The 41,473-nt window shown below is 26.8% G+C and carries 36 protein-coding genes; 21 read left to right on the forward strand and 15 right to left on the reverse strand.

The genetic code is table 11. The features are described from left to right. The 7 genes from BUE91_RS02500 to rpsR form a co-directional block, all read left to right on the forward strand. Positions 1–1,284, forward strand: a 1,284-nt coding sequence (locus BUE91_RS02500; RefSeq protein ID WP_180370675.1) for a YadA C-terminal domain-containing protein, incomplete at its 5' end; no start/stop codon positions are given. A 295-nt stretch (positions 1,285–1,579) separates the two neighbouring features. Beyond that, complete coding sequence (locus BUE91_RS02505; RefSeq protein WP_073507846.1) at positions 1,580–4,612, forward strand: YadA-like family protein; 3,033 nt, start codon at positions 1,580–1,582, stop codon at positions 4,610–4,612. Positions 4,613–4,792: 180 nt separating this feature from the next. Beyond that, positions 4,793–8,791, forward strand: a complete 3,999-nt coding sequence (locus BUE91_RS02510) for a YadA-like family protein (protein ID WP_073507847.1) — start codon at positions 4,793–4,795, stop codon at positions 8,789–8,791. A 286-nt stretch (positions 8,792–9,077) separates the two neighbouring features. Then, positions 9,078–10,865: a YadA-like family protein gene (locus BUE91_RS02515; protein ID WP_073507848.1), complete on the forward strand. Its 1,788-nt coding sequence runs from the start codon at positions 9,078–9,080 to the stop codon at positions 10,863–10,865. An 81-nt stretch (positions 10,866–10,946) separates the two neighbouring features. Beyond that, the gene (gene rpsF, locus BUE91_RS02520; RefSeq protein WP_073507849.1) at positions 10,947–11,228 is read left to right on the forward strand and encodes a 30S ribosomal protein S6; all 282 of its coding nucleotides are present in this window, start codon (positions 10,947–10,949) and stop codon (positions 11,226–11,228) included. Positions 11,229–11,257: 29 nt separating this feature from the next. Continuing rightward, a complete protein-coding gene (locus tag BUE91_RS02525; RefSeq protein ID WP_073507850.1) occupies positions 11,258–11,662 on the forward strand; it encodes a single-stranded DNA-binding protein in 405 nt (134 codons plus the stop codon). A 15-nt stretch (positions 11,663–11,677) separates the two neighbouring features. After that, positions 11,678–11,911, forward strand: a complete 234-nt coding sequence (rpsR, locus tag BUE91_RS02530; RefSeq protein ID WP_066901470.1) for a 30S ribosomal protein S18 — start codon at positions 11,678–11,680, stop codon at positions 11,909–11,911. A gap of 37 nt (positions 11,912–11,948) precedes the next feature. On the opposite strand, the gene BUE91_RS02535 is transcribed toward rpsR, so the two are convergent. Further along, positions 11,949–12,197 carry a DUF1294 domain-containing protein gene (locus tag BUE91_RS02535; protein WP_066901468.1) on the reverse strand — a complete coding sequence of 83 codons (249 nt, stop codon included), beginning with the start codon at positions 12,195–12,197 and terminating at the stop codon, positions 11,949–11,951. Between the two features lie 133 nt (positions 12,198–12,330). Here BUE91_RS02535 and BUE91_RS02540 point away from each other — a divergent pair, with 133 nt between their 5' ends. The 6 genes from BUE91_RS02540 (at position 12,331) to BUE91_RS02565 (ending at position 18,791) form a co-directional block, all read left to right on the forward strand. Then, entirely contained in the window at positions 12,331–13,446 is a 1,116-nt protein-coding gene (locus tag BUE91_RS02540; protein ID WP_073507851.1) for a cysteine desulfurase family protein, read from the forward strand. 12 nt (positions 13,447–13,458) lie between these two features. Next, positions 13,459–16,644 (forward strand): DNA polymerase III subunit alpha, encoded by a 3,186-nt coding sequence (locus BUE91_RS02545; protein WP_073507852.1) that lies wholly within the window; start codon positions 13,459–13,461, stop codon positions 16,642–16,644. 54 nt (positions 16,645–16,698) lie between these two features. Continuing rightward, complete coding sequence (locus BUE91_RS02550; RefSeq protein WP_066901462.1) at positions 16,699–17,067, forward strand: Asp23/Gls24 family envelope stress response protein; 369 nt, start codon at positions 16,699–16,701, stop codon at positions 17,065–17,067. Next, a complete protein-coding gene (locus BUE91_RS02555; RefSeq protein WP_073507853.1) occupies positions 17,060–17,650 on the forward strand; it encodes an Asp23/Gls24 family envelope stress response protein in 591 nt (196 codons plus the stop codon). The genes BUE91_RS02550 and BUE91_RS02555 overlap by 8 nt, the downstream gene beginning before the upstream one ends. A gap of 14 nt (positions 17,651–17,664) precedes the next feature. After that, the gene (gene nusB, locus BUE91_RS02560; protein ID WP_066901459.1) at positions 17,665–18,066 is read left to right on the forward strand and encodes a transcription antitermination factor NusB; all 402 of its coding nucleotides are present in this window, start codon (positions 17,665–17,667) and stop codon (positions 18,064–18,066) included. Between the two features lie 128 nt (positions 18,067–18,194). Next, a complete protein-coding gene (locus BUE91_RS02565) occupies positions 18,195–18,791 on the forward strand; it encodes a hypothetical protein (RefSeq protein WP_073507854.1) in 597 nt (198 codons plus the stop codon). Between the two features lie 30 nt (positions 18,792–18,821). Here the strand turns inward: BUE91_RS02565 and BUE91_RS02570 are convergent, their stop codons facing one another. The 5 genes from BUE91_RS02570 to BUE91_RS02590 all read right to left on the reverse strand — a co-directional run bounded on the left by BUE91_RS02570 (position 18,822) and on the right by BUE91_RS02590 (position 23,740). Continuing rightward, positions 18,822–19,445: an ABC transporter ATP-binding protein gene (locus BUE91_RS02570; RefSeq protein WP_073507855.1), complete on the reverse strand. Its 624-nt coding sequence runs from the start codon at positions 19,443–19,445 to the stop codon at positions 18,822–18,824. Next, positions 19,445–20,242 (reverse strand): ATP-binding cassette domain-containing protein, encoded by a 798-nt coding sequence (locus tag BUE91_RS02575; protein WP_073507856.1) that lies wholly within the window; start codon positions 20,240–20,242, stop codon positions 19,445–19,447. Before BUE91_RS02575 ends, BUE91_RS02570 begins: the two co-directional genes overlap by 1 nt. Positions 20,243–20,253: 11 nt before the next feature. Further along, entirely contained in the window at positions 20,254–21,075 is an 822-nt protein-coding gene (locus tag BUE91_RS02580; protein ID WP_073507857.1) for an ABC transporter permease, read from the reverse strand. Position 21,076: 1 nt separating this feature from the next. Continuing rightward, a complete protein-coding gene (locus tag BUE91_RS02585) occupies positions 21,077–22,051 on the reverse strand; it encodes an ABC transporter permease (RefSeq protein WP_073507858.1) in 975 nt (324 codons plus the stop codon). Positions 22,052–22,120: 69 nt separating this feature from the next. Next, positions 22,121–23,740: an ABC transporter substrate-binding protein gene (locus BUE91_RS02590; RefSeq protein ID WP_073507859.1), complete on the reverse strand. Its 1,620-nt coding sequence runs from the start codon at positions 23,738–23,740 to the stop codon at positions 22,121–22,123. Between the two features lie 497 nt (positions 23,741–24,237). Between BUE91_RS02590 and brnQ the strand changes: the two genes are divergently transcribed. Together brnQ and BUE91_RS02600 are read left to right on the forward strand one after the other, a co-directional pair. Further along, the gene (brnQ, locus tag BUE91_RS02595; RefSeq protein ID WP_073507860.1) at positions 24,238–25,539 is read left to right on the forward strand and encodes a branched-chain amino acid transport system II carrier protein; all 1,302 of its coding nucleotides are present in this window, start codon (positions 24,238–24,240) and stop codon (positions 25,537–25,539) included. Beyond that, a complete protein-coding gene (locus BUE91_RS02600) occupies positions 25,532–26,230 on the forward strand; it encodes a DNA alkylation repair protein (RefSeq protein ID WP_073507861.1) in 699 nt (232 codons plus the stop codon). Before brnQ ends, BUE91_RS02600 begins: the two co-directional genes overlap by 8 nt. Positions 26,231–26,282: 52 nt before the next feature. Here the strand turns inward: BUE91_RS02600 and BUE91_RS02605 are convergent, their stop codons facing one another. After that, complete coding sequence (locus BUE91_RS02605) at positions 26,283–26,783, reverse strand: hypothetical protein (RefSeq protein WP_073507862.1); 501 nt, start codon at positions 26,781–26,783, stop codon at positions 26,283–26,285. Between the two features lie 90 nt (positions 26,784–26,873). Here BUE91_RS02605 and ylxM point away from each other — a divergent pair, with 90 nt between their 5' ends. The 6 genes from ylxM to BUE91_RS02635 all read left to right on the forward strand — a co-directional run bounded on the left by ylxM (position 26,874) and on the right by BUE91_RS02635 (position 34,810). Next, positions 26,874–27,200 carry a YlxM family DNA-binding protein gene (gene ylxM, locus BUE91_RS02610; RefSeq protein WP_066901438.1) on the forward strand — a complete coding sequence of 109 codons (327 nt, stop codon included), beginning with the start codon at positions 26,874–26,876 and terminating at the stop codon, positions 27,198–27,200. Next, on the forward strand, positions 27,200–28,531 hold the full coding sequence (gene ffh, locus BUE91_RS02615; protein ID WP_073507863.1) for a signal recognition particle protein: 1,332 nt from the start codon (positions 27,200–27,202) through the stop codon (positions 28,529–28,531). Before ylxM ends, ffh begins: the two co-directional genes overlap by 1 nt. A 33-nt stretch (positions 28,532–28,564) precedes the next feature. Then, on the forward strand, positions 28,565–31,045 hold the full coding sequence (locus BUE91_RS02620; RefSeq protein ID WP_073507864.1) for an AMP-binding protein: 2,481 nt from the start codon (positions 28,565–28,567) through the stop codon (positions 31,043–31,045). A gap of 49 nt (positions 31,046–31,094) precedes the next feature. Continuing rightward, positions 31,095–33,584: an AMP-binding protein gene (locus BUE91_RS02625; protein WP_073507865.1), complete on the forward strand. Its 2,490-nt coding sequence runs from the start codon at positions 31,095–31,097 to the stop codon at positions 33,582–33,584. A gap of 83 nt (positions 33,585–33,667) precedes the next feature. After that, positions 33,668–33,934, forward strand: coding sequence for a 30S ribosomal protein S16 (rpsP, locus tag BUE91_RS02630; RefSeq protein ID WP_066901430.1), 267 nt, complete (start codon positions 33,668–33,670; stop codon positions 33,932–33,934). Positions 33,935–34,012: 78 nt separating this feature from the next. Beyond that, the gene (locus tag BUE91_RS02635) at positions 34,013–34,810 is read left to right on the forward strand and encodes a Cof-type HAD-IIB family hydrolase (RefSeq protein WP_073507866.1); all 798 of its coding nucleotides are present in this window, start codon (positions 34,013–34,015) and stop codon (positions 34,808–34,810) included. Positions 34,811–34,974: 164 nt separating this feature from the next. Here BUE91_RS02635 and BUE91_RS02640 read toward each other — a convergent pair whose 3' ends face one another. From BUE91_RS02640 to glmU, 8 genes are read right to left on the reverse strand one after another with little or no spacing between them, the layout of a single operon-like run. Beyond that, on the reverse strand, positions 34,975–35,472 hold the full coding sequence (locus BUE91_RS02640) for a hypothetical protein (RefSeq protein ID WP_066901426.1): 498 nt from the start codon (positions 35,470–35,472) through the stop codon (positions 34,975–34,977). Positions 35,473–35,481: 9 nt separating this feature from the next. Continuing rightward, a complete protein-coding gene (gene truA, locus BUE91_RS02645; protein ID WP_066901424.1) occupies positions 35,482–36,216 on the reverse strand; it encodes a tRNA pseudouridine(38-40) synthase TruA in 735 nt (244 codons plus the stop codon). Then, positions 36,209–36,811, reverse strand: a complete 603-nt coding sequence (locus BUE91_RS02650; protein ID WP_073507867.1) for an HAD family hydrolase — start codon at positions 36,809–36,811, stop codon at positions 36,209–36,211. Before BUE91_RS02650 ends, truA begins: the two co-directional genes overlap by 8 nt. Continuing rightward, positions 36,789–37,829 (reverse strand): GspE/PulE family protein, encoded by a 1,041-nt coding sequence (locus BUE91_RS02655; RefSeq protein ID WP_073507868.1) that lies wholly within the window; start codon positions 37,827–37,829, stop codon positions 36,789–36,791. Before BUE91_RS02655 ends, BUE91_RS02650 begins: the two co-directional genes overlap by 23 nt. Positions 37,830–37,843: 14 nt before the next feature. Beyond that, on the reverse strand, positions 37,844–38,299 hold the full coding sequence (locus BUE91_RS02660) for a viral A-type inclusion protein (RefSeq protein WP_073507869.1): 456 nt from the start codon (positions 38,297–38,299) through the stop codon (positions 37,844–37,846). Position 38,300: 1 nt separating this feature from the next. Beyond that, positions 38,301–38,852 carry an L-threonylcarbamoyladenylate synthase gene (locus BUE91_RS02665; protein ID WP_066901418.1) on the reverse strand — a complete coding sequence of 184 codons (552 nt, stop codon included), beginning with the start codon at positions 38,850–38,852 and terminating at the stop codon, positions 38,301–38,303. Beyond that, entirely contained in the window at positions 38,842–39,831 is a 990-nt protein-coding gene (locus tag BUE91_RS06975) for a ribose-phosphate diphosphokinase (protein ID WP_066901416.1), read from the reverse strand. Before BUE91_RS06975 ends, BUE91_RS02665 begins: the two co-directional genes overlap by 11 nt. A gap of 21 nt (positions 39,832–39,852) precedes the next feature. Further along, the gene (glmU, locus tag BUE91_RS06980) at positions 39,853–41,193 is read right to left on the reverse strand and encodes a bifunctional UDP-N-acetylglucosamine diphosphorylase/glucosamine-1-phosphate N-acetyltransferase GlmU (RefSeq protein WP_074436728.1); all 1,341 of its coding nucleotides are present in this window, start codon (positions 41,191–41,193) and stop codon (positions 39,853–39,855) included. Positions 41,194–41,473 lie beyond the last annotated feature (280 nt).

Here is a 41,473-nt window from a genome sequence, read left to right on the forward strand (position 1 = left end):
AATGGAAATAACCAATTAACTCCAGTAGATAGTAAAGATGTAATAGTAAACCTAATGCCAAAAGGAAATGGCAATGAACCTATATCTATAGGAAATGTAAAGAGCATTCTAGGAGAAGATGCAACACCAGAAAAAATCAAAGAATTCCTAGAAGATAAAGATGATATATTTAAGAACAATAAAAACAACGTAGCAACAGGGACAGACCTAAAGGCACTAGCAAAGGCAGGAATTAATTTCTCTGGTAATACAGGATCAGGAGAAGAAGTACATAGAAACCTAGGAGAAAAAGTAATCATTAAAGGAGAAGGGACAGATAATAAAGATGACTTTACTAGTGCAAGTGGAAACATACAAGTTAGTTCAGAAAAGAATAGTTCAACACTAACAGTTAAACTATCAGACAAACTAAAAGATATGACATCATTTGAAACTAAGGATATAGATGATAATGGACCTAAGTCTAAGGTTAAATTAGATAAAGATGGTCTAACTTCAACAAATAAAACAGATGATAATAAATATATTGTGTCTAAATTAGGACCTAATGGTGTTGAGATAGGTAAATATGATAATGATCCATCAAATAGTTCTAATGAACAACCGACAAATAGTGCTAAATATACATTAGATGGAACAAAAATAAAAGATGGCAAAGGAGAATCTGATTTAACTTCTACAGGATTAAGCTTAAAGGATAAGGATGGAAATGAAAAAATTAAATTAAGTAATGAAAAAGAACCAACTTTAAGTTTTGCAGGAAATGATGGAAGAATAAAAGGACTTGCAGACCCAGTTGAAGCAAATGATGCAGTTAATAAGAAATATGTTGATAATAAATTAGGAGTAGCCTTAAGTGGGGTAGCAAATGCAGTAGCAATGGCAAACTTACCACAAGTAAGTGCTATAGGTAATCAAAGACATAACATAGCAGGAGCATATGGATACTTTAATGGAGAAAATGCATTTGCATTAGGTTTATCAGGAATAAATGAAAGAGGGAATTTAGTGTATAAAGCAAGTGGATCATTAAATACAAAAGGACATGTAGCATTGGGAGCAGGACTGAGTTATCAATTTGACAACATAGGTTCAAGAAGTAAAGAGATGTTAAAATTACAAAGAAATGGAAACATTAATTTGCTTGATGAGAAAGTGTATGAATTAGATAACGAAGTTAATGCTCTTAAGGAAAGTAATAAAACTCTTGAAGAAAATAATAAAATTTTAGAATCAAGACTTACTGAATTAGAAAAATTAGTAAAAGAATTAATGAAAAAATAGGAATTAAAGAACTATTTCTAATTAAATTAGAGATGGTTCTTTTTTATACATTAAATTAATTTGCAAAGAAAATATTTTGTAAAAACTTTTAATATTCAAAACTGACTTTTTATCAATAAATATTAGGGAGGAAGATAAATATACTTTTATACAACTATTGACTAATTTTAGAGATGAAGGTATACTTTTGTGAATGTCTTGTGAAAAAAATAATTTCTAATTAATAAAGGATATTTTAGTAAATATAAAAAGGAGGTGTATTACATAGTTTAATATTTAGCTGTGTAGGGAGAAAATGAAGAAAAAGAATTTAATTACATTTTTAGCTCTCATTTCTATTTTATCTTATACTAGAGATAATGGAAATAATTTGAAGTCTAATATAAATTTAGGGAGGAATTCAGATTTAAAATTAGAAAAATCAATGGTTGTTGGAATTAATACTCTTACTACTGATAAATCTAGTGTACAAATAGGTAAAGATTCTAAAGCAGAAGAAGATAAAAAGGCTATAGCAATAGGATCTAGTTCCGTATCAAGAGGTACTAATGGAGTAGCTATAGGAAATGAGGCACATGCTGGATCAACTCAAAATCTTAGTAATGATGTTGAAAATACAGTGGCTATAGGAACAAAAGCTAAAGCTACAGCAACTGATGCAATAGCTATAGGAAATGAAGCAAATGCTGGAACAAAATATGGTATAGCCATAGGAACTCAAACTAAAACAGATGGAATAGGTGCAATTTCTTTAGGGTATAAGAGTGAAGCAAATTCAGATTCTATAGGTATAGGTAAAGAAGCAGTAGGTTATGGTAAAAGTGTAGCACTTGGAGAAAACTCGCATTCAAGGGGTCGTAGTGTTGCTATAGGATATAAGGCAGATTCAAATGGAATATATTCATATGGTAATGTAGTTATAGGTAATGAAAGTAGTACATCTGAAAATTTAAGTTTTTCAACAGCAATAGGAAATAAGGCAAAGGTAGAAGAAAACTACTCAACAGCACTTGGTTCAAGTTCTATAGCGAGGAAAAGAAGTGATAGACTTGGCTATGATATGTTTACAAATAAGGTAGTTAGATTAGAAGATCAATTATCAGAAGATAATAAAACTAAATATACAAGTTTAAAAGAAGAAATAAATAGATTAAAAACAGAAAAAGCTGCTCTTAATAAAGACGCCAAGGTTATAATTGATAAAGACTATAACTCAAGAACAGAAGATGAAAAAAACAAGCTATCAGATTTAAATAATAAAATTATAAATAAAAACACAGAAATTAATCAAAAATATACTGAATATTCTAAAATTGTAAATGCATGGGAAGCGACATATGGAGAAGTTTCAATTGGATATGTAGAAAATGGAATAACAAGACAAATAACAGGACTAGCAGCAGGAAAAGAAGATACAGATGCAGTAAATGTAGCTCAATTAAAATCATTACATAAGAAATTTGAAGAAGAAAATAAAACATATTTCCATGTAAATACAGGAACAAACAAAGATACGGGAGATAAAGATAATAATTTAGGTAAAATAGGAGATGCTGCTGGTGCAACTGGAGATGGATCTATAGCGATAGGAATGAAAGCTAAAGCATCTGGTCTTAATAGCATAGCTATTGGTAAATCATCAGCTTCATCAGGAATTAATTCAATAGCAATGGGTATAGATTCTAAAGCTTTTGGTATTACATCAATGGCTTTAGGAGTAGATGCTAAATCATCAGGTATTACATCAATAGCATTAGGATCAAATGCAAATTCATCAGGTTTTGCTTCTATAGCATTAGGACTTAGTTCAACTTCTTCATCTACTCATACTCTAGCATTAGGACAATTATCTAAGGCTAATGTAGAAAAATCAGTAGCATTAGGAGCAGAAAGTGAAACAACAAGAGTAGTTGCAACAAAAGAAGTTGAAATAAATGGAATAAAATACGGGGAATTTGCAGGTAAAATACCTTTTTCAGTATTATCTATAGGGTATAAGGATAGAGAAAGACAATTACAGTATGTAGCAGCAGGACAAATAAGTAAAGAATCAACAGATGCTATAAATGGTTCACAATTATTTGCAACTAATAATGTTTTGTCAGAATTAGCTAATTCATATAAAACTATTTTAGGTGAAAATTCAAATATAATGCAAAATGGTAAACTTACAATAACTAATATTGGAGATACAGGGAAGAATAACATTAATGATGCTATAAAATCATTAGGAGATAAAATAGAAAATATAGATAAAAGAGTAAATAAAATAGAAAATACTGAAATTAAACTAGGTGGGGATAATAATACAATTACAGACGGACAAAAGATAGGAAAGGATATTACAAATAATAATATAAATACAGGAAATCAAAATCAAGGAAAGAGTAATGAAATTAAATTTGATATAGTAAAAAAAGAAAATAGTGAGTACATAGAAACAAAGGCAAGTGGAAATAAAGTAGAGATAGATTTAACAGATAAAGTAAAAGAAGATATAAAAGCAGGAAAAAATGCAAAAGATACGATAGATAATAAAGGACTAAAATTTAAAGGAGATTCTGGAGAAACAAGTATTCAAAAATTAGGAAGTACTCTATCAATAATGGGAGATGAAAATATAAGGACAGAAGCATTAGGAAATAAGTTAGATATAGGCTTAAATAAGAATCTTAAAGTTGATAGTATAGGAATAAATGGAGCAAAATTAGATAGTAATGGAATAGATATGAATAATAAAAGAATAAGTAATGTATTAGACGGAGTAGAAGAAAAAGATACTGTAAATAAAAAACAATTAGATGAATTAGGCAATAATACATTATCGTTAGTTGGGGATAGTGGAAGTACAGAAAATCAAACATTAAATAAATCTGGTGGAATGAAATTTAATATTAAAGGGTCAGAATATATTACAACAAAAGCAAGTGGAAATGTTGTAAATATAGACTTGTCAGATAAGATTAAAGATAGCATAGCAAAAGGAATAGCAGCAAATAGTGGAGTCGCAAATGCGATAGCAATGTCAAATTTAGCACATATAAGTGGAAGAGGACATAACCTGTCAGGTTCATATGGATACTATAACGGAGAACATGCATTTGCAATAGGATTATCAGGAATGAATAATGTAGGTAATTTAGTATATAGAGCAAGTGGATCATTAAATACTAAAGGACATATAGCTTTAGGTGCAGGACTTGGATATCAATTTAAGAGTGTATCAGAAAGTGATAATGAGGTTAAAGTTCTTAAGGAAAATAATAAAATTTTAGAAACTAGGATTCTTGAATTAGAAAAGTTAGTAAAAGAGTTAATGAAAAAATAGGAAATATATTAAGAACTATTTCTATATTTTTTTAATAGCTTCAAAGTATGATAAATATTTAAATACAAAAGTTAATATATATTTTAAAAGAAAATATATATTGACAAAATATCGTGGGGGGGGGGGGTATACTTTTACAGATAAATTGTGAAAAAAATAATTTAAACGGGAGAAAGTGATATGATTAAAAATTTTAAAATAGAAGGTGAATTGAAGAAACGGCTTAAAAGGAAAATAAATATTAGTAAAGGACTTATTATTGCTTTTTTAATAACAGGTGGATTTTTAAGTAATATATCTTATTCAGAGGATTATGAAAAAGATCCAACAGAAAATCAAAAAGGAGTAGATGGAACAGATGGATTTACTCGTGGAAATTCAGCCCAAATAGAATATGATCCTAAAGGTGTACCCAAAATATTGGATAATAAAGTACCAGGGAATACATTAGATACTACAAAAAAAAGAGGGACAGGAGTAGCCCTGGGAGCATTCTCTCATGCAGGACAGGGTGGAGTAGCTTTAGGGAGTCATTCATCAAGTAAAGGGGCAGTATTTGGTGTAGGTATAGGGTTTCAAGCAAGGGCAACAAAAGCATCAGCTATAGCAATAGGAGCAGGAAGTTATGCTGAAGGGTATTATTCACAGGCATATGGAAGAAGTGCAACAGCATTAGGAAATGAATCTATAGCACAAGGGGTAACATCATTAGCAAAAGAAAAAGGTTCAATAGCTATAGGAACAAATGCAACATCAAGTGGAGAAAATGCAATAGCGATAGGATCATCGGCAAGAGAAAGAAATGCACTGTATCAAACAGATCCCAAAAAGAGAGTAGATGCATCAGGAAAGAATTCAGTAGCTTTAGGTCATATAGCACAAGCTTCTGGAGAAAATGCATTATCTTTTGGATACAAAGCTGAATCAACAATGATGGGAGCAATAGCTTTAGGAAGTGAATCAAAGACAACTGTAGATAAAGGAGTAATGGGATATGTACCAAGTGCTGATAAAACTCTTTCAGGAAATGCATGGCAATCAACTCATGCAGCATTAGCAATAGGTAATGGAAGTACAGTTACAAGACAAATAACGGGACTAGCAGCAGGAAAAGAAGATACAGATGCAGTAAATGTGGCTCAATTAAAAGCTTTGGCAACAAAACTAGAAGATGATAAAAAAACATATTTTCATGTTAATACAGGCACTCACAATGGTGGAGATAAAAGTAGTAATTTAGGTAAAATTGGAGAGGCAGCTGGAGCAGAAGGAAAATATTCTATAACAGCTGGAATGAATACTAATGCAAAAGAAGAGGCATCTATTGCAATAGGATATAATTCTAAGAGTTTAAAAAAGCATACAATAGCAGTAGGAATGCATGCTAATTCTGAAGGAGAAGCCTCTATTTCTATAGGATATGGTGCTAAGACTTCAAATAATTATTCAATATCACTTGGTAGATATGCAGAATCAAAAGGAACAGATTCATTATCTATAGGATCTGAAAGTGTTGCAGAAAAAAACTCAGCTATAGCAATAGGAAGAAAAGCTAAGTCAAAAGAGGATAGTTCTATTTCTATTGGTCAAAGTGCTCAAAGTTTTAAAAGTAATTCTATAACATTTGGAACATCTGCTATGACAAATGGAGAAAGTAGTATAGCTGTGGGAACGAATTCTAAATCAGAAGGAGCACATGCAATAGCTATAGGAAAAGAAAGTAGATCAGAAAAATTAGATGCTTTATCAATAGGACATCAAGCTGTTACAACAGCAGAAAGAACGATTGCATTAGGATCATATTCAAAGGCAACAAAAGATTACGGTATAGCTATTGGTTTATGGTCAGAAGCATCAGCAATGAATGCTATATCTATAGGTGGAAATGCTATGTCTAAAGCATCTGGTTCTATTGCAATAGGAGTTAGTTCAAAAGTGGAAGAAGATGCAATAAATGGTATTGCTATAGGTAAAAGTTCAAAAAGTTCAAAAGAACATAGTATAGCTATTGGAACAAATACTGAGGCAAAAGATGATGGAGCAATAGCTTTAGGAGATAATGCAAAAGCAGTTAAAAATGCTATTTCTATAGGTAAAGAAAGTAAATCTTCAGATGAAAATTCTATAGCATTTGGATATAATAGTGAAGCAAAAGGAAAACATTCAATATCTATAGGAGCCTATGCAGTATCAGAAAATACTAATGATATATCTTTAGGATTATACGCAAAAGCAAAAGGTGGAAAATCTATAGCAATAGGACAAAGTTCAGAAGCCTTAAAATCAGACTCTATAGCAATAGGAAGACATTCAAAAGTTACTGTAGATGAATCTGTAGCTATTGGATCAGAAAGTGAAACAAAAACACCTGTGGCATCTTTAAATGTTACAATAGAAAATTTAAAATATGGAAACTTTGCAGCACCAAACGTTTCTCATGTAGTGGCTATAGGATCTAAAAATAAGGAAAGACAATTACAGTATGTTGGAGCAGGGCAAGTAAGTAAAGACTCAACAGATGCAATTAATGGATCACAACTATTTGCAACTAATAATATTTTAGGTAAATTTGCGAATAAAACAAAGAGTATTTTTGGTGGAAATGCAAATTTAGCAGAAAATGGAGAGCTTACTTTTACAAATATAGGTGGAACAAATAAAGATACAATTCATGAGGCAATAAAATCATTAGATGATAAAATAACAAAATCAATAGCTGAATATGGATTTAATGTAATGGCAGGAAAAGAAGGAACAGGAACTTCATCTGGAGAAAATAAAACAAAACTATTAAAAGATGAATTACTAACATTAAAAGCTGGAGATAATTTAAGTATTACACAAGCTGGAAAAGATTTTACATATGCATTAAGTAAAACATTAAAAGATTTAACTAGTGCAGAATTTAATGGCACTTCTGGAGGTAAAGTTAAGATTACTGGAGATGAAATATCTATAAATAATGGTAGTGATAAAGTAAAAATAACTAAAGATGGATTAGATAACGGGGGTAAAGTTTTAAAAAATATTGGTGATGGAAAAAATGACACTGATGCAGTAAATAAGAAACAATTAGATGAAGTTGAGAAAAAAATAGACACTTCTAAAAAAGAATTAGAGAATAAAATAGATGAAAGTAAGAAAGAAATAGAAAAAAATAAGAAAGAAATAGAAAATAAAATAGATGAGACTAAGAAAGAATTAGAGAAAAAGATAGAGGATAATAAAAAAGAAGTAGATAAAAAGATAGATGAAACTAAGAAAGAGTTAGAAGAAAAAATAACAAAAAATGATGAAAAAATAGAAAGTACTAAAAAGGATTTAACAGATAAGATAGACAAAGCAACAAAGACGCTAAAGACAGATATAACAGCAAATTCTGGAGAGGAAGCAAATAAGACTAAAGGTCCAGTAACTTTAACATCTAAAAAATCAAATGAAGGACATAATATTTATGATATTAGTTTATCTACAACACAATTAAAATCAAGTTCTGGAGGTAAAGTAGAAAAATTAAGTGATGAAGATTCTAAAAAGGTAGCAAATGCAGGAGAAGTATCAAAAGCAATAAATGCATTAGGAAATAATAGTATATCATTTGGTGGAGATAGTGGAGAAACAGATAAACAATCATTAAATAAAGATGGAGGATTAAATTTTAAAATTAGTGGTTCAGGATATATAAAAACAGAGGCTAAAGGAAATGAAGTTAAGGTAGATTTAACAGATAAGGCGAAAAAAGATATAGAAAAAGGAATAGCAGCAAATAGTGGAGTAGCAAATGCAATAGCAATGGCAAATTTACCACAGATGAGTGGTATTGGACATAACCTGTCAGGTTCATATGGATACTACAATGGAGAACATGCATTTGCAATAGGATTATCAGGAATGAATGATAGAGCTAATTTAGTATATAGAGCAAGTGGATCATTAAATACTAGAGGACATATATCACTAGGTGCAGGACTTGGATATCAATTTGAGAGTGTAGGAAATAGAAATAAAGAGATGTTAAAATTACAAAGAAATGGAAACATTAATCTACTTGATGAAAAAGTTTATGAATTAGATAAAGAATTCAAAGTTCTTGAAGAAAAAGTTAAAGTTCTTGAAGAAAATAATAAAACTTTAGAAAATAGAATTAATGAATTAGAAAGATTAATGCAAAAAAAATAAGTAGATAAAATATTTGTTAAACTTTATATATATAATGGTGGTAACAAATGAAGGTCTTTAAATAGGAGAATGGTGATTAAAATGAGGATTAATTTCTGTAAAGGAGTTAATTCTTTTTAATTTGTGAAAAAAGCGTACAAATTATATTGACAAAATAATGGAGGGTAGGTATAATATTGAAGTCATTGTTAAAAAAATATCTTTTGAAAATAAAAATATAAATATATATAGGATAAGGAGGGCTATAATACAGTTTAAAAACTAACTATATTATACTAAAAGAATAATGAAAAAAAATAATTTACTCGTAGGATTAGCATTTATTTCTATCATATCTTATGCAGATACTTCTTCATCAAGTACAAATACAACTTTAGGAAATGGGTCAAAGGCAAATGGAGAATCTTCTTTAGCATTAGGTATTAATTCAAATGCAGAAGGGAAACATGATGTTGCAATAGGTACTAATGCTCAAACAAACAAAGGGGGAAATAAGGGTAGTAATGGAGGTGCTGTTGCAATAGGATCTAATTCAAAAGCAGATGGAGATAATGCATTTGCTATAGGAAATGGAGCAATAGCTGAAAAAAGTTCTTCTATGTCTTTTGGGGGTAAAGCTAGTGGTACAGGAGCTACTAATATAGGGTATAGTGGAGAAAGTACTGGAGATAGTGCAGTTAGTATAGGATATTCTGCTAAATCAAAAGAAAGTTATGCTACAGCTATAGGTGGTCAGTCAGAAGCGAGTAAAACACTTTCAACAGCAATAGGTTCAGCTTCTAAAGCTAAAAATCAAAGTTCAACAGCAATAGGAGCAAGCTCTGAGGCAAGCTATGATAATGCAATAGCAATAGGAGCAAGTTCTAAAACAGATTCTAAGGCTACACAAGAAAGTTCTGCCAAAATAGGAGATTTTACTTATTCTGGATTTTCAGGTGAAGCGGGAACTGATGGACATCAAGTTTCAGTTGGAGCCAAAGATAGTGAAAGACAGATTAAAAATGTTGCATCAGGTAAAGTTTCTAAAGATTCAACAGATGCAGTAAATGGGTCACAACTTTTTTCAACTAGTAAAGCTTTAGAAAATTTAGCTAATTCAACTAAAAAAATTCTAGGTGGAAACTCTAAAATAACTAAAACTGGAGATAATATTGCTAATATTGATATGACAAATATAGGTGGAACTGGGAAAAATAATATAGATGATGCAATAAAAGCGGCTATAACTGAGGTAAAATCAGAAAATAATTCTTCAATAATAGTAAAATCAACTACTGGAGCAAATGGTAATAAAGTATATACATTAGATACCAAGATAGATAATAAAACAATATTAAAGGATGGTAGTGGCAATTTAAAGGTTAATGTAGGTACAATTACAAAATCAGAAAATAATGGGAAGATTGAATATAAAACAGATGATAATGAGAAAATAGCTAAAACAGGAGATGTAGTAAATGCAGTAAATGGCATAGGAAATAATAATATATCATTTACTGGAGATAGTGGAAGCACAGAAAAACAAACTTTAAATAAAACAGGAGGTCTAAACTTTAAAATTAGAGGTTCAGAATATATAAGAACAACAGCAAAGGGAAATGAAGTAAGTATAGATATATCAGATAAATTAAAAGAAGATATATCAAAGGTAAATAGTGGAGTAGCAAGTGCAATATCAATGGCAAACTTACCACAGGTAAGTTCATTAGGAGGTCATAGACATAACCTGTCAGGTTCATATGGTTACTATAATGGAGAACATGCCTTTGCATTAGGGTTATCAGGAATAAATGATAAAGCAAATATAGTATATAGGGCAAGTGGATCATTAAATACAAGAGGACATGTATCATTAGGAGCAGGAATAGGATATCAATTTGATAAATTAGAGACAAGAAAAAAAGATATGTTAACATTACATAGAAATGGAAATATAAATATGCTAGATGAGAAAGTATATGAACATGATATAAAAATAAAAGAGTTATTAGATTCAAATGATAAACTTAAAAGAGAATTAACGGATTTAAAGGAATTAATTAAAAGTTTAAGTAATAAAATATTTGCAATTTGATTTAAAGTATGATAAAATTTAAATACCCTGCTTTGTGGTAATCCACTAGGGCTAAATCCAGAGGGAAGGAGAGAAAAAGAAATGACAAATTACGAAATTATGTTTATTCTTTCAACTCAATTAACAGAAGAAGAAAAAAAAGCAAATGTTGAGAAAGTAGAAGCTATCTTAACACATGCTGGAGCAACTGAAGTTAAGACTGAGATAATGGGAGATAGAAAATTAGCATATCCAATTAAGAAAAAAGAAAATGGATACTATGTATTAACTAAATTTGCTATGGACGGAACTCAATTAGCAGAAGTAGAGAATAAATTAAACATATCTGAGTACTTAATGAAATATATGATAGTAAAGTTATAAGGTTAAAATAAATTATTAGGGGGAATATTATGAATTACGTATCATTATTAGGAAGACTTACAAGAGATCCTGAAGTTCAATACACAGGGACAGGAAAAGCTTATTTGAGATTTTCTATTGCAGTTCAAAGAGATAACAATAGAGAAGAGGTTGATTTTATTAACTGTGTTGCTTGGGAAAAAAGAGCAGAAACTATAGGACAATATTTTAAAAAAGGAAGTAGAATACTTGTTACAGGAAAATTATCAGTAAGTAATTATGAAACTAAAGAAGGAGAAAAAAGGACATCTACAGATGTTGTTTTAAATAGCTTTGAGTTCATAGATTCAAAATCTGATTCAAATGGAGGAAATAAAGAATTTACACCAAGTAGATCATATGAAGCTCCAAAAGAAGAGATTCTTGTAGATGAAGAGGATGACTTCCCATTCTAAAAATAGGAGGAAGAAATGAAACCAGTTGCTGAGTTTAAAAAGAGAAAAAGAAGACCAAAAGTTAAATTCAAAATGGAAGATATAGATTATAAAAATGTGGATTTATTGAAAAACTTTATGAACGATAAAGGTAAAATATCTCCATCAAGAGTAACAGGGTTAGATGCTAAGGTTCAAAGAAAAATTGCAAAAGCAATTAAAAGAGCAAGACAAATAGCATTATTACCTTATACAAAAATAGAAAGATAAAAATAATTTGACTAGATGAAAATCTAGTCAATTTTTTTTACATTGCATAAATCTTTAAATAATATATAACTAATAAATGTAGTATTAGAAATAAATATATAGATTTAAATTTAAGTTTTTTAGTTTTGTGTCTAAAAAAATTCATTCCAATAATTGCTCCAAATGGTCCAATTAAGGATAATAAAAGTAATGTTTTTTCTGGAATTCTAACCATATTTTTTATTGCAAGAAATTTATCTATTCCAAAAGATATAAATACCAAAAAATTAACTGTTAATAAAAACATTTAAAATCTCCTTTTATAGAAATATATATAATTTTATCAAAAAAGTATTTAAATTGCAATTTAACGATATTCTAATACTATTCTTTTTTATATTTTCGTGCTAGAATATATTTAAAAAGGAGGATGGTTTAATATGAAAGTATACTTTGATAATGCTGCAACTACAAGAATCTTAGATGAATTTAAAGAAGAATTATTAAATATATATACAACATATTTTGCAAATGCTTCATCTACTCATAGTCTTGGTAAAAAAGCCAGATATATGCTAGAAAAATCAAGGGAAGTAATAGCAAAGGATCTTAATATACCAACAAAAGATATTTTCTTTACCTCAGGCTCTACAGAATCTAATAATATGATACTTAAAGGAGTTGCTTTAAATAAGGGTAAAGGACATATCATTACCTCATCTATAGAACATCTTAGTATATTAAATGTTTGTAAATATCTTGAAGAAAAAGGTTTTGATATAAGCTATATTAAACCAAATAGTAAGGGAATTATTGAAACTGGTGAAATAGAAAAAAATTTAAGAGAAGATACTATACTTGTAAGTATAATGGCAGTTAATAATGAAACTGGAGTTAGAATGCCTGTAGAAGAAATAGGAAATATGTTAAAAGATAAAAATATCTTTTTTCATAGTGATATGACTCAGTTAATATTAAGGGAAAAATTAGATTTATCACTATTTAACATAGATGGTATTTCAGCCTCTTTTCATAAATTTCATGGTGCAAAAGGTAGTGGATTTGCATATATATCATCAAAGTATTTAATAGAAAAACATATACATGGTGGTGAACAGGAAAAGAATAAAAGAGCAGGAACAGAAAATATAAACTCCATAATTTTTTCTACTAAGGTATATGAACATTTATCTAAGAATATAGAAAATAATATTGAGCATGTTAAAGGTTTAAAAGAATATCTATTGAAAAGTTTAGAAAAATTTGGCAATAGGATAATAGTAAATAATAAAAAAAATACTATACCTCATATTATTAATTTACAAATAAGAGGTAAAGAGATAGACTATCTTTTACCTTTATTTGATATGAACGGAGTTTTTTTATCAGGTGGTTCAGCATGTCAAAGTGGGGTAATTAAACCTTCTAATGTTTTAATGGAACAGGGATTAAGTGAAAATGAGGCTAAATCATCTATAAGAATAAGCTTATCTATACAGAATAAAAAAGAGGAAATAGACTATTTTATAAATGTCTTGGAAAATATAATAAAGTAAGGGGTCATAAACATGCTAAGAAGAATACATACAGAATATTCATTACTTGAAGGTGTAGGTAGTGTTGAAGAATACATACAAAAAGCTAAAGAAAATAATGTAAAAGAATTAGCTATTACAGATTTTGGCATGTTTGCAGCTCTTAAATTCTATAATTCTTGTAAAAAGAATAATATATCTCCAATAATAGGTATAGAAATATATTTAAAAGGATTTTTAGATGAGGGAAATACATATACTATTACTTTACTTGCTAAAAATGAAAAAGGGGTAAAAAATATATATAAGCTATCAACAATAAGTTATGAGAGAAAGGAATATGAAAGAAATTACATATTATTAGAAGACTTGTTAGAGCATGGAAAGGATATGTATATATTAAGTGGTGGAGTTAATTCAGAATTAGTTAGTTATGTCTTGAAAAATGATTATAAAAAAGTAAAAAAACTTATGGAAATTATGATGAAAGACATAGATATAATACTAGAAATACCCATGTTTGAAATGTTTGAACATCAAAGATTAATGTTTGATAAATTAGTAGAAGAATTAAATGTTAAAAGTATAGAAGTAAATGAAATATATTATTTAGAAAAAGAAGATAAAATATTACAAAAAATATTTACAGCTATTAAAGAAAATAGAACTTTAAAAACTGTTCAAAATGAAAAAAAACAAGATGGATTACATTTTATTACAACCACGTCAAATATAAGAGAAGAAATATTAAGTGATATAGATATAGTTTTAGATGATAAAAATGTTGAATTCCCTTTAATTAAATTACCAGAAGGATTAAATGAAAAAGAATATATACTTAGCATACTTGAGGAAAAGAAAAAAATAAAATACCCAAATATTACAAAAGAAATACAAGATAGAATAAATTATGAATTAAATGTAATAGATAAAATGGGCTATATTAAATACTTCCTTATAGTCCATGATTTTATTAAATATGCTAAGGAAAATGACATATTTATAGGTCCAGGTAGAGGATCTGCAGCAGGTTCTATTATTTCATATTTATTAGGAATAACAGAACTTGATCCAATAAAATATGGTCTAATTTTTGAAAGATTTTTAAATCCAGAAAGAATATCTATGCCTGATATAGATGTGGATATAGAGCAAGAAAAAAGGATGGATTTAATAGAATATATTAAAAAAACTTATGGTAGTAGAAATGTAAGTCAAATTATTACCTTTTCTACTTTTAAACCAACACTTGCATTAAAAGATTTAGCAAGAGTTTTTGAGATACCTGAAAAAAATATAAGAAAATTATTAGATGAGTCTAAAGAAAAATCTTTAAATGATCTATATGATGGTAAAGAAATTATTAAAACTTTAATAGATTATGCTAAAAGAATAGAAGGTAAGGTAAAAAATAGTTCAACCCATGCAGCTGGGGTTATAATCACTAAGGAAGATATGAGGGAAAATTTACCTTTAATTTATGATAATCATACTAAAGATTATCAAATACAATTTGAGGCAAATGTATTAGAGTCTTTAGGATATCTTAAAATGGATCTTTTAGGTCTTAAAAATTTGAATGTTGTAAAAAATGTAGTTAAAAAAATTGATGAAGATATAGATATATATAATTTACCTGAATGTGAAGAAGCCTTTAATTTATTAAATACTGGAAATACTATGGGGATATTTCAGTGTGAATCAAAGGGTATTACTCAACTTGCTATGAGTTTAAGAATACATTCTTTAGAAGATATAGCTCTTTTACTTGCCTTATATAGACCAGGACCTTTAGAAAGTGGTTTAATTCCTAATTTAATTGTTATGAAGAATAATAAAGAGATTAAAATTAAATATCCAGACCCTATATTAGAAGATATATTATCTTCCACATATGGAGTATTAGTTTATCAGGAACAGGTAATGCAAATAGCACAAAAAATATCAGGGTATAGTTTAGCTAAAGCCGATGAGTTGAGAAAGGCTATAGGGAAGAAAAATGTTGAGTTATTAAAGCAAAATAGAAAAACTTTTATAGAAAATTCTATTATACCTAAAGATAGGGCAGAAGAAATATATGATTTGATAGATAATTTTGGAAATTATGGATTTAATAAAGCCCACGCTATAAGTTATGCAAATATTACTTATCAAACTGCATATTTAAAAGCAAGATATCCAAAGGAATTTTTTGCAAGCCTTTTAACCACAGAACTTAAAGTAGAAAAGAAATTAGTAAATAGTTATGCTGAGATGCTTAAAAGAAATATTGAAATGTATCCACCTAGCATAAATAAATCAACAGCTGAATTTGAAATAGAAGAAAAAGGAGTAAGAATACCTTTAAGTGCTCTTAAGGAAATGTCAGAAAAAACAGCTAGAGAAGTTGTAGAAGAAAGAGAAAAAAATGGCAAATTTAGAGATATTTTTGATTTCATAAGTAGATGTAGATTTTTAAATAAAAGTAATCTTGAAGGATTAATATATTCAGGTGCTTTTGATGAATTTAACATAGATAGAAGAAAATTAATAGTTAATTTACAAGACATTATTAAATGGTCAGATAAAAAAAATAAGTCTCAAACAGATATACATTCTTTACTTTTCCTTAATATGAATATGGAAATAGAAGAATATAAGTGGGTAGAAACTGATAATATGAGTGATGATGATATAATAAAGTTTGAAAAAGAATATGTTAAATTAAGTATGAGAAATACACAAATGTTAAAAAATGAATTAGTATATAATATATTTAAAAGCAATGAATATGTTATAGGTTATATAGAATCTGAAAATAGTAAAATTACTAAGAAAAATGAACTTATGAATATAGCTAATATTTTTACTTTTGAAGGAAGTAATGAATATCTAATATTTCCTAAGAACTATTTAAAAATATCTAAAATAATACGAAAAGGTAATATAATATGTTTTAAGGCAAATAGGATAGATAATAATAAATATAATATATCTGATGCTTTTGAAATAAATGACTTTTCAAAATACAATATTAGTGTAAAAATAAATGAAGATTTTGAATATAAAGAAGAATTGAAAAAATATATATTAGAACATAAAGGATATGACACATTAAACATATATTTTGGAGTAAAAAATCAAAAAAATGTAAAACAAATTAGTTTGAATAAAAAATTCATAGAAAAAATGATAAAATTTCTAGGAAAAGAGAATGTTATACTACAAATAAAAACTTGAATAAAGAATATTCAATTGATATAATAAGGTATAAGTAAAAATAGGAGGACTAATATGAATAATTTTGGTAGAATCGAAATATCTCCAAGTGTAATAAATGATATAGTTTTAGAAAGTGTTTCAGAGGTTGATGGAGTTATATGTATATCTGATAAAACAAGTAAATCAAATGGTATAAATATGTTGAAAAATTTAACTAAGTTAGGAAATGCTAAATTTATAGATGTAGAATTAGGTGAAACAGAATGCGTAATTGATTTAGGTATAGTTGTAGAATTTGGTAAAAATATAGTTGAAGTTGTTAAAGCATTCCAAGAGGTTGTTAAAACTAATGTTGAAAAATTAACAGAAATAAAGGTAAATGAAATAAATGTTAATGTAACTAATATAGTAAAGATAAATAAGGAGGAAAAAAATGTTTAGATTTTTATCAAGTTTAATTAAGGTAATGGTCTTTCTAAGCTTACCAATTTTAGGATTTATGACAATTTCAGATACATTTTTTTATACAGAATATTTTGATGAAGTAATACCATATATAGGATATTTAAGATTTGTTGGATTTTTAGCTATAGGATATTTAGTGATTTTTTTACTATCTTTAATAGAAAGATTATTGAAAAAATCTAAAGTAGTAACATCTAAAGGTAAAAACGGTAAAATAGAAGTAGATTTAAATACTATTAATGAAATATCTAAAGTATTTTTAGAACAAAAACCTTTAATTAAAAATGCTAAAGTAATGTCTTATTCATATTTTTCAAAAATATTAATTAGTGCAAGTGTTGAAACATATAATATTGAAAATTTAAACGATAGATTATCAATTATACAAAATGAATTAAAAGAATATGTAGTTCTTATGACAGGAATAATAGTTAAAGACGTAAGTCTTAAAATTATTAAAATAAATCAAGAAAAGGTATTTGATACACTTACAGTAGAAGATGTAACTTTAAATGAATTAACAGATGAAGAAATAGTTGAAACAACACCAGAATTTTAGAAATGGAGATAGTAATGACCCAAAGGGAAGTAAGAGATGAGATTTTCAAAATATTATTTGAGCATGAAGTAGTAAATTCTGATATTGCAGTAAGAAAAAATGAAGTACTTGAAACTTTAAAAATTAGTAAGGCTAAAAGAGAATTTTTAGAAAACTATTTAGATAATTTTTTATTAAATGAAGCTAAAATAATAGAAAAAGTAAAAGAAAAGATAAAAGGTTGGACTTTTTCAAGATTAGCTAATCCGGAAAAAGTAATACTTAAAATGGCATTTTTTGAAATACTATTTGAAGAAATAGGTTATGAAATAGTTGTAAATGAAGCTGTAGAATTATCTAAAATATATGGTGATGAAAAGACTAAAACTTTCATAAATGGTATTTTAGCAGATTTAATTAAAGATATAGATAAGTAGTAAATATATACATTTTAGGTAGTAAGACAAAATTACTGACTGTTTTTTTAGATTATAAAAAAACAATTGACAAAATATGTCGGGGGGGGGGATAATGTCACTAAAAAATTTTAGGAGTAAAATAAAAAATGAAAAAATTATTAATGATACCATTATTAGGTATAATCTCACTTTCTTTAAATATTTTGGGGCCCAAATACAGACTTGAAATGGGACTGGGTGGAAAAGTTGCAGTTGATTCAACGTTTTCAAATGAAGGAAATGAAAAAGCAACAGAACCTAATGGAACAAAGGTTACACATTATTATGGTGGAGAAAGTAAAGGATTTATTGAATTTTCTTCTGATTGGAAATTGAAAATTAATGAAAAATGTGATATTAATTTTGGTCCAAGAATTAAATTACTTAATATATCACATATAGCAAAAAATATCTTCTTTTTTTTAGGAATTACTGCAGGTGCTGGTTTTGAGTTTAATTATAATATAATAGAAAATGTTAAGTTTTATACAGGTATAGATGGTTTAATAGGAATGGGAACATTTATGAACTTAAATAATAGTAGTAGTAAAGATGCTGAAAGTAAAAAAATAAGTGTAATTTATGATTTTATACCTGAAAGTAATGTTACTGTAGGAACTAAAATAAATGATAAATATAATGTAGGGCTTTTTGTAGATATATTACAAGGATATTTTGGATTAAAAGCAGGTTATACATTTTAAAATGGGCGATAAACAATATTTACGCCCATTTTATTTTTTAATATTTACTATTTTTTTAGTATCCATATATAGACACTTATCACATATTTTATTTATTATATCTTTTTCATGGCTTATTATAATCAAACCTAAATTTCTTTTTTTAATAATATCTATGAAATTTTTCCATATAAATTCTTGTGTTACACCATCTAACATGGTTGTCATTTCATCAGCTATTAAATACTTAGTTTTTGGATTAAATGCCCGTATAATAGAAAATCTCTGTAATTCTCCTCCTGATAGTTCTATAGGATATCTATTTAACCATTCTTCTTTAATACCAAAAAGCTCTAATAATTCTTTATCAGGTGTATAACTTTCATTAAGAATATCTCTCATTTTCCATAATGGATTCATTATTTTTTCAGGATGTTGATAAATTAATTGAACTTCTCTAAAAGAATTTTCTTGATGAACTTTATCATCTATAATGACTTCACCACATATGGGATTTTGAAAATCAGCTAATACCTTTGCTAAACTTGATTTACCACAGCCACTATAACCAAAAATTCCAAGAATTTCACCTTGAGCAAGCTCAAAATTTAAATCTTTAAATATCCATTCATCTTTTTCATAATAAAAACCTAAATTTTTAACCTTTAATGACATTATCTAACCTCCAAAAATTTATTTTGAGGTAATGAATTCCATAAGTTTTTTGAATATTTTTCTTTTAAATTTTCACCATTACCACTAAAAAATGTACTTGGAACGGTTTCTATTGTTTTACCGTCCTTAAAAACAGTAATTCTATCTGCTATTTTTATTGCAGAAAATATATTATGTGTAATAAGTATTACACTAATTCCAGCATCTGCAAAATCTCTTAATTGTTCTAAAACTTTATCTAATATACTTTTATGTATACCTGGAGTTGGTTCATCTGCAATAATAAGTTCAGTATTTGGTTTTATACTTGTTGCAAATAGAACCTTTCTTAACATTCCACCAGATAATTGATATGGATATAGTTCTATTTCATTTTCTTTTAGTTCAAATTTATCAAATATTTCTTTTTGTAGTTTTATTTTTTCTTCTTTTTTCATATTTTTTAGTCCAATTTTTATTTGATCTTTAACCTTTAGTGAGGGATCTAAAAAATTTACTGATTGAGGAATAAAAACAATGCTTTCTCCTCTATATTTTTTTATCTTTTCCTTATTTAAAGGTTCATTTTTATATGAAAGATTTCCGTTTATAGTGGCATTAGGAGGTAATATATCCATAATAGTGTGAGCTAATAGACTTTTTCCTGATCCACTTGCACCAACGATAGCTAGTATTTCACCTTTTTTAACTTCTATATTTAAATCTTTAATTGGTGTAGAAATAAATCTTTTTAATCCTCTACCATACTGTTCAAAAGAAATAGATAAATTTTCTATCTTTAACAATGTGTCTTTCATGTACCCTCCTATTATAAATATCTTGTTTGAGGATTATTTAAAATCCTTAATGATCCACCTATATTATCAAAACATTTTACTAATAATATTAATGAAATTCCAGGTAGAACAACTAACCACCAATTACCTAATGAAATGTGCTTAGCTGCTTCTGATAGAATTATTCCAATAGATGGTTTTTGAACAGATAGACCAAAGCCTAAAAATGTCATAGATGCTTCATGCAATATTATATGTGGGAATAATAGTACAAAACCTATGAAAATTTGAGGGAATATTATAGGTAAAATATGTTTTTTTATAACGAACCATTTACTTTTCCCCATATTTTTTGAAAGTAAAATATATTCAGAATTTTTAATACTATAAACTTCATTTCTTATCACTCTTGTTAATGCAGGCCAGTGAGTTATTGCAGTAGCAATAATAATTCCTTTAGCTCCTTTTCCAACAGAAAAAGAAATTAAAATCATGAAAATAATATGAGGCATTCCTATGAATAAATCAACAATCCACATTATTATTAAATCTATTTTTTTATTACTTGTAGCCGATATTATTCCCAGTATAACAGATATACTTACACCTATTGTTGCACCTAATACTCCTATTAATAAAGAAAAGTTTAAACCTTTTATAGTTCTTACAAACATGTTTCTTCCTAAAGAATCTGTTCCAAATATGAAATCCCATGATGGAGGTAAATTTCTTATAACATGATTTGTTTTTAATCCTTCATCGTCTAAGGCTATATTTAGTATTAATATAAGACTAATTATAAACATAGAAAATGCGATTGACATAATTACTCTTATTCTTGCATCTAATTTCATTTTACCTCCTTAAATTTGGCATTAAAATTTTATTTAATATATCAGATAGCATATTACCTAAAAATACAAATACTGCTCCAATAATAACAATAGCTAAAAGAAGAGGGCTGTCTCCTTTTAATCCAGCCAATGTTAATGTAGAACCAAGCCCAGAGTATGAGAACACTTGCTCAGCTAATACAGAACCACCGAATAATTCTCCAAAGTATGAAAAATGTAGTGTTATTGCTGGTGTAATCGCATTTTTTATGCAATGATTTTTAAATATTTCAAAATTACTTTCTCCCCTTGCCTTTGCAAAAGTTACATATTCACTGTTTAATACATCTATCATTTTTTCTCTTGTATGTAACGTAACGTTTGCAATTCCAAGTATACTTAATGTAAATGCTGGAAGTATTAAATGCCGTATTTTTTCAACAAAAGAAACATCAGCACTTACAACTCCTATTGGAGAAGATAGACCTATTGGGAACCATTTTAATTGTGCAGAGAATATAAGTAAAAATATAAGCCCCATCCAAAAAGTAGGGACACTTGCTTGTATAAATGAAAATAATTTTATCATTTTATCAAATATTTTACCTAATTTAAATGCAGAAAGAGCACCTAAAATAAAGCCTATAATCCCTGATAAAATCCATGATATACCCATTAGAGCAAATGAAGCCATAGCTCTATTACTAACAATTTCTATAACAGGCCTATTATATATTAATGAATTTCCCCAATTTCCTGTTATAAAGTTTTTAAGCCATATAAAATATTGAGTAAATATAGATTTATTTAAACCATAATATTCAGCAATTTTATCATATTGTTCTTTTGTTAAACTTACATCATAATCAACACTTGCTAAAACAGGATCTACTGGTGAATATTTAAGTAAAACAAAAGAAAAAGTAGAAACTCCAAAAAGTAAAAGTATTAAACGTAAAAGTTTTTTTAAAATAAAAACCATATATTTTTTATTCATTTTATTTTCTCCTTGAAAAAGTTGATTTATCTTAAGATTAGCTTAAAATAAATCAACTCTTATTTTCCTTTATTTATTTTCTTCCCATTTCCACTCATTAATGTTTGCTATTAATCCCCAAGCATGTCCATGACTATGTATTCCTTGTTTACCAACATTAATTCTGCTATCACCTAAATAAGTATGGTTTATTCTAACAAGCCAAACATTAGGCAGATCACCTTTTATTGATAATCCTGTTTCTCCGTCCCATTGAGCAAGTTTCCAGTATTTATTTGCTTCTTCAAGGTTTGCACTCTTAATAGCTTTATCTAAATATTCACTAACTTTTGGATTGTTATAGAAAGTTACATTTCCCCATAATTTATGTATTAAATTTGGATGGAATGAATCATATAATGGAACTGGATTAAGTCTTCCACCACCATATAAAACGGCAACTTCATGTATTTTTGTTATTATTTCTTCCCAGTCACTACCTACAAGCTTTATATTTATTCCTAAATCTTTAGCTTGGTTTGCAGCTTCTATTGCAATATTAGTTCTTAATTGATCTTTTGTTGCATAGTATAGTTCAAATTCAGCTTTCATTTCATCTTTTACTCTAATTCCGTCTGATCCAACTTTCCAACCAGCATCATCTAATATTTTTTTAGCCGCTTTTACATCGTTAGTTTTAACTATAGAATCAGGATTCCAAAATGGCATATCATCAACAATAGAATGAGCAGGTTTACCATGTCCATTTAATACAGTATCAATAACTTTTTGTCTATCTAGCCCTATATTAAGTGCTTTTTTTATAGCTGGATCACTAGTAATATCATTTCCAACTGGATATCCTTTAGGAGAACTTGCAACTACTCCTTTTTTTAGATAAGGTAGAGATAATCCACGAACATCATTTGATGCTATATCAAATAATCTTATTCCACTAATTTTTTTATCTGCAAATTCAGGTGTTGCATAAATTATATCAACATCTTCTGATTCAAGTGCAGCAAGAGCTGTATTTTCATCTAATAAAACCCAAGTCCATCTTTTAAAGTGTGGTTCTTCTCCATGCCAATATGGATTAACCTCAAAAATAGCTTGTTCATTTGGTTTGTATTCCACTAATTTGTATGGTCCTGAACCTATTGGATTTTTTTTGAAATTCTCATTGTAATGAGCTTTAGGTAAAATACCAATTTCTATTAATTGAGATGAAGCAAAAGTAGATCTTGGTTCTTTTAAAGTAAAGACTACTTTAGTTTTACTTGGAGCTTCTATTTTATCTATGAATGTTAAATCCCAAGTTCTACCATCGTTTCTTAACATGTTAAATGTAAATTTAACATCTTCAGCAGTTACAATTTCTCCATTTGAGAATTTGAAATTATCATGTAAATTAAATGTCCACATTAAACCATCATCAGATATTTTATAATCTTTAGCTAAATCTCCAACGATTTCTAAATCAGCAGTTCTTTTAAATAATGAACTATATAATATGTGAGTTTCATTATGTGTACCAAATCCATCTTTAGGATCAAATTCACTTATTCTTGAACCCATTGAAACAACAAGTTCATTAGTTGCTCTTCCTTTTCTAGTTCTAATTTTAGATTCATCTTCTTTTTTAAGTGAGCAAGCAAATAGTAATAACACTAATATTGTACTCATTAAAAATGATAAATATTTTTTCATAAAAAATCTCCCTAACTATTTTAATTTATTTTTTAACTTAAGTCATATTTAGTCATAAAATATCAAATAACTGAATTTAATTATACATTATTTTAAGTGTATTTTCAACGCTTTTATTTTGTAAATCAAAGCACTTTGTATAGAAATAAAAAAAATTAATAATTATTTTTTATATGACAAGTAACACACTGAATTTAGTTAAAGAAGATAATTTTTATTAGTTAAAGTATAAAAGATATTAAAATGATTATTACACCGATTTGTATGATTTTCAATATATTAAATATTTATATAATTTAAATTTAATGAAGTTATCATTTTAACTGTTTTTCACCTAATATATTTTATATATAATAAACAAGGAATTTGATTTTGTCATAAGTAAACTTATACGTTCTATATATACTAAGTATATGCATTATAATAAAATATATATTTTACAAATTTATATAAATAATGTATAATGACTAAAAATTTAAAGAGTAAGAGGAGTAAGAATGAGGAACTTAACAAATAAGGAATTTAGGTGTGTAAGTATAATGATTTTTGGGTTATACTTTGGAGCAGGAAATTTAATATTTCCACCATTTTTAGGAAAGGAATCAGGAAGAAGTTTCATGATTGCTTTAATATTTTTTTCTATTACATCAATAGTTTTCCCTACATTAGGAATAATAGTTGTTTCTAAATTTAATGGAATAAATAAATTCTCCAATATGGTAGGCTCTTTATTTGCTTTAATATTTACAACGTCTATGTATTTAACTATAGGTCCATATCTTTCTGTACCTAGAAATGCCTCTACATCATTTGAAATTACAATTGCTCCGTATATTACAAATTTAGATAATGTTATTTATTATAGATTAATATATACTACAATATTCTTTTCTTCAGTATATTATTTAGCTATGAATCCTAAAAAAATTGTAACTACTTTAGGTAAGATATTAACACCTATATTATTATTACTTATAGTAATAATGTTTGTAGGAGTATTATTTAAACCTCTTAATATTACTGCACCAACAGGAGATTATATAACATCACCAGCTATAAAAGGATTTATAGAAGGATATAATACTGTTGATGCGTTATCAGGATTAAATTTTGGTATAATAATAGCATTTTCAATTAGAAATTTAGGTATAACTGATGAAAATGAAATTACTAAAATTACAATAAAAGCAGGAATAGTAGCAGGAATAATATTATTTATAGTTTATTTCATGTTAACTTATATAGGTCTTGCTACGGCAAGTTATTTCCCTGACACAAAAACAGGAGCAGAAATATTGGTTAATGCGGTAAGGATGAATTATGGTATTTTAGGTACCTTAATATTAGGGAGCATATTTATTATTGCATGTCTATCTGTAAGTGTTGGATTAATTACATCTATAAGTCAATACTTTAGTCAAAATTATCCTAAAATTTCATATAGAACTTGGGCTATAGTATATATTTTAACATCATTTATTTTAGCTAATTTTGGTCTTGCAAATATATTAAAAATATCTATACCTATATTATTATCTATATATCCTGTATCTTTAATGTTAATAATACTTGGTTTATCTTCACAGTATTTTGATAATTCTAGATTAGTATTTAAATCATGTACATATGTTACAGTAGTATTTAGTATAGGTATGGTACTTAATAAATATATAGGGAATGTGCTAGATCCTATGTTTATTCATCTGCCATTCTATAAATTAGATTTAGGTTGGTTATTTCCTGCAATGATTACCTTTATATTCTCTATAATATTACATAAGGTAAAGAAAAATGAATAAGATAAAGGAATTTCTTTTTTCTAAACAAGATTTAAATTATAGGGAATTTAGCTCTAAACTTATTCCTACAGTAAAGATAGAAAATATAGTTGGTGTAAAAGTACCGGAACTTAGAAAATTTGCTAAATTTTTATTAAAAGAAGATAAGATGTATGTAGAAGAATATTTAAATGATTTACCACATAAATATATTGAAGAATATCATATACATATGTATTTATTAAGTGAAGAAAAAGATATAGATATATTGATAAAAAGATTAGAAAAAGTTTTACCTTTCATTGATAATTGGGCAACCTGTGATATAGGGATAGGGGAAATAGCTAAAAAATATCCGTGTATTGTAGAAAAAAAGGTGTATGAATGGTTAAAATCTGAACATGTATATACTATGAGATTTGCCATAGTAACTTTAATGACTAAATTTATAAAAGAAAACTTTAGTGAAGATCATTTAAAAATATTATCAGAGATACAAACAGATGAATATTATGTAAACATTGCTATAGCTTGGTATTTTTGTGAATGTTACGCTAAAAATGAAAAAGAAGTCTTATTTTATTTAGAAAATAATATGATAATAAATGATTGGGTACATAATAAGGCTATACAAAAAATGAAAGAAAGTTTAAAAATAGATAAGGAAAAAAAAGTATATTTAAATACTTTAAAAAGAAAATTGAATAGATAAATGAAAAACTGTACTAAAATCATATTGATAAAAGTACAGTTTTTTATTAATTTTAAAAAGTGTATCCTGCTTGTATTCCAAAATTTCCTTTTCCATATCCAAAGTATGGTCCCATATTATATCTCTCATTTACTTTTACACCAATAGACATCAATGCTAACCAATCAAATACAGCTGTTTTGGTTGAATCAACTTTTACATCACTTCCACCACCTATGGCTGTTTCTATGCCCCAGAATATAGAAAGTTTATTAGTTACCTTAAAATTTATATGTGTCTCTGCTCCTATTAAAGCCCTAATTTGAGCCCCGTTATATTTCAAATCTTTAAATTGTGGAGAAGAAACTACAGTAAATTTAGGTCCAAAGACAATATTAATATCATGTCTAATTTCAGATCTCCATTCTGGAAGTATAGTAACATTTAATGGAATTATTATATGATCGGCTTTACCTATTCCAACTCCACCTTCAATTTTTATTCTTGGTCCAGCTATGTATGAACTATAAGAAAGTAAACTTGATAGTAGTATAAATGTTAATATCTTCTTCATATCATCACTCCCTTTTATTCTATATATTATACCATAACCTGTATATTTTTCATAGTTGTAAAAAAAGGGCAAATAGTGTAAAATATGTGTATGAAAGAGATAGAAGAATATATAAAATACTCGATTTTATTCATATATTACAAGGAACTATTTTCTGAAAAACAGAAAAAATATTTATCGGCATATTTAGAGGAGGATAATTCATTAACAGAAATAGCCCAAGCGTTTAATGTAAGTAGACAGGCAGTTTTTGATAACATTAAAAGAGGTTGTAAACAGTTAGATAAATATGAAAAGTTACTTGGAATTATGGAAAAAGAAGAGAATATGATAATGAATTTAAAATGGTTAAGAGATAATTTTTCAAAGGAAAACTTAGATAAAATAATCATGGAATGTGAAGAAGGAGCAAATTAATGTTTAAAAACTTGAGTGATAAATTACAAGAAACTTTTAAAAAATTATCTGGGCAAAGTAAGATTACAGAAAGTAATATCACGGAAGCTTTAAGAGAGGTAAGGCTTGCCCTACTTGAAGCAGATGTTAATTACACGGTAGTTAAAAATTTGGTTAAAATGATAAAAGAAAAAGCACAAGGACAAGAAGTTATTAAAGGTGTAAATCCAAGACAGCAGTTTATAAAAATAATAAATGATGAATTAATAGAAGTTTTAGGAGGTCAAAATACAGCCTTAAATAAGGCAGCTTCAAAACCTACTATTATTATGTTAGTTGGATTACAAGGAGCTGGAAAAACTACATTTGCAGCTAAATTGTCTAAGCTTTTAAAGAAGGAGAAAAATAAAGTATTTTTAATAGGAGCTGATGTATATAGACCAGCTGCTAAGAAACAATTAATGGTACTTGCAAATCAAATAGGAGTTCCATTTTATAGTATAGAAGATAGTAATAATGTATTAGAAATCGTTAATAAAGGAATAATACAAGCACAAAAAGAAGAATCTGATTATATATTAATAGACACGGCTGGAAGATTACATGTAGATGAGATTTTAATGCAAGAACTTCAAGAAGTTAAATCAAGTGTTAATCCAACAGAAATACTATTAGTTGTAGATGGTATGACAGGTCAAGATGCAGTAAATGTTTCTAAGACATTTAATGATAGTTTAGATATAACAGGGGTAGTGGTTACAAAATTAGATGGAGATACCCGTGGAGGAGCAGCTCTGTCTATTAAAGAAGTTTCAGGTAAACCTATTAAATACATTTCTGAGGGAGAAAAACTTGATGACATATCATTATTTCATCCTGAAAGACTTGCAAGTAGAATACTTGGAATGGGAGATGTGGTTTCTTTAGTTGAAAAGGCTAAAGATGCTATAGATGAAAAAGAAGCACGTGAAATGGAAGCAAAATTTAGAAAAAATCAGTTTGATTTTGAAGATTTCCTAAAACAATTTAAAATGATTAAAAGAATGGGTTCTCTTGGAGGAATATTAAAAATGCTACCAGGTATGGGAGCTTTAGGAGATATAGATCTTACTAGTGCTGAAAAAGAAATGAAAAAAGTAGAAGCTATAATATATTCTATGACGGTAGAGGAAAGGAGAAATCCAAATCTTTTAAAAGTAAGTAGTAGAAAAATAAGGATAGCAAAAGGTTCAGGTACAGATGTAACTCAAGTTAATAAGTTACTTAAACAATTTGAACAAATGAAACAAATGATGAAAATGTTTAATTCTGGGAATATACCTGGATTTGGACAAATAGGAAAAAAAAGATAATTACAAATATTGTAATATTAGGAGGAGCTATATATGTTCTTACAAAAATCAAATAGGTTAGCTTTGGTTGACCCTAAGGGAAATAAAGTAAGTCATAGTGAATTGGTAGATAAAGTTAAATATTTTTCAAAATATGTAATTAAAGAAACTGAAGATATTCAACAGTTTAATGTAATAATGATGGAAAATAGAAAGGAATGGTTATACACTTTCTATGCAATTTGGGATAAAAAGAATACTCCATTAGTAATTGATTCAGAATCTAGTATAGAAGAAATAATATACTTTTTAAAAGATTCTAATGCAACAAGTATTTATGTTTCAAATAAGATATATTCAAAAGCTAAAGAAACAATAGATGTGTTAGGAAGAGAAATCTTTATAGAAAATATAGATGATGTAAAAATAGATGAAGGTAAATTAAGCGAAATATCAAAAGATGATAGAGTTTTATCTCATCCTGAGGGAGAAGAATTAGCAGTAATGCTATATACTTCTGGAACTACAGGAAATCCTAAAGGTGTTATGCTTACTTTTAATAATATAGAAGCACAGATTGAATCTATAAAATCATTAATGATTATTGAAGAAAATGAACAAGTTTTAGCAGGGCTACCTTTTCATCACATACTTCCATTAATGACAACAAATCTTCTATTTATGCATTATAGCACTCAATTTTCTATAGTGTTTATAGAAAATCTTTCAAGCCAGGATATATTAAAAGCATTAAAAGATAATGATGTAACAATATTATCTATGGTTCCAAGAGTGTATAAACTATTTTATAGTTCAATAAAAAGTAAGATAGATTCTAATGTAGCAGCAAAGAATTTATTTAAAGTTGCACAAACGGCTAAAAATATTAAATTTTCTAGAATCTTGTTTAATAAGATACATAAAATGTTTGGTGGAAAACTTACAAGAGTTATATCAGGAGGAGCTAAAACTGATAAAGAAATAGCTGATTTCTTTGACATTATAGGTATTGAATACTTTGAAGGTTATGGTTTAAGTGAGACTTCACCAGTAGTTGCATGTTCAACTACAAAACATGGTAAGAAAAATGGAACTGTAGGAAGAAAAGTTGATAATATAGAAGTTAAATTAGTTGATGGAGAATTATGGGTTAAAGGACCTATAGTAATGAAAGGGTATTACAATAAACCTGAAGAAACAGCTAAGGTAATAACTGAAGATGGTTGGTTTAAAACTGGAGATTTAGCCCAAATAGATGAAGAAGGCTTTATTACTATTATAGGAAGAAAAAACTCTATGATAGTATTATCTAATGGTAAAAATATAGATCCTGAGAAATTGGAAAATAGGTTATTAGGATATTCAAATGAAATAATAAAAGAAATAGGAATTTTTGCTAAAAATGATAAATTAGCAGCTTTAATAGTAATAGATGATAATAAAATAAAAGAAAAAAGAATAACAAATATTAAACCATATATAGAAGATGCAATATCATTTTATAATGCATCTTCACATGGATATGAAAAGGTATTAGAATACAAGATGACAGAAGCAGAGTTACCTAAAACAAGAATAGGTAAATTAAAAAGATTTATGTTAAAAGATATATATTTAGGTCATATGGAAGATGAAGAAAAAGAAAATATAGAAGAACCAGATATTTTAGAATACAAAGTCTTAAAAGAATATATTTTTAATATGAAAAATGAATACGCTAAACCACATGTAAATTTAGAAATAGAGTTTGGGTTAGATTCTTTAGATCAGGTTGAATTACTTTCTTTTATAGAAAGAAGTTTTGGAGTTAAACTTACAGCAGAAGAATTTAAAAAAAATATTAATTTAATTAAGTTATCAGAATTAATAAAAGATAAATCTGAAAAATTTATTGAAACAAAAGATCAATGGAAAGAAATAATAAAAAATGCACCAATAAGAGAATTAGAAAATGGAAGTGGAATTAGATTTTTAAGACCTCTTGGTTGGCTTATTTTTAAAATTTATTTTAGATTAAGTATTAAAGGTAAAGAAAATATAAAAGATGAACCACAAATATTTATTGCTAATCATGCAAGCTTTTTAGATGCATTGGCACTTAATTTATTACTTCCAAAAAAAGTATCTAAGGATACTTATTCACTTGCTATAGATTGGTACTTTAAAAGCAGTTTTATGAAAAAACTTGCTAAGGAAACTAATTTAGTTTTATTAGATATTGATGGAAATATTAAAGATACAATAGAACAAATTGCATCAGTACTAAAACAAGGGAAAAATGTATTCATATTCCCAGAAGGAACAAGAACAAAAGATGGTAATTTATCACCATTTAAAAAGACTTTTGCAATAATATCAAAAGAAATGAATGTAAAGGTTACTTGTTTAAAAATTGATGGAACTTTTGAAGCATATTCAAGATATGATAAATATCCTAAGCCTAAAAAAATAACAGTTAGTTATTTAGGAGAAATTAATCCAGAACATTTAAGTTATGATGAAATAGTTGATAAGGCAAGAAATATGTATAATTAGTTATGTGAATTTGGTGGGGAAAAATTAAGAGGAAGAAAGGAAAAAAATTATGTTTTTAAATAAATCTGATAGATTAGCAATAGTTGATTTTGATGGGACTAAAATAAGTCATACAGATCTTGTAAATACAGTAAAATATTATTCTGAGCATGTTATAGATGAAGTAATACCTGAAACTTTTAGTATTATTATGATGGAAAATAGAGCAGAATGGTTTTATGCATTTTATTCATTATGGGATAGAAATTTAATTCCTGTTGCAGTAGATGCTATGTCAAATGAAAAAGAATTAGAATATTTTTTAAGTGATTCAGGTGCTACTTGCATTTATGTTTCTAATAATACCTATGAAGTTGCGAAGAAAGCAATAGAAACTGTAAATAGAGATATTAAGATATTTAATGTTGATGAAATTAAAATAGATAAGGAAATATATTCTAAAATAGAAAAAGATGAAAGAATACTTTTACACCCAGAAATGGAAAAAGTAGCTGTAATGCTATATACTTCTGGAACTACAGGTCATCCTAAAGGTGTTATGTTAACTTATGGTAATATATATAATCAGATATTATCTATAAGAACATTAGAAATAACATGGGATGATGAACAAATTTTAGCAGTATTGCCGTTTCATCACATATTACCATTAATGTCTGCTAATATTTACTATATGTATCATGAACATCAATATTCAGTAGTATTGGTAGAAAAATTATCTAGCCAAGAAATACTAAAAGCTTTATCAGAAAATGATGTAACTATGTTAGTATTGGTTCCAAGAGTATATAAATTATTCTATAAATCTATTAAAAATACTATAGATTCTAAATGGATAACAAGACTAATATATGCACTTGCTAAGAAAATAAATAATAAGAGTTTTTCTAAGAAAATATTTAAAAAGGTACATGATAAATTTGGTGGTAAGTTAAGAAGTATGATAGTTGGAGGAGCAAAATCTGATGTTGAAATGATAGAATTTTTCAATACTTTAGGTTTTGATTACTGTGAAGGTTATGGACTTACTGAAACAGCTCCAATAATTTCAGGAAATACATATAATCATGGATATAAGATAGGAACTGTTGGAAAAGCAGTAAATAATATAGAAGTTAAAGTTGTAGATCAAGAATTATGGGTTAAAGGACCTATAGTAATGAAAGGATATTTTAATAAACCTGATAAAACATCTGAAGTATTAACTGAAGATGGATGGTTTAAAACAGGAGATTTAGTAGAAGTTGATGATGAGGGATATATAAGTATAGTTGGACGTAAAAATGCTATGATAGTATTATCTAATGGTAAAAATGTAGATCCAGAAACACTTGAAATTAAATTTATGTCATCAGCTAATCAAATAATTAAAGAAGTTGGAATCATAGGGCATAATGATAAATTAGCAGCATTAATAGTAGTAGATAGAGATGAGGCTAAGAAATTAAATATTTTAAATATTAATGCTTATGTTAAAGATATGGTAGAGTTCTATAATGGAGCTGTGCATAATTATGAAAAGGTATTGGAATACAAGATTACAGAAGAAGAATTACCGAAGACTAGAATAGGTAAATTAAGAAGATTTATGCTAAAAGATGTGTATTCTGGAAAATCTAAGATAGAGAAAAAAGAAACTGTAGAAGAACCAAGTACTGAAGAATACAAGATACTTAAAGATTTTGTTTTTAAAATGAAAGGTGTGTATCCTGAAGCAGATAAAAATCTAGAAGTTGAATTTGGTCTTGATTCACTTGACCAAGTAGAGTTATTAACTTTTATTGAAAATAGTTTTGGATTAAAAATATCAGAAGAGGACTTTAAAGAAAATCTTACATTAATAGGATTATCTAAATACATAGAAAATAAATCATCTGGATTTACTGAAACTACAGATCAGTGGAAAGAAGTTATACAAAATGCTCCTAAACAAGAACTTAAAGATGGTTGGTTAATGTCATTAATTAAACCGTTGATATTTTTAGTATTTAAATTATACTTTAGAATAGATATTAAGGGAGCAGAAAATATTAAAAATGAACAACAAATATTTATAGCAAACCATGAAAGTTTTATTGATGGATTAGCATTTAGTTTATTAATACCTAATGAATCATCAGAAAAAACATATACTTTAGCTATAAATTGGTATTTCAAGAATGCCTTCATGAAGTTTTTTGCTAAACATAGTAATATATTATTACTTGATATTAATAAAAACATTAAATCTACTATAGAAAATGTATCATCTGCTCTTAAACAAGGGAAAAATATATTCATATTCCCTGAAGGGACAAGAACAAAAGATGGTAATTTAGGAGAATTTAAGAAAATATTTGCTATATTATCTAAGGAATTAAATATACCTGTAACTTGTTTAAAAATTGATGGAGCATTTGAAGCATATTCAAGATATGATAAATTCCCTAAACCTAAGAAATTATCTGTTAAATATTTAGGTAAAATTAAACCTGAAAATATGACTTATTCTGAAATAGTTAATACTGCACGTAATATGTATTTAGAGGATGAAAAATAAGAAACTTTGTCAATAAAAAATACTTGACAATATTTTCTTAATATTGTAAAATGTATTGTAATAAAAATTTGGAGGAATAATAAATGTTAAAATTAAGATTAACTAGATTAGGTAGAAAAAAATCACCTTTCTATAGAATAGCAGCAATGGAAGCATTAGGGAAAAGAGATGGGAAAGCAGTAGCTTACGTTGGAACATATAATCCATTAGTTTCTGAAAATCAAGTAAACTTAAAAGAAGAAGAAATTTTAAAATTTTTATCAAATGGAGCACAACCAACAGAAACAGTTAAATCTATCTTAACTAAAGCAGGAATTTGGGAAAAATTTGAAGCTTCTAAAAAAAGATAAATAAATATAGAATATATAACACTTAAATAATAGATTTTATCTTAGTATTTAAGTGTTTTTCTTTTAGAAAGGAATATTATGAATAATATTAAATTAATTTCTTTTGATTTAGATGGAACTATACTTAAAAATTCTAAATTATCAAAAGCTGTAATAGAAGTTTTTCATAAATTAGAAAATAAAGGAATAATTTTAATTGTAAATACAGGAAGAAGTATAGATAGTCTTTATGAAATGTTTGATTTACTTAAATTATCAGGTAAAAATAATTATGCAATACTTACAACAGGAGCTGTAGTTCAAAATATAGATACAAGAAAGATAATTAAACATTTTTCTTTAACCCTTGATGATTACAGAAATATTAGAAAAAATGTGGATAATAAATATAATTTGAGTGTTTATACTCCAGATAAATTGTATTATGTTAATGAAATATTCCCAGAAATAATAGAAGATAATGAAATACTTTCAATGGAAATGGAAAAATTTGTTGAAGATGAAAATATTGAAATTTCAAGAGTGAATATAATGGGAAGCGAAGAAAAGCTAGATGAATTTGAAAATACACATAATAAAGATTTTCTTGATAAATACTATTTTGTAAGAAACATACCAATAAGTATAGAAATATTAAATAAGAATGCAAGTAAGGGAAATGGACTTAAAGCATTTATGAAAGAATTTAATATAGATCCTAGTGAGGCAATAGCTATAGGTGATGGAAATAATGATATTTCTATGTTTGAAGTAGTAGAACATTCTGTTGCTATGGGAAATGCAAGTGATTTAGTTAAATCTCACGCAAAATATGTAACAGATAGTGTAGACAATGATGGTTTTGTAAAAATGCTTGAAATGTTTAAATTAATATAGGACTTTAAAGGCAAAACTTGTCCCAAAAGTTTTTGAGCGAAGCTCCATTGTAATTCTATATATTTACTTTAAATCGTTCGTTAGTATAAGGTGTGAAATAAATAAATCGTAAAAATAGTCGTTCGATTTAAATCTGATTAAAAAAGAATTACTACCCAAAATAATTAATATTTACCTTTTAGGTCAACTTCTATAGTTATCTTTGAATTTTCTATATCTATTCTTTCTGACATAGAGTTGACCTCTTTTTCTAATTTTATGAACTCTTCTTTTAAAATATCTCTATTTAATACACCATAGTTTACTATACCTACACCACTTTCTGCATTTGAAGTATTAGAATTAAGAACTCTTTCTAAAAATGATAATAAAGCTCTTTTATTCTTTACATCTTCTAAATGGTAAAATAGAGGCATTTCATCTATTTTGTTAGTAGCATTTGCATGATTTAGAGTAGTTTTTAAAATAGCTAAATCTTCATTTATAGTTTCAAGTTCTGAATATGCTTCTAACATTTCTTTAGCCTGTATTTTATCAAAAACATCTTTTCCATTAACTTTTAGAGGTATATTAGAATAAGAGTTTAAATTAAGAAAAATTCTATTTTGTTTTTTTGTTAAATTTGATATTAAAAATATACATTGTTGTATAGTTATCTTCATATTTTCTCCTTATTTTACATGGTATAGATAAAGTCCACTTCCATCTAATATATATTTTTTTGTATTAGGATTTGGATAATCGAATCCTTTTTTAATAAAATCTATATTAATTTTATTTTCATATATAGCTAAAGCTGTTCCTATAATTATCCTTACCATAGTTTTTAAAAAACTGTTTCCTGTAATATATATATGAATATTTTTATCTTTTCTTATAGCATAACATTTATAAATCTCTCTGATTGGATTTTTGTTAGCTTTATTTTCTTTTTTTGAAAAATTATAAAAATTATGTTTACCAAGAAAATGTTTCAAAATATCATTTAATTTTTCAACATCAATTTCATAACGCACACCTGTTATATATTTTCTGTTAAAAGGTGTAATATTTTCTTGATTTGAAATTATATATTCATATGTTCTTTCTATACTATCATATCTAGAATTATAGTTTATATCAACCTTTTCTATTGAAATAATTTTAATGGCATAGTTTGAATATTTCTCTATTTTATCTTTTATAATCCCTAATTTTATATTTTTGTTAATTATAAAATTAGAAATTTGCATTTTGGCATGAACTCCTTTATCAGTTCTTCCAGAACTTATCATATTAACTTTTTCATTAAATGAATTAATAAGTATATCTTCTATAGTTCCTTGAACAGTAATTTTATCCTTTTGTCTTTGTGAACCATAAAAAGCACTTCCATCATATTGATATATAATTTTGATATTATTCATTTGGAAGCCCTTTCTTTTTTATACCTTTAGATATAAAATATTTTTTTTGAGCAAGATCAAATAAAGGTTTATCTGACATACTATCAGAATAAAAAGCAAGTATATTAAATTTAGGTAGATATTCTTTAAGTTTATATACTTTTTCTATATGTTTACAATTTTTACCATTTATCTTACTTATAAAATATTTGTTTTGTTTAAAAAAGGTAGTAGCTATTAATTTATCAAAACCTAATTCCTTTGAAATTTCTTCAAGAAATAAGCTAGGAGTTGCAGAAATTAATATTAATTCTTCTGCTTTCTTTTTATTTTCTATAATTTCATCATAAACCCAAGTGAATATTTTCTTTTTATTTTCTACCCAAAATTCATGTATTTCTTTTTTTAGATACTCAACTTCTATATCATCTAATATTGAAAAAAATATCTCCTTAGATTTTTTTAAATCATATCTATAATATATTAATGAGTGTATTACCTTGTATATTTTTAAGATATATTTTGGGTTTCTTTTAAGGAAAAATCTCATAAAATCAGTAGATGTTTCACCATCATAAATAGTTTTATCAAAATCATAAACAATAATATTCTTCAAGCTTACACCTCTTTTCTAATTTTTCTTTTAATGTAATAAAGCCTTTGCTTTTAAGTTTTTCTTCTATAGTTGTTTTATCAAAAGTATTATTAAAGATTTTTTTAATTTCATCATTTATTTCAAGTATTTCTGATATACAAATTCTTTTATAACCATCAAATACTAATCTTTGTGAAAGTATACAAATTAAAGAATCAAGTATTAGATATTTAGGAATATTCATATCTATTAATCTATTTATAGTTGATACACTATCATTAGTATGTAAAGTGGTAAGAACTAAATGACCTGTAAGTGCAGCTCTAATTGCAATTTGTGCTGTTATTTCATCTCTAATTTCACTTATAACAATAATGTCGGGATCTGATCTTAACACAGTTCTTAATATTTTTTCAAAACTTAATCCTATTTCTTCTTTAACCTGTATTTGAACTATATCTTCAATCTTATTTTCTATAGGATCTTCTATAGTTATTATTTTTCTTTTACTTTTCATAAGTATATTAATTAAAGAAAGTAGTGTAGTAGATTTTCCACTTCCTGTAGGACCTGTTATGAGTATAAATCCATTATTTTGAAAACAGGCTTTTTGAAGAATTGAAATACTAGTATTATCAAATCCTAAAGCTGTTAAACTAACATCATCTAAGCTTGAGTTTAATATTCTTAAAACTACATTTTCTCCCATATTACTTGGTAATGTTGCAACACGTATATCATATTTTCTATTTTTAAAAATATGTGTAAAAGCGCCATCTTGTGGTAATCTTTTTTCTGCAACATTTAATTTTGAAAGTATTTTAATTCTAGCAATTATTTCTCTTACATTTAATTTAGAGGTATTTTCTATCTTATTTATACCCCCGTTTATTCTTAATTCTAATTTACAACTATTTTCATGTTCTCTAATATGTATATCAGTAGCATTTTTTGAAATAGCCAATTCTAAAATATTTTCTAAATTAAACAAAAAGCAACTATCTGAGGTAGTTGCCGTGTTTTTATTATTATCCCTCATTTAACCCCCTAATATTATTTCATATCTTTTAGTAATTCTTCTGTTTGTTTAGTCATCATTTTGTATAGCATTTTTTTTATGATGTTATACCATTTTAATTTAGATTTTTCTAACGCTAAACCTTTAATTACATCTTTCATTTGTTTTATTATTAAATCATATTCTTCAAAAGAAAGTGCAAGAACTTTTTCTTTAGGCCTTTTTTCTTTCTTACCTACATGTAATGATTTTTCTACATATTTAAAGAATGAAAATACGTTAGGTAGTTGTTTTTCATACATTATCATTTGTTTTTTCATTTCACCTATCATTTGTTCTAAATATTTTTGTGAACTTTTACTTAATGTTACTTCTTTTTTTCTTTTACCTTTTCCAATTTTTTGAAGTAAAGCAGCCATGCTTGCTTGACTTTTTGCATTCATAATATCCATATCAGAAATGCTATTAGGGTTTACTAATTTACCTTTCAAATTATTCCTCCTTAAGTTTTGTTAATTCTATTAATGAGATTTTACCCTCTCTTAATAAAGTGATATCTTCGCCATCAATTTTAAATATGCTAGAAGAAATTCCACTTATATTATTATCATCTATATATTTATAGTCTACAGCATCTAATATTTCTTTATCTATTTCAAAAGATTTTCTTGGAGCATCTTTTCCACTTATATTAGCAGAAGTTGTCATTAAAATTCCTCCAAATTTATCAATTATTTCTAATGCTAGTTTGTTATTAGGTATTCTTACCCCTATATCTTCATAACCTAAAAGTTCTTTGATAAATGGAGTGGATTTAACTATTAAAGTGATAGGTCCTGGAAAAAACTTATCTACTATTTTATCTATTAAATTATTAGTTTCAATTACCTTATTTATCATATTTTTTTTTGAAACTAGTGCAATGATTTTCTTATTTTTGTCCCTTTTTTTGATATTAAAAATTTTATCTAAAGCTTTTTTGTTTGGAAGAGTTCCTATACCATAAACAGTATCCGTAGGAAAGAGTATTACACTATTGTTCATTTTTTCCTTCCACATCTAAATTTTTAGGAACTTCAAATAAGTCGCTTATTGCTTCTTCTTTAAATATTCTATTTATAGTTTCAGCGAACATACTTGCTGTTGAAACTATAGATAATTTATCAAATTTTTTATCTTCTGGTAATTCTATAGTATCTGTAACAATAACTTTGTTAAATTCTGAATTTTTTAATCTATCTATTGCTGGTCCTGAAAATACTGGATGAACAGCACAAGCATAAACTTCTAATGCCCCTTCATTTTTAAGTGCAGTAGCTGCGTTGCATATAGTTCCAGCAGTATCTATAATATCGTCTATAAGTATTGCTTTTTTACCTTTAACTTCTCCTATTAAGTTCATAACTTCTGATACATTAGCCTTTTCACGTCTTTTATCTATTATAGCTAAAGGTAGATTTAATGATCTTGCTAATGCTCTAGCTCTTTTAACTCCACCAACATCAGGAGATACAACTACAGCATTTTCTGAATTAAATCCTTTATCATAAAAATATTTTGCAAATAGTGGTAAAGCTTCCATATGATCTACGGGTATGTTGAAAAATCCTTGTATTTGTCTTGCGTGTAAATCCATAGTAACAACTCTAGTTGCTCCAGCTACAGTTAATAAATCAGCCACTAATTTAGATGTAATTGGCTCTCTTGGGTATGCTTTTCTATCTTGTCTTGCATATCCATAATAAGGGATAACTGCGATAATTTCAGTTGCAGATGCTCTTTTTAATGAGTCTATGAAAACTAATAGTTCCATTATACTTTCATTAACAGGTTTAGATGTAGATTGTATTACAAATACTTTACATCCTCTTACAGTTTCGTTAGATTTAGCGAAAGTTTCGCCATCAGCAAATCTGATTATAGTTCTATCTCCAAGTTTTACATTGAGTTTCTCAGCTATTTTTGCAGCCAGTTTTGCACTTGAAGTTCCAGCATAAACTTTAATCTCATGATTGTTATACATTTTGAAATCCCACACTTTCTTCTATTTTTTATTTATTCCAATTTTATTGATCTGTTTTGCTCTTCCAAACGCGATACTATTATTTGGTACATCTTTTGTAATTACTGAACCTGCGGCAGTTAATACATTTTCTCCTATTTCTACTGGAGATACTATAATACTATTACTTCCTATAAAGCAATCTTTACCTATAGTTGTTTTATGTTTTTTTACTCCATCATAATTACATGTAATAGTTCCAGCTCCTATATTTGTATTTTCTCCAACTTCACTATCACCTATATATGTTAAATGTCCACATTTAACACCTTTATGTAGTATTGCTTTTTTAATTTCAACAAAATTCCCTACTTTTGATTTTTCTTTTAATACGCTATTTGGTCTAATGTGTGCAAATGGTCCTACACTAACATTATCTTCTATATTAGATAGCTCCACTACGCTATTATCTATAATAACATTATTTCCTATAATAGAATTTTCTATTCTAGTTCCAGAATAGATAATGCAATTACTTCCTATTCTAGTACCTTTTTCTATGTATACATTAGGATAAATTATACTATCTTGTCCTATGATTACATCTTCTTCTATATATGTATTGCTAGGATCTATAAGTATAACTCCTTCATTCATAAGTTCTTCATTTTTTCTTTCTCTTAATATCTTAGAAACATCTGCAAGTTGAGATTTAGAATTTACACCTAACATTTCTTTTTCATCCTCAAGAACTAGACTATCTACTTTTAAGTTTTCTTCATTTAATAATTTTACTGCATCTGTTAGATAGTACTCTCCTTTTTTATTATCATTACTAAATTTATCTAGTATAGACAATAAAGAGTTTCTTTTAAATAAATAAACTCCTGCATTTATTTCTTTGATATTTTTTTGTTCTATAGTTGTATCTACTTCTTCTATTATATCAATAACTTTTCCCTCTTCTTTGATTATTCTACCATAACCTAAAGGATTGTTAACTATACAAGAAAGAATTAGACAATCTAAAGAATTTGCTTCAAATTTTTCTTTCATTTTATTAATAGTCTCTACAGTCAATAAAGGTCCATCTCCATTGCAGATTAAAATATCATCATCATTTTCTAATATTTTATCCTTTGCAATAATTACTGCATGTCCAGTACCTAATTGTTTGTCTTGAATTACATATTCAGTATCAACTACTTCAAGTATTTGTTCTTTAAGGTAACCCAATATTAAAATATTTTTGTTAATACCAGCCTTATTTAAGGTGTTAATAAGCTTAACTATCATAGGTTGCCCATTTACTTTATGCATTAATTTAGAGACGTTTGACTTCATTCTTGTACCTTTACCTGCTGCAAGAATAATTGAAATCACAAAATCACCCACTCACAAATTTAATTATTAAATTAATTATATCACTTTTAACGTGTTATTACAATATATATGGATTAAAATAAGGCAGCATTTTAAATGGATTTGGGGTTATGTATCATTTAGAAATATGTATCTTACTTAATTTATATAATGTAAAACATTTATTAAGGATATGTATTTAAAATATTAAAAACATTTTGTATGGTTAAAATGAAATATTTAAAAACCTATAATTTATATGGAAATAAAAGGTTTTAAATAAAAAAAATAAAAATTTTCA

Source organism: Streptobacillus notomytis (genome assembly GCF_001902585.1).
Classification (GTDB): domain Bacteria; phylum Fusobacteriota; class Fusobacteriia; order Fusobacteriales; family Leptotrichiaceae; genus Streptobacillus; species Streptobacillus notomytis.

Coding starts and splice junctions, on each gene's coding strand:
- rpsF (WP_073507849.1), top strand. CDS start 10,947: ATGACAAATTACGAAATTATGTTTATTCTTTCAACTCAATTAACAGAA.
- BUE91_RS02600 (WP_073507861.1), top strand. CDS start 25,532: ATGAATAAGATAAAGGAATTTCTTTTTTCTAAACAAGATTTAAATTAT.
- BUE91_RS02555 (WP_073507853.1), top strand. CDS start 17,060: ATGTTTAGATTTTTATCAAGTTTAATTAAGGTAATGGTCTTTCTAAGC.
- BUE91_RS02575 (WP_073507856.1), bottom strand. CDS start 20,242: ATGAAAGACACATTGTTAAAGATAGAAAATTTATCTATTTCTTTTGAA.
- BUE91_RS02540 (WP_073507851.1), top strand. CDS start 12,331: ATGAAAGTATACTTTGATAATGCTGCAACTACAAGAATCTTAGATGAA.
- BUE91_RS06975 (WP_066901416.1), bottom strand. CDS start 39,831: ATGTATAACAATCATGAGATTAAAGTTTATGCTGGAACTTCAAGTGCA.
- BUE91_RS02635 (WP_073507866.1), top strand. CDS start 34,013: ATGAATAATATTAAATTAATTTCTTTTGATTTAGATGGAACTATACTT.
- BUE91_RS02570 (WP_073507855.1), bottom strand. CDS start 19,445: ATGTCATTAAAGGTTAAAAATTTAGGTTTTTATTATGAAAAAGATGAA.
- BUE91_RS02535 (WP_066901468.1), bottom strand. CDS start 12,197: ATGTTTTTATTAACAGTTAATTTTTTGGTATTTATATCTTTTGGAATA.
- BUE91_RS02545 (WP_073507852.1), top strand. CDS start 13,459: ATGCTAAGAAGAATACATACAGAATATTCATTACTTGAAGGTGTAGGT.
- ffh (WP_073507863.1), top strand. CDS start 27,200: ATGTTTAAAAACTTGAGTGATAAATTACAAGAAACTTTTAAAAAATTA.
- brnQ (WP_073507860.1), top strand. CDS start 24,238: ATGAGGAACTTAACAAATAAGGAATTTAGGTGTGTAAGTATAATGATT.
- ylxM (WP_066901438.1), top strand. CDS start 26,874: ATGAAAGAGATAGAAGAATATATAAAATACTCGATTTTATTCATATAT.
- BUE91_RS02580 (WP_073507857.1), bottom strand. CDS start 21,075: ATGAAATTAGATGCAAGAATAAGAGTAATTATGTCAATCGCATTTTCT.
- BUE91_RS02510 (WP_073507847.1), top strand. CDS start 4,793: ATGATTAAAAATTTTAAAATAGAAGGTGAATTGAAGAAACGGCTTAAA.
- BUE91_RS02655 (WP_073507868.1), bottom strand. CDS start 37,829: ATGAGGGATAATAATAAAAACACGGCAACTACCTCAGATAGTTGCTTT.
- BUE91_RS02590 (WP_073507859.1), bottom strand. CDS start 23,740: ATGAAAAAATATTTATCATTTTTAATGAGTACAATATTAGTGTTATTA.
- BUE91_RS02625 (WP_073507865.1), top strand. CDS start 31,095: ATGTTTTTAAATAAATCTGATAGATTAGCAATAGTTGATTTTGATGGG.
- BUE91_RS02525 (WP_073507850.1), top strand. CDS start 11,258: ATGAATTACGTATCATTATTAGGAAGACTTACAAGAGATCCTGAAGTT.
- BUE91_RS02620 (WP_073507864.1), top strand. CDS start 28,565: ATGTTCTTACAAAAATCAAATAGGTTAGCTTTGGTTGACCCTAAGGGA.
- truA (WP_066901424.1), bottom strand. CDS start 36,216: ATGAATAATATCAAAATTATATATCAATATGATGGAAGTGCTTTTTAT.
- rpsR (WP_066901470.1), top strand. CDS start 11,678: ATGAAACCAGTTGCTGAGTTTAAAAAGAGAAAAAGAAGACCAAAAGTT.
- BUE91_RS02550 (WP_066901462.1), top strand. CDS start 16,699: ATGAATAATTTTGGTAGAATCGAAATATCTCCAAGTGTAATAAATGAT.
- BUE91_RS02565 (WP_073507854.1), top strand. CDS start 18,195: ATGAAAAAATTATTAATGATACCATTATTAGGTATAATCTCACTTTCT.
- nusB (WP_066901459.1), top strand. CDS start 17,665: ATGACCCAAAGGGAAGTAAGAGATGAGATTTTCAAAATATTATTTGAG.
- BUE91_RS02505 (WP_073507846.1), top strand. CDS start 1,580: ATGAAGAAAAAGAATTTAATTACATTTTTAGCTCTCATTTCTATTTTA.
- BUE91_RS02605 (WP_073507862.1), bottom strand. CDS start 26,783: ATGAAGAAGATATTAACATTTATACTACTATCAAGTTTACTTTCTTAT.
- rpsP (WP_066901430.1), top strand. CDS start 33,668: ATGTTAAAATTAAGATTAACTAGATTAGGTAGAAAAAAATCACCTTTC.
- BUE91_RS02665 (WP_066901418.1), bottom strand. CDS start 38,852: ATGAACAATAGTGTAATACTCTTTCCTACGGATACTGTTTATGGTATA.
- BUE91_RS02515 (WP_073507848.1), top strand. CDS start 9,078: ATGAAAAAAAATAATTTACTCGTAGGATTAGCATTTATTTCTATCATA.
- BUE91_RS02585 (WP_073507858.1), bottom strand. CDS start 22,051: ATGAATAAAAAATATATGGTTTTTATTTTAAAAAAACTTTTACGTTTA.
- BUE91_RS02640 (WP_066901426.1), bottom strand. CDS start 35,472: ATGAAGATAACTATACAACAATGTATATTTTTAATATCAAATTTAACA.